The following is a 54,312-nucleotide window of genomic DNA, read 5'->3' as shown; positions in this document are numbered from 1 at the left end:
CATATAGGTTGGCAGCAGCCAAACCTTTAAGTACACTTACATTGGCAATGGAGTTAGGGTCAAGGTCCAAAAATCTACTTGACCCCACGTTACCATCAATGGCATCTCCTTGAGTATTGGTGTCAGAGCTGAACGGAACACCGTCCACAATAAACAACGGTTGGTTGGATCCGGAAATTGAAGTGAATCCACGAATAATAATGTTGGTAGCAGAACCGGATACACCGCTTGCTGCATTAATAAGTACCCCGGAAGCTTTACCGTTTAGTACCCTTCCTACATCACCTTCCGCTTTTTGCTCCAAATCTTCCGCTCCAACTGAGGAGACTGCGTAACCAAGGGCTTTCTTTTCCCTTTTAATACCCTGTGCGGTAACTACAACCTCTTCAAGGGCTTGGGCGTCTTCCACCATTTGAACATTGATTACACTACTGGCACCCACAACTTTGCTGGAGGGGCGTTGTCCAATGTAAGTGAAAAGCAATGTCTGTCCTTCACTTGCACTGATAGCATAATTTCCATCGAAATCTGTTTGGGTACCGGACGAGGTCCCTTCAACGACAATGTTGACTCCAGGCAGCGGGAGGCCATCGGCATCCGTAACTGTACCTGTAATCGTCTTGTCCTGTGCATAGGATATATGCACAACAAACGCCAATAATAGCGTTAACAATCCATTAAGTTTTGTTCTCATTGTTAAATTATTTGAATTAGCTAATCGCTAAAATCATAATTTCATGTTAATAATCCAAACTAATTTTATAAAATCTTTAAGACTGGTTATTTAAATGAAGTAACAGCAAAAACATCAATTTTGATTGATAACTACACAATTTTAAGGGGGTGTAATTGATCTTATATCAATATTATTAGTTTACCCCATGATTTAATAGGGATTTGGTTCAATAAATTTGATTTGATGTTTGGTTTTGTCTCAAAGAATAGATGCGGTATAAAGTGTTAGGGTAATGTTAAGAGTCGATTTTTTGTCTTTGCAGTTCTATACCTTAATATATAACGTTCATTTTGTGTCTCGGATTTTTGTCTTTCGGGAATCGTCTGGGGCGGATGTGGATCATTGTTTTTAGGGTGGGTTTTATCTTTTTTTGTATTCTACTTAAAATTAATTGCTAGGGATTTGAATTATTGGGAATTATCATTACATTTGCAGCCCTCAAAATGAGGGTTATTTAGTTTTTAAAAGGAATTTAATGCCAACAATTTCACAATTAGTACGAAAAGGAAGGGCCACGATTACCAAGAAGAGTAAATCGGCTGCTTTGGATTCGTGTCCTCAAAGAAGAGGGGTTTGTACGCGTGTTTACACTACTACACCAAAAAAACCAAACTCTGCAATGCGTAAAGTTGCAAGAGTAAGGTTGACCAATGGTAAAGAAGTGAACGCATACATTCCTGGTGAAGGACACAACCTCCAAGAGCACTCGATAGTATTGGTAAGGGGCGGAAGAGTAAAGGATTTGCCTGGTGTGCGATATCATATCGTTCGCGGTGCATTGGATACCGCAGGTGTTGCGGGAAGAACGCAGCGTCGATCTAAGTATGGTGCAAAGCGTCCTAAAAATTAATCATTTTTAAGAAAGAGAGATGAGAAAAAAACAGGCAAAAAAAAGACCTTTATTACCAGACCCAAAATTTAACGATCAGCTTGTTACGCGTTTTGTTAACATGATGATGTGGGATGGTAAGAAGTCAATTGCGTTTAAAATATTTTACGATGCAATTGAAATCGTTGATGAAAAAAATACAGACGAGGAAAAAACAGGATTGGAGCTTTGGAAAGATGCTCTTTCCAATGTTATGCCACACGTAGAGGTTCGTAGTAGAAGAGTGGGTGGTGCAACATTCCAGATTCCTATGCAGATTCGTCCAGATAGGAAAATATCCACTGCAATGAAGTGGTTGATCAGCTTTTCAAGAAAGCGTAACGAGAAATCCATGGCGCAAAAATTAGCAGCTGAAATTTTGGCAGCGGCTAAGGAAGAAGGTGCGGCAGTGAAGAAAAGAGTAGATACACACAAAATGGCTGAGGCCAATAAAGCGTTCTCACACTTTAGATTCTAAACAATACAATGGGAAGAGATTTAAAATATACAAGGAATATTGGTATTGCAGCCCACATTGATGCTGGAAAGACAACTACTACGGAGCGTATTCTTTTCTACACAGGTGTGAGTCACAAAATTGGGGAGGTGCACGATGGTGCGGCTACTATGGACTGGATGGAGCAAGAGCAAGAGCGTGGTATTACCATTACCTCTGCAGCTACAACCTGTACTTGGAAGTTCCCAATGGAGAATGCTCAAGCATTGCCAGATACAAAGGATTACCACTTTAATATTATCGATACCCCCGGACACGTTGATTTCACGGTTGAAGTAAACCGTTCCCTTCGTGTGTTGGATGGATTGGTTTTCTTGTTCAGTGCCGTTGATGGTGTTGAGCCTCAATCCGAAACCAACTGGAGGTTGGCCGATAACTATAAAGTGCCAAGAATTGGATTCGTGAACAAGATGGACCGTCAAGGTTCCAACTTCCTTGCGGTATGTAAGCAGGTTCGCGAAATGTTGGGGTCAAATGCAGTGCCGATCGTATTGCCGATTGGTGACGAAGCTGACTTTAAAGGAATCGTGGATTTGGCCAAGAACAGAGCTGTTGTTTGGCACGAGGATAACTTTGGTTCTACCTTTGATGTTGTTGATATCCCTGCTGATATGCAGGATGAGGTAAGGGAATATAGGGCTGCCTTGATCGAGGCGGTTGCTGAATATGACGAGGAATTGATGGAGAAGTTCTTCGAGGATGAAGACTCCATCACTGAGGAGGAAGTACATGCTGCACTACGTGCTGCTGTTATGGATAGGGCTATTATCCCTATGATCTGTGGTTCTTCCTTTAAAAATAAAGGAGTTCAGTTTTTGCTGGATGCGGTTTGTCGTTACTTGCCATCACCGTTGGATAAGGATGATATCGTAGGTGTTAATCCTGATACAGAAAAAGAAGAAAGAAGAAAACCAGATCCAAAAGAGCCATTTGCTGCTCTTGCATTTAAGATTGCTACAGATCCTTTCGTAGGTCGTTTGGCATTCTTTAGAGCATATTCTGGTCGTTTGGATGCAGGTTCTTATATTTTGAACAACCGTTCAGGTAACAAAGAGCGTATTTCCCGTATCTATCAGATGCACTCCAATAAGCAAAATGCAATCGACTTTATCGAAGCTGGAGATATTGGTGCAGCAGTAGGATTTAAAGATATTAAGACTGGGGATACCCTTTCCGATGAAAAACATCCGATTGTTTTGGAAAGTATGCAGTTCCCGGAGCCTGTAATTGGTATCGCCGTAGAGCCAAAAACAAAAGCTGACGTAGATAAATTGGGTATGGCTTTGGCTAAATTGGCCGAAGAGGATCCAACGTTCCAAGTAAAAACGGATGAGGCCTCAGGACAGACCATTATTTCTGGTATGGGGGAGCTTCACTTGGATATTATTTGTGATCGTCTTAAGCGTGAGTTTAAGGTGGATGTTACCCAAGGTCAACCGCAGGTGGAGTACAAGGAAGCTATCACTGGTACAGCTGATCACAGAGAGACTTACAAGAAACAAACTGGTGGTCGTGGTAAATTCGCAGATATCGTATTTACTATGGAACCTGCTGAGGAAGGTAAATCCGGACTTGAGTTTGTAAACGTTATAAAAGGTGGTAACATTCCTAAGGAATTTGTTCCATCTGTTGAAAAAGGATTCAAAGAGGCTATGAAGAATGGTCCTTTGGCCGGTTTCGAAATGGATTCCATGAAGATCACCCTTAAAGATGGTTCCTTCCACCCTGTGGATTCCGACCAACTTTCTTTCGAATTGGCCGCAAAATTGGGTTACAAAGTTGCTGCTAAGAAAGCAAGGGCTATCATTATGGAGCCAATCATGAAATTGGAAGTTCTAACTCCAGAGGAAAACATGGGTGATATTGTTGGTGACTTGAATCGTAGAAGAGGTCAAGTGAACAGTATGTCAGATAGGGCAGGAGCAAAGGTTGTTAAGGCTGAAGTTCCACTATCAGAAATGTTTGGTTATGTTACTGCTTTGAGGACTTTGTCTTCAGGTAGAGCAACATCAACAATGGAATTTTCACACTATGCAGAGACTCCTTCCAATATTGCAGAGGAAGTGATCAAAGCAGCTAAAGGAGTAACCGCTTAATTTTTCAGCAAGATGAGTCAAAAAATTAGAATAAAATTGAAATCTTACGATCACAATTTGGTGGACAAATCTGCTGAAAAGATCGTGAAAACAGTAAAAACGACAGGTGCTGTGGTAACTGGACCAATTCCGTTGCCAACTCGCAAAAAGATATTTACAGTTTTGCGTTCACCTCACGTGAACAAAAAGGCTAGAGAGCAGTTCCAATTGAGTTCATACAAGAGACTATTGGATATTTATAGCTCTTCATCAAAAACTATCGATGCCCTTATGAAGCTTGAGCTTCCAAGTGGTGTTGAAGTTGAGATCAAAGTCTGATAATATTTCCGCTGAATAGCGGGGGTCACATGTCCCGAACGATGGTTCGGGAAAAACGGAGAAAGAAAAGAATCTGGGTCAGAACAGAATATTTTCTTGACCCAATTTTTTTGCCAATTATTTGGCACAAATAGAAAAGTAAACAATTAATAATTAATAATTATGTCTGGGTTAATAGGTAAGAAAATCGGTATGACCAGCATTTTCGACGAGAATGGAAAGAACGTTCCATGTACCGTTTTGGAAGCTGGGCCATGCGTGGTTACCCAAGTCAGAACCGAAGAGGTAGACGGGTACAATGCCCTTCAGCTAGGTTTCGATGACAAGGCAGAAAAGCGTGCTAACAAGGCCGAAACAGGTCACTACAAAAAAGCAGGTACTTCTCCTAAAAAGAAAGTCGTTGAATTCCATGGATTTGAAGGTGATTACAAATTGGGAGATACTGTAGGTGTCGACCTTTTTCAAGAAGGAGAATTTGTTGATGTAGTTGGTACGTCAAAAGGTAAAGGATTCCAAGGTGTTGTAAAGCGTCATGGTTTCGGTGGAGTTGGTCAAGCAACCCACGGTCAGCACAACAGATTGAGAGCTCCAGGGTCCATCGGTGCTGCATCTTATCCATCCAAAGTAGTAAAAGGTCTTCGTATGGCCGGTAGAATGGGTGGTGACAGGGTTACTGCACAGAACTTAAGAGTGTTGAAAGTGGTTCCAGAGAAAAATCTTTTGGTTGTTAAAGGATGTGTGCCTGGCCATAAAAATGCATATGTAACTATTCAAAGGTGGCAATAATGAAGGTAGCAGTTTTAGATATCAATGGAAAAGAAACAGGTAGGAAAGTAGAGCTTTCTGACGATGTTTTCGGGATAGAGCCTAACGAGCATGCCATTTATTTGGATGTTAAGCAGTACTTGGCCCACCAAAGGCAAGGAACGCACAAGGCCAAAGAAAGAGCTGAGATTGCTGGTAGTACCAGGAAAATCAAGAAGCAGAAAGGTACCGGTACCGCAAGGGCTGGTAGCATTAAATCCCCTGTGTTTAGAGGTGGAGGTAGAATCTTTGGTCCAAGACCGAAGGACTACACCCAAAAGTTGAACAAGAACATGAAGCGATTGGCCAGAAAATCTGCCTTAAGCTTGAAGTCCAAAGAGCAATCTTTGGTGGTTGTGGAAGACTTCAATTTTGAAGCTCCAAAAACAAAGGACTTCGTTAATTTCTTGTCTTCCTTGGGAATAGAAAAGAAAAAGTCCCTTATTGTGTTGGGTGATACAAATAATAACGTATATTTGTCGTCGCGTAATTTGGAACGCTCCGAAGTTGTAACAGGCTCAGGATTAAACACTTACAAAATTGTTAATGCAACAAGTTTGGTGTTGACCGAAAGCGCTTTGGAAGGAATTGAATCGAACCTAAAGAAATAAGAGTATCATGAGTGTGTTGATAAAACCGATAATTACGGAGAAGATGACCGCCGATAGCGAGCTTTTCAATCGCTACGGATTCTTTGTAAATCCAGCTGCTAACAAGTTGGAAATCAAAGAAGCGGTAGAGGCAACTTATGGTGTGTCTGTTGAAAAGGTAAGAACCATGAATTATGGTCCAACGCGTAAGAGTCGTTATACAAAAACCGGTATTCAGCATGGAAAAACAAATGCGATCAAAAAAGCAATTGTTGATGTAGCTGAAGGTGATATTATTGATTTTTACAGTAATCTATAAAGACGAGAAATGTCAGTTAGAAAATTAAAACCGATAACCCCTGGTCAGCGTTTTAGAGTAGTAAACGGATTTGACGCGATTACTACTGATAAGCCGGAGAAAAGCTTGCTTGCTCCGATCAAAAAGACAGGTGGTAGGAACAGTCAAGGAAAAATGACCATGCGTCACAAAGGTGGTGGTCATAAAAGAAGATATCGAATCATCGATTTCAAAAGGGATAAACAAGGAGTTGAAGCTACTGTAGTTTCAATCCAGTACGATCCAAACAGAACTGCGTTTATCGCCTTGGTAGAGTATAAGGATGGTGAAAAAAGATATGTAGTTGCCCAAAATGGTTTGCAGGTAGGTCAGGCTATTCGGTCCGGAACCGGTTCTGCTCCCGAAATTGGAAATGCTCTTCCTTTGAGCGAAGTTCCATTGGGTACTATTGTTTCTTGTATTGAGTTAAGGCCTGGTCAAGGTGCTATTATGGCGCGTAGTGCAGGAACATTTGCTCAATTAATGGCAAAGGACGGTAAGTTCGTGACATTGAAATTGCCATCTGGAGAAACTAGAATGATTTTGGCTACTTGTTTGGCCACAATCGGAGCGGTTTCCAACTCTGACCACCAATTGCTTGTTTCCGGTAAAGCTGGTAGAAGCAGATGGTTGGGTAGAAGACCAAGAACTAGACCTGTTGCAATGAACCCTGTAGATCACCCAATGGGAGGTGGTGAAGGTAGAGCTTCAGGAGGTCATCCAAGATCTAGAAACGGTATTCCTGCAAAAGGATTCAGAACCCGTTCCAAGACCAAGGACACCAATAGATATATCATAGAACGTAGAAAGAAATAAAAGAAAAGTAAATGGCACGTTCGTTAAAAAAAGGACCATACGTTCATTTTAGTCTGGAGAAAAAAGTTCAGACCAATATAGAATCAGGTAAGAAAACAGTTATCAAAACGTGGTCTAGAGCCTCTATGATAACGCCAGACTTTGTAGGGCAAACTATCGCAGTTCACAACGGAAGACAATTTGTTCCCGTTTTTGTAACTGAGAACATGGTAGGTCACAAACTAGGGGAATTTTCACCTACTAGATCTTTTAGGGGTCATGCAGGGGCTAAAAACAAAGGTAAAAAGTAAGTAAGCTATGGGAGTTCGTAAGAGAGAAATGGCCGAAAGGTTGAAGGAAGAAAAAAAGCAACTTGCTATTGCAAAGCTTAACAATTGCCCAACGTCTCCAAGAAAAATGCGTTTGGTCGCTGACTTGGTGAGAGGTAAGCAAATTGAGATGGCTTTGGCTACCTTGAGATTTAACCCAAAAGAAGCTTCTAGAAAGTTGGAAAAGCTTTTGCTGTCCGCAATCGCTAACTGGGAAGCAAAAAATGAGGGTGCTGATATCGAAGCGGCAAATCTTTACATTAAAGAAATCCGTGTTGACGGAGGAACTATGTTGAAGAGATTGAGACCTGCTCCACAAGGTAGGGCACACAGAATCAGAAAGCGTTCCAATCATGTGACTATGATCTTGGAGGCCAATAACAACGTTGAAAGCTAGAAATTAGAATATGGGACAGAAGACCAATCCAATAGGAAATCGCTTAGGAATTATCAGAGGATGGGAATCCAACTGGTACGGAGGAAATGATTACGGCGATAAACTGGCTGAAGACGATAAGATCAGAAAATATATCCATGCACGTTTGGCAAAAGCCAGTGTGTCAAGGGTAATTATCGAGAGAACCTTGAAATTGATCACTATTACCATCACCACGTCTAGACCTGGTATTATCATTGGTAAAGGTGGGCAAGAGGTTGATAAACTTAAGGAAGAGCTTAAGAAAATCACCAACAAAGAGGTTCAGATCAATATTCATGAAATTAAGAGGCCTGAGCTTGATGCAAACTTGGTGGCAGCTAGTGTTGCTAGACAGATTGAGAGTAGGATTTCATACAGAAGAGCTATTAAAATGGCTATTGCGGCTGCAATGCGTATGAATGCCGAAGGTATCAAGATTCAGATTTCTGGACGTTTGAACGGTGCAGAGATGGCGCGTTCCGAATCTTACAAAGAAGGAAGGATTCCATTGTCTACTTTCCGTGCCGATGTTGACTATGCCTTGCACGAAGCTCATACTACTTATGGTAGATTGGGAGTAAAGGTGTGGATCATGAAAGGAGAAGTTTACGGAAAAAGAGAACTTTCCCCATTGGTAGGATTGAGCACTGGTCAAGGAAAAAGCGGTAAGGACAACAAGAAACCCCGCCGTAGAAAGTAATAAGATAAAGTAAGGTAAAATGTTACAGCCAAAAAGAACAAAATTTCGTAAGGCCCAGAAAGGGCGTATGAAGGGTATCTCCCAGAGAGGACACCAACTTTCCAATGGAATGTTCGGTATCAAGTCCATGGATTCACACTTCATTACTTCCCGTCAAATCGAGGCTGCGCGTATCGCTGCGACAAGATACATGAAGAGACAAGGTCAATTGTGGATCAAAATATTCCCGGACAAGCCTATCACCAAAAAGCCTCTTGAGGTTCGTATGGGTAAAGGTAAAGGTGCTCCAGAATATTGGGTAGCCGTGGTTAAGCCGGGTAGAATCATGTTCGAGATTGCTGGTGTACCAAAGGATATTGCCCAGGAGGCCTTAAGGCTTGCGGCACAAAAACTACCGGTTAAGACCAAGTTTGTTGTAGCAAGGGATTATTCCGCCTAATTTTTAATTGAGAAGAAAGATGAGACAATCAGAAATAAAAGAACTTTCAATTGAAGAGCTAAAGGAGAGATTGGCCGAGTTGAAAAAGCAGCACGCCGACCTTAAAATGGCCCACGCCGTTACTCCTTTGGAAAATCCTTTACAGATCAGAAAGACTAGAAGGACGGTAGCAAGACTTGCGACTGAAATAACTAAAAGGGAATTACAATAATCGGTTCTGCCTTATGGAAAACAGAAATTTAAGAAAAGAAAGAATAGGCGTTGTTACCAGCAACAAAATGGAGAAATCGATAGTGGTTTCTGAGGTAAAAAGAATGAAGCACCCTATGTACGGGAAATTCGTTTTGAAGACCAAGAAGTATGTTGCCCACGACGAGAAGAACGATTGCAACGAAGGTGATACCGTCAAAATAATGGAAACACGACCATTGAGCAAAACAAAATGCTGGAGGTTGGTAGAAATCCTAGAAAGAGCTAAATAATTATGGTACAGCAAGAATCAAGATTAAGGGTTGCGGACAATACCGGTGCAAAAGAAGTTTTGACCATCCGCGTACTAGGAGGAACAAAGAGAAGATACGCTTCCTTGGGTGACAAAATTGTTGTTACTGTAAAAGAAGCTACTCCGAACGGTACTGTAAAGAAAGGTTCTGTTTCTACAGCAGTTGTTGTTAGAACTAAGAAAGAAGTGAGAAGACCTGACGGTTCTTACATCCGTTTCGACGACAACGCATGTGTGTTGTTGAACCCAACCGGAGAGATGAGAGGAACTCGTGTATTCGGTCCCGTGGCAAGAGAGTTGAGGGACAGACAATTCATGAAGATTGTTTCATTGGCGCCTGAAGTGCTATAAAAGAAATATCAGAAAGATGAAGTTGAAAATAAAAACAGGGGATACGGTAAGAGTCATTGCGGGAGACCACAAAGGCAGTGAAGGTAAGGTACTTCAAGTTGACCGTGAAAAGAACAAGGCTATCGTAGAGGGTGTTAACGAAGTGTCCAAACACGAAAAGCCAAGTGCGAACAATCCTCAAGGAGGCATAACTAAAAAGGAAGCTCCAATACATATTTCCAATCTTTCCTTGATCGATCCAAAATCTGGCGAGGCAACTCGTGTTGGGTACGAAGTAAGGGACGGTAAGAAAGTAAGGGTTTCTAAAAAATCCAATGAAGTAATTTAGTCATGAGTTATATTCCAAGATTAAAGCAAGAATATAAGGAGCGCGTGATCAAGGCGCTAACGGAAGAGTTTGGTTACAAGAATGTAATGCAGGTTCCTAAGTTGCAGAAAATAGTGGTAAGCCGTGGAGTCGGTGCTGCTGTTTCCGATAAAAAGCTTATCGATCATGCCGTGGACGAGTTGACCAATATCACAGGTCAAAAGGCAGTTGCCACACTTTCTAAGAAAGACGTTGCTACCTTTAAATTAAGAAAAGGTATGCCGATTGGTGCTAAAGTGACATTGAGAGGTGAGCGCATGTACGAATTTTTGGATAGATTGATCACAAGTGCACTACCAAGGGTGCGTGATTTTTCAGGAGTTAAAGCCACAGGTTTCGACGGTAGAGGTAACTACAATTTAGGTGTTACTGAACAAATCATCTTTCCAGAAATCAATATCGATAGAATTAACAGAATCAATGGGATGGACATTACGTTCGTTACTTCCGCTGAGACTGACAAGGAAGCAAAATCATTGTTAACCGAACTGGGAGTACCCTTTAAAAAGAACTAGTATGGCCAAGGAATCAATGAAAGCCCGCGAAAGAAAAAGGGCTAAAATGGTAGAAAAATACGCCGAGAAAAGAAAAGCGCTAAAGGAAGCGGGAGATTATGAGGCTTTGCAAAAGTTGCCTGTTAATGCATCTCCAGTTCGTATGAGGAACCGTTGTAAACTAACTGGTAGACCTCGTGGTTACATGAGAACTTTCGGTATATCAAGGGTGATGTTCAGGGAAATGGCCAACAAAGGTTTGATTCCTGGTGTTAAAAAGGCAAGTTGGTAATTTAGATAAAGAAAAGAAATGCTTACAGATCCAATTTCAGATTATTTGACCAGATTGAGAAATGCCAACAAGGCAGGTCATAGGGTTGTAAATATCCCAGGTTCCAATCTAAAGAGACAAATTACCAAAATATTGTTCGACCAAGGATATATTTTGAGCTATAAGTTCGAGGAGAATGAAGTACAGGGAAATATCAAAATAGCCCTTAAGTACGATAAATTCACCAAGGAGCCTATCATTAAAAAATTGCAGAGGGTTAGTAAACCAGGTCTGCGTAAATATTCAAACTCAAGCGATTTGCCTAGAGTGTTGAACGGTTTGGGAATTGCCATCATTTCAACTTCACACGGAGTTATGACGAGCAAGCAAGCTCAGCAAGAGAACGTAGGTGGTGAAGTATTGTGCTACGTATATTAATTGAGAAAAGAGAAGAAAAATGTCTAGAATAGGTAACAGTCCAGTTAATATTCCTGAGGGAGTCACTGTAGAAGTGAAGGATTCCGTAGTTACTGTAAAAGGTAAACTAGGAGAACTTTCGCAAGAGTTTTCAGGGATCGACATAAAAGTCGAGGACGGAAATGTTGTTTTGGAAAGACCTTCCGATGACAACGAGCATAAAGCAAAACATGGTTTATACCGCGCTCTTATCAATAATATGGTAGAAGGTGTAACCAATGGTTGGACCAAGCAATTGGAACTTGTAGGTGTTGGTTACAGAGCCAGCAATCAAGGACAAAAGTTGGATTTGGCCCTAGGATTCTCTCACAATATCATTTTGGATATTGCTCCAGAAGTGAAAATCGAGACTATCTCCGAAAAAGGGAAGAACCCTATCGTGAAACTAACATCCCACGACAAGCAATTGGTAGGTCAAGTGGCCGCCAAGATCAGATCTTTCCGTAAGCCAGAGCCTTACAAAGGAAAAGGTGTGAAGTTCGTAGGAGAACAATTAAGAAGAAAAGCAGGTAAATCAGCTTAATAATTAAGACTATGGGATTATCTACTACTGAAAGGAAATTACGCATCCGAAGAAGAATACGAAAAGTATCCTTCGGAACTGAAGCAAGACCAAGGTTGTCTGTATTCAGAAGCAATAAAGAAATATACGCCCAGTTGATAGACGACAATAAAGGTGTAACTTTGGCGGCAGCTTCATCTAGAGATAAGGATGTAGAAGCCAAAGGAACAAAGTCCGAAGTCGCTACAAACGTGGGTAAGGCCATAGCCGAGAAGGCCCTTAAGCTTGGTGTTGAAGCCGTGGCTTTTGATAGGGGAGGAAACCTATATCACGGAAGAGTAAAATCATTGGCTGAAGGCGCTAGGGAGGCCGGACTAAAATTTTAATAAACTATGTACCAGAATTACAAGAACGTAGAGATAGTAAAGCCAGGTGGACTGGAGTTGAAGGACCGTTTGGTTGGAGTACAAAGGGTTACCAAGGTAACAAAAGGTGGTAGAGCCTTTGGTTTTTCAGCAATAGTTGTTGTTGGTGATGAAAACGGAGTAGTTGGACATGGTTTGGGTAAATCCAAAGAGGTTGCCACAGCTATTGCGAAGGCTATCGAGGATGCTAAAAAGAACTTGGTTCGTATACCTTTGACAAAAGCAACACTTCCTCATGAACAAAAAGGAAAGTTCGGAGGCGCAAGGGTGTTCATCAAGCCAGCATCGCATGGTACCGGGGTAATCGCCGGTGGAGCAGTGAGAGCCGTATTGGAAGCAGTTGGAGTACATGACGTACTTTCAAAGTCTCAAGGATCTTCAAACCCGCACAACGTGGTAAAAGCAACTTTCGATGCTTTGTTGCAATTGAGAAGCGCTGACACTGTAGCTAAGCAAAGAGGAGTTTCCTTGGAAAAAGTCTTTAAAGGATAAATAGAGGATATTATGTCAAAGATTAAGGTTAAGCAAATAAAGAGCGGCATTAAAAAGCCACAAAACCAAAAAAGAACTTTGGAGGCTCTTGGACTGAAAAAAATCGGACAGGTAGTTGAGCACGAAGCAACTCCTAGTATCCTTGGAATGGTAAATAAGGTAAAACACTTGGTTTCCACTGAGGAAGCTTAAAATATAAAGGCACATGGATTTAAATAATCTTAAACCAGCGGATGGCGCTGTGCACAGAGAAGGAAAACGTGTAGGACGTGGAGAAGGCTCCGGTAAAGGAGGAACTTCTACCCGTGGACATAAAGGGGCCAAGTCTAGATCTGGATATTCCAAAAAGATTGGTTTCGAAGGTGGTCAGATGCCATTGCAAAGACGTGTACCTAAGTTTGGTTTTACCAACATCAATAGAAAAGAGTACACTGGGATTAATTTAGGTAAACTACAAGAGTTGGTAGATAAGGGCGTTGTTAAAAACGAGGTTACCTTGGAAACTCTTTTGGAGAACGGATTGGCCCACAAAAATGATTTGGTAAAGATATTGGGTGATGGCGAATTGAAGGCGTCCCTTAAAGTATCTGTACATAAATTTACTGCTTCCGCAAAAGCTGCCATCGAGTCAGCAGGAGGTGAAGCAATAAGTTTATAAGAAGTTATAGCATGAAGAAATTTATTGAGACCATATCAAATATCTGGAAGATAGATGAACTGAGACAACGTATTATCCTAACATTGGGATTGTTATTGGTGTACCGATTCGGTGCCCAAGTTGTCCTTCCGGGTATTGATACCGCCCAATTGGCCCAATTATCCTCGCAGACCGAAAATGGAATCTTGGGTATTCTGAATGCTTTTACAGGTGGTGCTTTTGCGAATGCTTCGGTATTCGCTTTGGGTATTATGCCCTACATCTCCGCTTCGATCGTGGTACAGTTGATGGGAATTGCGATTCCCTACCTTCAAAAACTACAGAAAGAAGGAGAAAGTGGTAGAAAGACCATCAATCAGATAACCCGTTGGTTAACGATAGGTATCTGTATAGTTCAAGCCCCAGCCTACTTGTACGGTCTAGGTGCCCTAGGTGTGCCGGACAGTGCATTTGTTTTGGGTAAAGGTTTGGATTTCATCGTTCCAGCTGTTATTATATTGGTAACAGGATGTGTGTTCGCCATGTGGTTGGGTGAAAAAATTACCGATAAGGGAATCGGAAACGGTATATCCCTATTGATTATGGTAGGTATTATCGCTACAATGCCACAAGCATTTGCACAGGAATTTGTTTCAAGAACAACCAACAATACCGGTGGCATCATGTTTATGTTGATCGAGGTAATTGTTTGGTTCTTGGTAATATTGGCCAGTGTTTATCTGACCATGGCTGTAAGACAGATTCCGGTACAATATGCAAGAAGAACCGCTTCTGGCGGATACGAAAAGAATGTAATGGGAGCACGCCAGTACATTCCTTTAAAATTGAATGCATCTGGTGTAATGCCTATTATCTTTGCACAGGCAATTATGTTTGCACCAAGTTTAATTGGTAGAACATTTAATGATACAGCTGCAGGGCAGTGGATGGAAGTACAGTTCGCCGATATATTCGGATTGGCTTACAATATCCTATTTGCAGTACTGATTATCATATTCACATACTTCTATACAGCAATCACAGTACCGACCAACAAAATGGCCGATGATTTGAAAAGAAGTGGTGGCTTTATCCCTGGCATACGCCCTGGGAAAGAAACAGGAAATTACTTGGACAAAATCATGTCCTTGATTACATTACCAGGATCTATCTTTTTGGCATTGTTGGCAGTATTGCCTGCGATTGTTGTGAAATTGATGGACGTACAGGCCGGATGGGCATTGTTTTATGGAGGAACCTCACTATTGATTATGGTAGGTGTGGCCATAGACACAGTACAACAAGTAAATTCTTATTTGTTGAATAGACATTACGACGGCTTGATGAAAACCGGTAAAAACAGAAAAGTAGCATAATTTATGGCAAAGCAGCCAGCAATAGAACAAGACGGGACTATCATTGAAGCATTGTCCAATGCAATGTTCAGGGTAGAATTGGAAAATGGGCACGTTGTAACGGCGCACATATCAGGGAAAATGCGTATGCACTACATAAAGCTGCTTCCCGGTGATAAAGTGAAGTTGGAAATGAGTCCATACGATTTAACAAAAGCAAGAATTACGTATAGATACTAGTTACATGAAAGTAAGAGCATCAATAAAAAAGAGAAGTGCCGACTGCAAGATTGTTCGCAGAAAGGGCAGATTGTATGTGATCAACAAAAAGAATCCTAGATTTAAACAAAGACAAGGGTAATTATGGCAAGAATTGCAGGTGTAGATATACCTAAACAAAAGCGTGGCGTTGTTTCGCTTACCTATATCTTCGGAGTGGGTAATAGCAGAGCTCAAGAGATTTTGAAAACGGCGCAGGTAAGTGAAGATACCAAGGTTTCCGATTGGACAGATGATGAGATTGGTAGAATCAGGGAGGCTGTTTCCGCTTACACTATCGAAGGTGAGCTTCGCTCAGAAACCTCAATGAACATCAAACGTTTGATGGACATCGGTTGTTACCGTGGAATTCGTCACAGAGCTGGATTGCCATTGAGAGGTCAACGTACAAAGAACAACTCTAGGACCAGAAAAGGAAAAAGAAAAACGGTTGCTAACAAGAAAAAGGCAACTAAATAATAAGAACATAGTCATTAGTATTTAGACGTTAGAAGAATCTGTTTGAAATGTAAAAGTCTAGGATTCCAATAACTAAGAGCTAACACTAGAAACTAAAAAATATGGCAAAAACAAGTAAAACTACAACCAAGAAGCGCAAAGTAGTAGTAGATGCTACAGGAGAGGCGCACGTTGTAGCATCTTTCAACAACATCATTATTTCCCTTACCAATAAGAAGGGTGATGTCATTTCATGGTCATCTGCAGGGAAAATGGGATTCCGTGGTTCTAAAAAGAACACTCCCTACGCAGCCCAGGTTGCGGCCGAAGATTGTGCAAAGGTTGCTCATGAGGCAGGCTTGAGAAAAGTGAAGGTTTATGTAAAAGGACCAGGTAACGGTAGGGAATCAGCTATCCGTTCCATTCACAACTCAGGAATCGAAGTAACAGAGATCGTTGACGTTACTCCACTACCGCACAACGGATGTAGACCTCCTAAAAGAAGAAGAGTTTAATTATCAATTATATTGTTTAACGGGCCCCCTAAAAAGGGTCTTCACCCGAAGGTGCAGTTAGATTATCGAAGGATAAGCCTTAATTCATAATCGCACTTTCAAACCAAAAGAAGATGGCAAGATATACAGGACCAAAAACAAAAATCGCTAGAAAATTTGGAGAAGCGATTTTCGGAGACGATAAGTCATTCGAAAAGAAAAATTACCCTCCAGGACAACACGGTAACAACAGACGTCGTGGTAAAAAGTCTGAATATGCAATCCAGTTGATGGAGAAGCAAAAGGCAAAATACACGTATGGTATTTTGGAAAAACAATTCCGTAACCTTTTTGCCGAGGCAAAAAGAAAAGAAGGAGTTACCGGTGAGGTTTTGCTTCAATTGTGTGAGTCACGTTTAGACAACGTGGTTTTCAGAATGGGAATTTCTCCATCAAGAAGAGGTGCACGCCAGTTGGTATCGCACCGTCATATTACAGTAAACGGGGAGGTCGTTAACATTCCATCTTACTCGCTAAAGGCCGGTGATGTGGTAGGTGTTAGGGAAAAATCCAAATCCGTACAATCCATCGTGGATTCATTGGCTAATAACAGCAGTGTTTACGAATGGATTACTTGGAACTCTGAAAAGAAAGAAGGTACTTATGTAGCTGTTCCAGAAAGACTACAGATTCCTGAGAATATCAAGGAGCAACTGATAGTCGAATTATACTCTAAATAAGAATTCAACATTAATCCAATTATGGCATTACTTAATTTTCAGAAGCCCGATAAAGTTATAATGATCGATTCAACAGATTTCGAGGGGAAATTCGAATTTCGTCCCTTGGAACCTGGATATGGATTAACAGTTGGGAATGCGCTGAGAAGGGTTTTGCTTTCCTCTTTGGAAGGTTTTGCCATCACTTCTGTGCGCATAGATGGAGTTGAACATGAGTTTTCTGTTATCCCAGGCGTTGTTGAAGACGTTACCGAAATTATCCTGAACTTAAAACAAGTTAGGTTTAAAAGACAGATTGATGATGTTGAGAGCGAGACTGTATCTATTTCCGTAAGCGGAAAAGAACAAATGACCGCTGGTGACTTCCAAAAGTTCATCTCAGGATATCAAGTCCTTAACCCGGATTTGGTAATCTGTAACATGGACCCAAAGGTCAACATCAACATGGAGATTGTTATCGAAAAAGGTCGTGGTTATGTTCCTGCTGAGGAAAACAAAAAATCCAATGCACCTTTGGGAAGCATTGCGGTTGATTCTGTTTACACTCCTGTTAAGAACGTAAAATACAGCATCGAAAACTATAGGGTAGAGCAAAAGACCGATTATGAAAAATTGGTTTTTGAAATCATCACTGATGGTTCCATCCACCCTAAAGATGCATTGACAGAGGCCGCTAAAGTTTTGATTCACCACTTTATGTTGTTCTCCGATGAGCGTATCACCCTTGAGGCTGATGAGATTGCTCAGACAGAGACCTACGATGAGGAATCATTGCACATGCGCCAGCTGTTGAAAACCAAATTGGTAGACATGGATTTGTCCGTAAGGGCGTTGAACTGTCTAAAAGCTGCCGAAGTGGATACTTTGGGAGATTTGGTTTCCTTCAACAAAAACGATTTGATGAAATTCAGAAACTTCGGTAAAAAATCATTGACCGAGTTGGAAGAATTGGTCATAAACAAAGGCCTGCAATTTGGTATGGACCTTTCAAAATACAAATTAGATAAAGATTAATAATCATATTTTGCTCTCTCTGTAAAAAGGGATTTGGTAGCAAGATGATAACTTAGAACAATGAGACACGGAAAGAAGTTTAATCACTTAGGTAGAACATCTGCCCACAGAAAGGCAATGTTGGCCAACATGGGTTGTTCCCTTATCGAACACAAAAGAATCAACACTACGGTTGCAAAAGCCAAGGCGTTGAAACAGTTTATCGAGCCTTTGATCACAAAAGCAAAGACCGAGAACAACCAAACTACCGAAAAAGGTACACACAACAGAAGGGTTGTATTCAGTAACTTAAGAAGCAAGGAAGCTGTAACAGAATTGTTCAGCAACGTAGCGGAGAAAGTTGGTGACAGACCAGGTGGTTATACAAGAATTATAAAATTGGGTAACCGATTGGGAGATAACGCTGACATGGCGATGATCGAGTTGGTAGACTTCAATGAGCTTTACAACGCAGGTAAGCCTAAGAAGAAATCGACCAGAAGAAGTAGAAGAGGAGGCGCAGCAAAAAAAGCTGAGACACCAGTACCAGCGGCTGAAACCAAAACTGACGATTCTGAAGAATAAGAAGAATGTTATTAACTATTGTATTTAACGAAAAAGGATAAGTGAGAACTTATCCTTTTTTTATGTTTTTTTGTCAAAACTGAAACTAGAGCACAAAATGAAGTATCACACAAAGAAAAAAGCGTTGATTTTGTTAGCGGATGGAACCATATTTTATGGCAAGGCCGTTGGAGGAAGAGAAGGTACCGCAGTAGGGGAAGTTTGTTTCAATACTGGGATGACGGGTTACCAAGAGATTTTTACAGACCCGTCCTATTACGGACAGTTAATGGTCACCACCAATGCACACATTGGGAATTATGGGGCCAATTTGGAAGAAGTGGAATCTGATTCCGTGAAGATTGCCGGTTTGATCTGTAAAAATTTCAGTTACGATTACTCAAGACCCAATGCGGACATGAGTTTGTTGGAGTTTTTGGACAAAAACAACCTTTTGGCCATTTCAGATGTGGACACTCGTGCTTTGGTGAGCTATATTCGTGACAATGGCGCCATGAATGCCTTGATCTCCACAAAAGTGGACGATATTGATGCGTTAAAAGAAGAATTGAAGCAAGTCCCCAGTATGGAAGGCTTGGAACTTTCATCCAAAGTATCCACAAAAGAACCTTATTTCTACGGAGACGAAAACGCTGAGATTAAAATCTCTGCGTTGGACATCGGAATCAAAAAGAACATTTTGAGGAATTTGGCAAAGAGGGGAGCCTATATCAAAGTATTCCCATATAATTCATCGTATGATGCAATGAAAGAATGGAACCCTGACGGTTATTTTATATCCAATGGTCCTGGAGATCCAGAACCGTTGACCGATGCCGTAGCTGCCACTAAGGAGATGATTGCTTCCGACAAACCTTTGTTCGGAATCTGTTTAGGGCACCAAGTATTGGCCTTGGCCAACGGGGTTTCCACCTATAAGATGCACAATGGTCACAGGGGGATCAATCACCCGATTCTAAACTTGGTTACCGGCAAAGGAGAAATTACCTCTCAAAATCACGGATTCGCGGTGAACAGGGAAGAGACGGAAGCAAATGCTGAGTTGGAGATTACACACACACATTTGAACGATCAAACCGTTGCAGGAATCAAAATGAAGAACAAGGACGTATTCTCGGTGCAATACCATCCCGAAGCAAGTCCAGGTCCACACGATGCAGACTATCTGTTCGACCAGTTCTTCGATTTGATCAAGGCTAGCAAAAACTAAAACGATATAGTTTTGTTTTTAAGCATTTAAGTGCGTTTTGTGAGTAATATCATGGAGTTAAAAACACTGTCTTTTGTATCTTTAGCCAATAATCACAACTATAAAACATTGAATTAAAATGAGCATCATTATCAACATTCATGCAAGACAAATATTGGATTCCAGAGGGAACCCGACAGTAGAAGTAGATGTAACAACAGAAAATGGAATAGTGGGAAGGGCAGCAGTACCTTCTGGAGCCTCTACTGGGGAGCATGAAGCCGTTGAATTGCGAGATGGGGGAGATTCCTTTATGGGTAAAGGTGTCGGAAAGGCTGTGAATAATGTAAACACAATCATAGCGGAGGAGCTTATCGGTACTTCGGTTTTTGAACAGAACCATATTGATCAAACAATGATCGAGTTGGACGGTACTCCAAACAAATCAAAATTGGGGGCCAACGCCATTTTGGGGGTATCCTTGGCAGTGGCAAAGGCTGCAGCGAATGAGTTGGGTATGCCATTGTACCGCTACGTAGGCGGTGTTAGTGCCAATACGCTTCCAGTTCCAATGATGAACATTATCAACGGAGGGTCGCACTCAGATGCTCCCATTGCTTTCCAAGAATTTATGGTAATGCCAGTTAAGGCAAAGGATTTTAGTCATGCCATGCAAATGGGAACGGAAATCTTCCACAACCTTAAGAAAGTATTGCACGATCGTAATTTGAGTACTGCTGTAGGTGATGAAGGTGGATTTGCACCGACATTGGAAGGTGGTACCGAAGACGCTTTGGATACTATCGCAAAAGCTGTGGAAAAAGCAGGTTACAAATTGGGAGATGAGATCATGATTGCATTGGATTGTGCTTCGGCAGAATTTTATGTTGACGGAGCTTACGATTATACCAAATTCGAAGGAAGCAAAGGTGTAGTGCGTACGTCTGAGGAGCAAGCTCAGTATCTTGCCGACCTTTGTGAAAAATATCCAATCATCTCCATAGAAGATGGAATGGACGAAAACGATTGGGAAGGTTGGAAGGTTTTGACTGAAAAGATCGGTGACAAAGTTCAATTGGTTGGGGATGACTTGTTCGTGACCAACGTAGAGCGTTTGTCTCGCGGTATTGAGAATGGAATCGCCAATTCAATTTTGATCAAAGTAAATCAAATTGGAACATTGACCGAGACCATAGCTGCTGTAAACATGGCAAAGAATGCCGGATATACGTCCGTAATGTCACACAGGTCAGGTGAAACAGAGGATAATACCATAGCAGATTTGGCAGTGGCATTGAACACAGGACAAATCAAAACAGGTTCTGCGTCCAGAAGTGACCGTATGGCCAAATACAACCAATTATTGAGAATTGAGGAAGAATTGGGCGAAGTTGCCTATTATCCACAAGAAAAAGCCTTCAAGGTAAACTAAGAATAATGATTTTTTAGCATACAAAAAGCCTTTCCTAACTCGGAAAGGCTTTTTTTTGTTTCAGTTCCAAACTTTGGTTAAATTAAGGGTTCACTAAACTATCATTAATAATTCTCCCGCATGAACAACTTTCTTTTTATTGCCGCCGAAAATGACGCTTTGGAAAACTGTAAAGCTGGTGGCATGGGCGACGTGGTCCGCGATGTGCCAAGGCAGATTTCGGAAAAGGGTGATAAGGTGCATGTGGTTGTACCCGCATACTCTAGATTGCATCATGAGGGATTGCCAAGAACCACGGTGAATTTTACCTTGCGCGGTTTGGGGTATACTGCCGAGCTCTACGAAGTAAAACCTAAAAAGGAGTTCCCTAATATTTTTCATTATGTGCTGCATCATCCGGAGATTGAAGCAGGCGATATTGCACACATTTACCACAATGATCCAGAAGAGCCCTTTTATACCGATGCCATTAAGTATTTTATCTTTTGTACCGCGGTAGCCGAAGCCATAAAGCAGGGAGCATTTGGAGATGTAGATTTGGTACACCTGCACGATTGGCACTCCAGCCTATTATTGTTCTTGCGCGAATACCATCCAGAATATACCAATCTGAAGGACATCAGGATTGTTTATAGCATCCATAATTTGGCCATTCAAGGCATACGTCCATTTGACAATAATTATTCCTCCGTTAAAAACTGGTTCCCCAATGTTCCGTTAGATTATCAAAAGTTGATGGACCATAGATATCAGGATTGTATCAACCTTATGGCCGTGGGCATTCGATTTGCGGATGCCGTACATACGGTATCACCATCCTATAAAGATGATGTGTTGTTGCCCAGTTCACCACCCGAGTTCATTGGAGGGGAAGGCTTGGAAACAGATTTACAAAAGGCGGATGAAGAAGGACGGTTGTTTGGCATACTGAACGGTTGTAACTATAAAAACATCAACAAGGAGAAAAAGGGGAATATTTACCGGAATACGGTGAAAGCCTTATTTGGTTGGTTGCAGCAAGAGGATAAAAAATACAAGGCAGACTTTTTGGCCCATACCGGGGAAAAAATCATGGCATTTGTGGAAGAGCGTCCCAAATTTATCGCTTCGAGCGTAGCTAGGTTGACAGAGCAAAAATTTTACTTTTTCATGAGGTCGCCAGAAGCCTTTGTGGAAATACTGAAAAAGCTCGAAAAGGTCGATGGTATCTTTATGCTTTTGGGTACCGGAGCTCCAGAGTATGAGGAACTCTTCAGGAAATTGAGCTACCAACATAAGAATTTCATATTCACCAACGGTCAGTCAGAAAAACTCATTGATTCTATGTACCTGGAATCCGACCTGTATTTTATGCCCAGCCTTTTTGAACCTTGTGGCATCAGTCAAATGCTTGCTATGAGAAATGGGAATCCATGTTTGGTCCACCATACCGGAGGGTTAAAGGATACCGTGGAACATATGAGGACAGGTTTTAGTTTTGATGGCGATAGCTACGATGAAAAAATTAAAAGCATGTTGGAAGCAATGGATGTAGCTTTGGATGTGTTCGCAAATGATAAACCAACTTGGAAAAAAATACAGGCTGCGGCACGAAAAAAACGCTTTACATGGCAGAAATCCGTAGACGAATATTACAAAGTGCTCTACAAATTGGATTGACCCGATTTTTATGTATCATTTTAGCGTTAATATCAACACAAATAGCGGCTGGAAATTGTTAATGGCTGTGCTTTTTCGTAATTTTCGCATTCTATTTTTACTAATCTATTAAAACATAAAATGTCGGATAAAGCTATACTCGAATATGGGGGAGAAAGATATGAATTCCCTGTTATAAAAGGTACTGAAGATGAATTGGCCATAGATATCAAAACCTTGAGGGCCGCAACAGGAATGGTGACCATAGACCCCGGTTACAAAAACACTGGGTCTTGTGAGAGTGCCATAACGTTCCTCGATGGCGAAAAAGGTATTTTGAGATATCGAGGATATTCCATTGAAGATCTTGCCGAGAAAGCTGACTTTTTGGAAGTTGCATATCTTCTGATTTTTGGCGAGTTGCCCAACAAGGAGCAGCTTGAAAAATTCCACAGCGACATTAAAGAAGAATCCCAAGTGGACGAGGAGATGAAGAAAATTTTGGATGGCTTTCCAAAATCTGCCCACCCTATGGGCGTGCTATCTTCGTTGACAAGTGCTTTGGTCGCTTTTAATCCATCTTGTGTGGACGTTTCTTCGGAGTCCGCTATGTATAACTCCATTGTTCGTATTTTGGCCAAGTTCCCGGTGTTGGTGGCTTGGACCTTACGTAAGAAAAAAGGTCTTCCATTGGATTATGGGGATGATACTTTGGGCTATGTGGAAAACATCCATAAAATGATGTTCAAAAGACCAAATCAAGAATATAAAAGAGACCCAATAGCAATCGACGCTTTGGACAAATTGTTGATTTTGCACGCAGATCACGAACAAAACTGTTCCACTTCTACGGTAAGAATCGTGGGTTCTTCCCATGCCGGTCTTTTTGCTTCACTTTCCGCAGGTATATCGGCACTATGGGGGCCATTGCATGGTGGGGCCAACCAAGCTGTACTGGAAATGTTGGAAGCTATCGAAGCAGATGGTGGTGATACTAAAAAATACATGGCCAAAGCCAAGGATAAGGAAGATCCTTTCAGGTTGATGGGCTTTGGACACAGAGTATATAAAAACTTTGACCCAAGAGCCAAGATTATCAAAAAGTCCGCAGACGAGGTATTGGGCAATTTAGGTATTCAAGATCCTATTTTGGATATTGCCAAAGGTCTGGAGAAAGAAGCCTTGGAAGACAGCTACTTCGTAGATAGAAAACTGTACCCCAACGTGGATTTCTATTCTGGAATCATCTACCGTGCGCTGGGTATTCCAACAGAAATGTTCACTGTAATGTTCGCATTGGGTAGATTGCCCGGTTGGATTGCACAATGGAGAGAAATGAGATTGAGAAAAGAACCGATAGGTAGACCAAGACAGGTTTACATCGGTGAAAACCACAGAAGCTTTGTTCCTTTGGAAAAAAGATAAGATTTGGAACATTGAGAATAAAAAAGGGGGCAATTATCGTCCCCTTTTTCAATGGGACAAATTAACTAACTATAGAATGCGTCCTATTGTGTTTTGGTTTAAATGCTTATCCTTATCTAGGCACATTCGCATTATTTCAAACTGGTAATGCCTTTGCATTTCGGAAATGTCCTCTCTGGATGCTTCATTTTTTGCATCTTGAAAAGTTTTGTGGATAAAGTCATGTGCATCCACAGTACTCAAGCTCTTTAGGGTAGAATCCAACGCTGTGCTATATTTCCTCGCTGATTCGTTCACTCTATTGTATTCAGGTTCTATATGCTGATGGGTTATCTGGTGTGTAAACAGAAAATGTCTCTTGGGCAAGTCCTCTTGGGTAATGCAATCATCATATTTTACCACATGAATCATCTCATGATTAGCAGCAGTCCCAGTTTTGGAAATAAAGCTAAAACGATCTATTTTTTGGAAAGCATTCATGCCCCCAAAGACAACTGCTAAAGTTGCCAGTAGAATGGATGTGAGCATTAATTTTTTCATAGGTAAGAAAAATCTTAAAACAAAAGTAGTAATAAAAACAGTTTAAGTGCCTGATATATGTCAGTTTTTGAGTTTTTGAACAGTATTTTGAGGTTTTGATAAAAATTACCCCGTTTTAAAACTGCAAACCATACTTCTAGAGGGTAAGGCATTGAAAAGTTGGAGGATTTTCTTATTTACGCGAGCAATAAAATTCAACTAAAACACTAGATTTGCCATAGAAATTTTAGGATTTTTTCGTATTGATCATATCTGCCGATATTTTCGGAGACAAATAACCCTAGTATGATAGATTTGAACGTTGTTGATGAAACCAGCCCTTTAAAAGCAGTCATTTTAGGAACTGCAGAAAGTTGTGGGCCAGTTCCGACTATTGAGGAAGCCTACGACCCAAAATCCATCGAATTTATCAAAGCAGGTACGTATCCAAAGGAGGCAGATATGATCAAAGAAATGGATGCTTTTGCCAGTGTATTCCATAAATATGATGTAAAGGTTTATCGGCCCGAGGTATTGGAAGATTGTAACCAGATATTTGCACGTGATATTGCTTTTGTAATAGAGGATAACCTGTTTCATGCCAATATTTTGCCGGACCGCGAAAGAGAGTTCGAAGCCATCCATGAGGTTTTGGATAATATTGACCCCAATAAAATTATAAGGCCACCGGCCGAGGTACATATTGAAGGTGGCGATGTAATGCCCTGGAACGACCATATTTTTATTGGAACCTATACCGGTTCAGACTATGCAAGCTACATAACGGCACGAACCAACATTGAAGCAGTGGAGTTTATTCGGGATATGTTCCCTCATAAAACCGTGAAATCCTTTGAACTGAGAAAATCGAATACCAACCCAAGGGAAAACGCATTGCACTTGGATTGTTGTTTTCAACCCGTAGGAAAGGATAAGGCCATTTTGCACAAGAACGGATTTCTAGTGGAAGAAGAATACCAATATTTGGTGGATTTCTTCGGTCCGGACAATATCTTTGAAATCGATAAGGAAGAAATGTATCAAATGTTCAGCAATGTATTTTCCATCTCTCCGGAAGTCGTAGTTTCGGAAAGAAATTTTACCCGATTGAACAATTGGCTTCGGGACCAGGGATTTACCGTAGAGGAGATTCCCTATGCCGAAATAGCCAAACAAGAAGGTCTGTTGCGATGCAGCACCATGCCTTTGGTAAGAGCATAAATTTTATAACCCCGTTTCCTGCTGCCACAGGTATACCAAAACAGTCAACGTATTGAAGAATCAGATTACCGGCACTATTCTTATGGTGCGCCCCGTTAACTTTAGGATGAACGAGCAGACTGCCGTCAACAATTATTTTCAGGAAGACCCGCATCTAAAAAATGCCGAGATCAATAGAAAGGCACAGGAAGAATTCGACCAATTTGTAAAGGTACTTCGGGACAATGGTGTCAACGTGATTACCATAAGCGACAATATGGAGCGCGATACTCCCGATTCCATATTTCCGAACAACTGGGTCTCTTTTCACGATAATGGAACCGTTTGCGTATACCCGATGTTTGCGGAAAACCGCAGAAAGGAGCGAAGAGAGGACATTTTTGAACTTTTGGAAGACAACGGTTTTGTAATCAATAATTTTATGGATTACACGGACGCAGAAGAGGAAGAGGTGTTTTTGGAAGGTACTGGCAGTATTCTATTGGACAGGGTTAACCAGAAAGCATATTGCGCATTGTCCGAACGTGCGCACGAAGATCTCTTTATCGAGTTTTGTGAAGATTTTGATTGTTTTCCGGTAATATTTCATGCCAATCAAACGGTGGAAGGTGAGCGATTGCCTATTTATCATACCAACGTAATGATGGCCATGGCGGAAACCTTTGCCGTTATCTGTTTGGATTCCATCGATGATAAAAAGGAACGAAAAAACGTGGTGGACCATATTAAAATGGATGGCAAGGAAATTATACGCATTACCGAAGAGCAAATGTGCCACTTTGCTGGAAACATGCTACAGGTAATCGGTACCGACGATAAGCGTTTTATGGTGATGAGCACCCAAGCGTACAATAGCCTCACACAAGAACAAATCACGGTCATTGAAAAACATTGTCTCATCATCCACAGTCCGTTGGATACTATCGAGACCTGTGGTGGTGGTAGCGCCCGTTGTATGATGGCCGAAGTATTTTTGCCAAAAGCCTAATTGTCCCCTAGAGGGACTTTAAGGGTGTATTGGCCCAATTGAGAATAGAATTAAGTAGCATATGCGCAGAAATTTTGAGATTTTAGGGATGTGTGCAGGATGGTTTGCCGTACTCGCCCAACTCTATTTAATGCTCCAGAACAGAGAAACCGCCCTGATTGAAAGTTTGTTGCGTTTTATCAGCTATTTTACCATTCTTACCAACACATTGGTTGCCCTCTTTTTTACCACTAGGGTGTTTGGGGCGGACCAAAAACGACTGGCCCTTTTACACCGGAAGGCTACACCAATGGCTCTGACCTCTTTTATATTGGTGGTGGGATTGGTGTACCAATTTGTTCTCAGGAGCCTTTGGGCTCCAACGGGCCTGCAAATGGTGGTGGATGAACTTTTGCATACCATAATCCCTGTACTGATGTATGTGTATTGGCTCATGTTCTGTTCCAAGACCACGGTTGAATGGAAACAGCTCTCCAAGTGGCTGCTTTACCCTTTAGGGTATGTGGTTTTTGTGCTGGCCCGCGGACATTTCTCTGGCTTTTATCCGTATCCTTTTTTAAATGTTGTGGAGCTTGGGCTGGGTTCGGTGCTTTTGAATAGCTGTTTTGTGTTATTGTTGATACTCCTGATTATGGCGGCTCTCTACTTTTTAGGGAAACTGCTCCGGCCGAAACAATGAACAATTGACAGTGAGCAATCTAAGGAAAGTTGAGATTTCTCAATCGATGCTTCCGCATCTCATTTCGAAATGACTCCCCTTCACGCTAAACTTGTTTCAGTATTCCTTTTTTAAGGGTTTATGGTTTGACACGAATTCCTCAAATTTCCCCGAAGTAACTTTTTGTCATTTCGAACCGACCGAAGGAAGTGTGAGAAATCTAAGGAAAGTTGAGATTTCTCAATCGCTGCTATGCATTTCATTTTCTTAACCCAACCACAATTCCTCTAAGTGCAGCGACTACTTCTTGTATTTCTTTACGGTCAAACGTATCTTCTTCCAAATAAAACAACATTTCCAAGGCTAGATCCAAAACTTTGGCCAATTCTTCTGGTGTGCCATACCAATCTTCAATCCAATTTGTTAAAACCTCACTATGTTCCATATCAAATCAAAACTTGCCATATATGGCATTTACACCCATAAATATAAGCCTTTTCTTGACTTGTCAAATATGACAAGTATGGAAAGATTGGAAGTTTTAAAGAAAATCGGGGAAAATGTCAAGAAAGCGCGGCTTGAAAAGGGGTATACACAAGTCGATTTGGTAGGTAAAATAGAAACTCGAATCGATACGACCAATATTTCAAGAATAGAAAAGGGAAGGACTAACGCCACCATTCATACCTTGTACCGAATAAGCCAAGCCTTGGAAGTACCCTTATCTGAAATCTGTAATCTAGAACTATAATTATCTATACATTTGTTGCAAAGACCTCAAAAAATATGAGAAACGTATTCAGTCTCCTTGTTTTTGTCCTATTCTACAATGTCGCTTTTTCACAAATTGAAACCTATCCCAAAGGTGGGTACGCCAATCTTCAAGGAGTTTTGGAGAAAACTCCATGTTCTGATTTCAATGTTGAGATTGAAAGACGTTCCAAAGGAAAGATTAAAATGGTGGCAGGTAACGATTATCAATTAAACCCAATTGATAAATCGGTAAAAAAGAAGTTTTTAAAAAATGAACTATATGCCTATTCTGATGGGGATTCTTTGCTGCTTAACTGCAAAAAATATGAGATTCAATTTTGGTATAGTATGATAGAAGCTGAAAATGATGACTATTTTCTTTTTAGGGCTGGCTTGCCCTCCAATTTTGAACGGTACGGACTCGAAGCTTCCAATCTTCCCTATATGTTTGGGGGAATTATTGCTGGAATTAGTGCGGCCAAAAGGGCGTTGATTAGATTGCCCTATATTTTGGACAAGGAAAAAGACGAAGTTTATATTGTTTCCGAAGAAAATATTTTAGAATACATTGGGGATAATCAGGGTTTAAAGGAACAATTTGCCAATGAACTGGAAAAAGGTGATGTTGATACCCTCATGAGATACTTAACCGAATGGGTTAATTCTTCAAAGTAAGGCCTTGTACTACTTCTCAACCGTAAACCCCCGTATCGCCTGGTTGGGCTCCATAATGGTGTAGCCTTTCCAAAACTCCGCATCGTAGCGTGGCATGTAGGTAGCCTTCACCGTTTTATCCTCTTTAAAGGACTTGAACTCGCTCTCGGCAATGTTGTCTTGGTTAAAGACTACAAGCTCCCACTTGGAGGTAACGTTCATCTGGAAGTCAATGTTCAGCTTCAATTCGTTCTGTTTGCGACGGCCTTTTACATGTTTGTTCTTTTCCACCACTTTTAGCGGTCTGTCCACCCCAAAGAATTTACCATCGGCCAATTCCATAAACTGAAGGTCGTACTTGCCGTTGGGCAGTTTGGCAAATCGCATGGTGCCCTTGTACACCGTTTCGCGGTAGGTAATACCAAGCAACCTAAAGTTGCGCAAGCGTTGTGTATTGGTAAAATCCAACCGCATTACGGCAAAGTCCTCAATGTTGATATAGAGACGTCCCTTAAAATCCGCACTATTTCGCTTGGGCCAAAAATCGACCACGTAGACCCCTGCATCACCAATATCGGCATAGCCGGCCAATTTAAATTCGTAACGGCGGTTCTTGTCCACCAAGTCCAATTTAGTATCATCTTTATAGTACAGTTGACTCAACAGTTCCTTGAACTGCCAACGTTGACTATCGGTCAAGCCCGAAATACTGTCTTTTTTTACTTGGGCTTTCAGCTTTTTGGCTTGGTCCATCCGTTCATCGTCCATGGTATCCAGAATGGAATCCACTTGTATCTTTTCACTAAAAATCCCCGATTTTATCTTTAGATAAGATCCCGGCTTTACGTTTGCTGTAAAGATATCCTCCATGTGTTCCGCCAAATCTTCAAAAGAACCCACATCGCGTTTATCGTACAGGTCGGCCGCTTTTAGAATGTTGAGCTTGTAATCGGTGTTGTTTTTATAGAAGTCGCCAAAACTTTCGGTATAGTGCGAAGCATTTTTAGGGATAGAACGGGCAATGCTGTCCATCAATTCCTTGTTGAGTTCTTTAATGGATGATTTTTCGAACCCAAAATCTACTTTGTGCATGTTGGCCAGTTCCGATTTCCGAAGGAAAAACCGTTGTTTTACGGGGGCTTTGTTCACGTTTTGGGGAATGTTCTCTATCATTTTATCAATAATGTCATCCACCTCCAGCTCCTTGTCGAACACATATACACCGCTCAATTCAATGGCCTTGGCACTCAAAGTAACCAAGCTGTCCTGCATCTGTTCCAGCGTGAAGCCTTTTTTCTCGTAGCCCATGGAAGTCACATAAATGGAGTCGGGCAGGGCGGTACCTTCATCCAATACAAAACTGAAACGGCCTTCATCATTAGTGACCACGCCTTGGTGCTCCCCATACTGGATGGTGGCGTAGGGAATTCCTTTTTGGGTCTTGGCATCCACCAAACGCGAACTAATGGTCTGGGCCGCCATCGGAAGTGCGATCAAAAGCGAAAAATAAGCAAGAAATAGGGTCTGTTTTACGGACATAATTACAGTTATGGTTTCAATGTTAAGACGACTTTTGGGGAGGAAAGGTTGTCTGTGGTTTAGACGAGCTTTGGGCAATTTTGTGACAAAGTGCAAAGAAATAGGGAATCCCCGATATGGCTTAATAGTATTTTAACAGCTTTGGGTTAGGAGTTAGGAGTTAGGAGTTAGGAGTTAGGAGTTAGGGGTTAGGGGTTGGTAGTTGGGAGTTGGGAAGATTCGTCATTTCGAACGTATGTGAGAAATCTAAACTGTTCTTAGATTTCTCAATCGTCCAAATGGTTATCAGGATTCATTTCGAAATGACACTACGTTATGCTTAACTCCTTCGACTGCGCTAGATGTAGCAGAGGTTTTTATTTTGAGTATTTACACTTTTGCAATATTCCGGATCATGTTGCCAAAGATGAAAAGGTGGAACGGGAGCACGGAGTACCAATACAATCGCCCCAATAGCCCTTTGGGCCTAAAGGTAGCGGTTTGGTAAAGCACACCGTCCTCAATTTTAAACTCCAACCAAGCTTCGCCCGGGGTTTTCATTTCGGCAAAAAGCAACAGTCGCTTGCTTTTTTTGTCGGCCAAGAGGACTCGCCAAAAGTCCAGCGCATCCCCAGGAAAAATTTTATCGGGATGGGTGCGTCCGCGTCGCAGTCCCGGTCCCCCAACTAGCTTGTCCAAAAAACCACGGATTTTCCAAAGCCAATTACCGTAATACCAACCGTTTGCGCCACCAATGCGCCAGATGTTCTTAAAGACTTCTTTCTCATTTTGTATGGGAGTGGATTTTTTATCCTGCAGAACACCATATTTGGGTACTTGAATATAATCTTCGAGATCCTTTTTTATTCTGCCGCTTGCAATACTGTCCTTCCAGCTACTAATAACGAGGTTTTGTTCAATTTTTTTGAAAGCCAAGTCGATGGCTTCTTCATAACTATGGGTTTCTATGCCCAGCATTTTTTGTAAACGATTATCCTCGGCAATGACTTCCATTTTCATGCTGTCCACCAGGTTCATGGCCAATTTATAGGAAGTCGAGGTCACAAAATAGAGCCAGTAGGAAGACAATTTCGGGGTCATCACGGGAACGGTGAAAATCCAGTTTTTAAACCCACGGACCTTGGCGTAGCCGTGCAACATATCTTTATAAGTAAGAATATCGGGACCGCCAATATCAAAGGATTGACCGTACGTTTCTTTGTTGCCCAACACTTCGGTAAGGAACTGAATCACATCGCGAATGGCAATCGGCTGCGTTTTGGTAAGCACCCATTTAGGGGTAATCATGATGGGCAGTTTTTCGCAGAGGTCCCGTATAATTTCAAAAGAAGAGCTTCCAGAGCCTACAATAATCCCAGCACGGAGCACCGTAACATCAAACGGGCCTTTGTATAGAATTTCTTCTACATTTTTTCTGGAGCTGAGGTGTTTGGAAAGTTCCTTGTCGTTCACAATACCGCTGAGGTAGATAACCTGTTGGCACTGGGTGTTCTCCAAAATCATATTAAAATTTTTGGCCGCTTGCGCCTCTTTTTCATCAAAATCGGTGACGGAGGAGGTCATGGAATGTATCAAGTAGTAGGCGGCATCAATATCCTTGGGCACTTGTTGTTTTTCGGGGTCGTCCAAAAAATCAATCTCGACAATATCAATTTTTGAGCGGATTTTAGCATCGACCGAAAGCCGTTTTTCATCCCGAACAGCACAAACTACGCTGTGGCCCATATCCAAAAGTTTGGGTAATATGCGCATCCCGATGTAGCCATTGGCCCCTGTCAGTAATATTTTCATATATCTTCTAGGTTAGTGGGAAGGTTGTCCGCGCGATGGTCCAACAATTTACGGAAGAATCGCTGAATGACTTTGGTATCCGATTTTACTTTTATAAAGTAATGGTCCATATAAATGGAATAGATTCCGATATCACCCTTGTACACGTTCAATTTATAGTAGGGGATGATAAGCCCGTAGGTCTCCAAACGGGAACGGAACCGAACAATGATGCCGTTCGGACGAATTTCCACATTACAGGTATTGGTGCTGTTATCCAAAATGAGCAGATTGTAAATATCGATACTGGCTTCGGTAATAAAAAGTTTTGGGGAGCCGATACCGCCCATGGCAAAACGCTCTTTTATGGGGATGGGTTTACCCACGGCATCGTCAATTTTTTTGGTGATTGTTTTATCGTTGTAGGAGACGTTCAAAAGCATATCTAAAATTAGTCAAATTACGGCGGACCGTTTGACCGATGTGTGGGAAAAGCCCAAAAAATGCGTAGTTTTGCGCCCTGAAAAGCCTTTATAGATGAGTTTGCAGAACGATTTGACCCAAAAAGTAATCGAGGCGGTAAAACAACTGTACCAAGTTGACTTGCCCACGGTGGAATTTCAACCTACCCGAAAGGATTTTGAGGGTGACATTACCGTAGTGGTATTCCCTATGTTGCGCCTTGTGAAAGGGAATCCGGTTCAGATTGGGACCAAGATAGGGGAGTACCTTGTTGAGAATGTTGATGAAGTATTGAAATGCAACGTGGTACAAGGCTTTTTGAACATTGTTATTGCTGATAGCTACTACCTTAATTTCTTCAACAGCATTTTTGAAGAAACAGATTTTGGGTATGTAAAATCCCAGTCCAATGATGCCGTGATGGTGGAATATTCATCTCCCAATACCAACAAACCGTTGCACTTGGGGCATATCCGAAACAATCTTTTGGGCTATTCCGTAGCAGAGATTTTGAAGGCTTCGGGAAAAAAGGTGTACAAAACCCAAATCATCAATGATCGTGGCATCCATATTTGTAAAAGTATGTTGGCCTGGCAAAAGTTTAGTGAAGGTGAAACCCCAGAATCTTCCGGTTTAAAAGGGGACCACTTGGTTGGAAAATACTATGTGGCCTTTGATAAAGCCTACAAAGAACAGATAGCCGAATTGGTCGAATCAGGTACACCCAAAGATAAGGCTGAAAAAGAGGCTCCGATTTTATTGGAGGCCCAAGAAATGCTCCGTAAATGGGAAGCTGGGGATGATGAAGTTGTGGCACTTTGGAAAAAAATGAACGGTTGGGTGTACGAAGGTTTCGATATCACCTACAAGAACTTGGGCGTTGATTTTGACACACTCTACTACGAGAGCGATACCTATTTATTGGGTCGTGATGTGGTAAAGGATGGATTGGAGCGTGGTGTTTTCTTTAAAAAAGAAGATGGCAGTGTTTGGATTGACCTGACCGATGAGGGCTTGGATGAAAAAATCGTATTGCGTTCCGATGGTACTGCGGTGTATATGACCCAGGATATCGGTACGGCCATCCAACGGGTAACGGACCATCCAGACATTAACGGAATGGTCTACACGGTGGGTAATGAGCAGGATTATCACTTCAAGGTCTTGTTCCTTATCTTGAAAAAACTGGGTTATTCTTGGGCGGAGCAGTTGTTTCATCTGAGTTATGGAATGGTGGATTTGCCCAGCGGAAAAATGAAGAGTAGGGAAGGTACCGTAGTGGATGCGGACGACCTTATCAAAAATATGGAAGATACCGCTGAATCCATTTCCCAAGAATTGGGCAAATTGGAAGGCTATTCCGGTGAAGAGAAAAAGCAATTGTACCGAACCATAGGTTTGGGTGCGCTTAAGTACTACATTTTAAAAGTAGACCCTAAGAAGCGTATTCTCTTCAACCCTGAAGAATCGGTGGATTTTCAGGGAAACACAGGACCATTTATTCAATATACGTACGCAAGGATTCAATCTATTTTGCGTAAGGCAGAGGGTGTTGGGTCGAGCGCAGTCGAGACCTCTCTGGACTTGCACGAGAAGGAGAAGGAGTTGTTGAAACAAATTCAATTGTTCCCGGAAACGGTTCAGTTAGCGGCGGAAAACTTTAGTCCGGCATTGATTGCGAACTATACCTACGATTTGGTGAAGGAGTTTAACTCGTTCTATCAACAGGTCTCCATTTTAGGCGAAACCGACGAGCAGAAGAAAAACTTCAGGGTGCAATTGTCCCAAAAAGTGGGCGAGGTGATTCAATCTTCGTTCCGTTTGTTGGGTATTGATGTTCCTGATAGGATGTAGGAACCCTCTCAGTCTCCCTTATTAAAAGGGAGAAGCCTATGGATTTTCTTTAAAATGTTCAGTAATTTCCGATAATACGGATTCCAGGTTTTCAAACACCATTTTATTCTCAAATCGTATCACGGTATAACCTAGTTCATTTATAACCTGAGTGCGCTTTGCGTCGTATTCTTGGGCTTGAGGTGTATTGTGTACGGCTCCGTCCAATTCTATCACTAATTTTTCTGAAGCACAATAGAAATCAACAATGTAGTTTTTGATGCTATGCTGACGGTTGAAACGTCTACCTCGTAGTTTTTTGGCTTTGAGGTAACGCCATAAAAAAGCTTCGGCGGGGGTTAGGTTCTTTCGTAACTTTTTTCTGTAGTTTTCTAATTCTTTGCGGTTATGGATTCTTTTTTTCATCAATCTCTATATAAAAAGCTCCCCTCTTGGAAAAAGAGGGGTGATTCAGGTTATTGAATCGGGGAGATTGATTCTATAAATCTACAAAATTTAAAAACTCACCCTAAAACTCATATTGGGGGTAATGCCCAGTGAAAAGTTTTCCACGGTCTCGATTTCATTATCTTGGTTGACCCGATAATATTTGTTGAGGCTGTTTCTTCTATTTGTGAAGTTTAAAATGGACAGCCCGGCGTTGGCCCGAATAGTTCTACCAATTTGAAAATTGTATATGGCCGAGGCATCCGCCCTAAAATAGTCAGGTAATCGGCTACTGTTCGGGGCCTGAAAGTTGATTCTGGGCGGGGAGAAGTTCTCATCCAGCCCTTCATCGCCTGGAACAGGTTCGGTAAACGGTTTGCCTGTTCTGTAATTAAGACCAATACTCAGCTTCAAATCCTTATAATTGTAGGTGCTGGCAAAGGTAATGGTGTGCCTTATGTCCAAATTGTTCGGGAATGTTTGTGGTACAATGGAGTCGAAGGTGTAATCATTCTTGTTGTAAGCATAGCTTAACCAAGTACTATAATTATCTCCTTTTTTATTGATGAGCAGTTCCAATCCCTTAACATTGTAGCTTCCTATTTCTCCCGAAAATTGATATTGATTTTGGAATCCTTGCGTGCTGGTGCTGATGCCGTCCACATTTTTATAGAAGCCCTCGACACCCACATAAAAATTGTTTTTTTCGTAATTGATGCCTACCGAGCCTTGCTTGCTCTTGGTCACGGGAAGCGTGTTATCGTTGGAAAGAATCCATCTGCGTTTTTCGATGCCCAAAAAATTTTGTTCCAAATCTATGATTTGGTTGGTAGTCTGGCTTTTGAATTCTCCCAAAACTTCGGCCCTAATATAATTGGCCAATTTAAAGTTCAGGTTGATTCTGGGTTCCACCAAAAGCTGTTGAAAGGTGTTTAGATTCTCGATAAAATTGAATCGCGCTCCAATTTCCCCGATGAATTTATTCCCGGGAGAATTGTAATTGAGTTGTGAGTATGGTGCGTGGGTTCGGATTACTCCTTTAAGTTCACTTTCAAAACTGGGCTGATTTATGATAGTGGCATTGACAATACCAGTTTCAATATATTGGTACCCATTGTTCCAGTTAAAGGAATCATTCAGAATATAGTTGGTATTTAATTTTAAGGCGTTTTCAATCACCTGATTGTTTTGGAACAACTGCTGAACCTGATTGTCATAAATATTTTGTGCATCCAAATTGTACTTGGAGTAATACATATTCAGGTGTGTGGAGAATCTATCGGTCCAACTGCTCTGGAGTTGTCCTCCAACGGAAATATTGTCCTGCTTCAATAGGCTGATGTTGGTTTCATCTGCCGTAACATTGGTCTCATCAAATTTCAAATTGTTTTTGATGTGTATTACACTCAGTCTGATTTTGTGATATTCGTTGAGGTCGTACAGGATTTTTCCGGAAAAATCGTAAAAGAAAAAGTCTTCATCACGTATAAATTCATCATCGACGGTACTGTTGTTTTGAAGTGTAATCTCACTATCCTGGAAAGCCCGATTGATGAATTGTTTGTAGGTGGGTGTGCTTAAAAAGTCGGTGGCAGAACGTCTTGCAGAAAACTGAATTCCAAGGTTATGGGTTATGGGAGCCTCGGCGTAAATATCACCGCTTATTAAATTAAAACCACCTCCGCCGCTAAAAGTTTCGGGGACAGAATTTCCTGTTTCCATTTGAATAACGCTGCTCACCCCGTCACCAAAGTTGGCGGGCGTCCCATTTTTATAGATGGTCACTTTATCCGTTTGATAGGGGTTAAAGGCAGATATCAACCCAAAAAAATGTCCGGATTGATACATTTTTATGCCGTTCCAAAGAATAAGGTTTTGGTCGTTGGTACCACCACGAACGTTGATGTCCGATACGGTCTCGTCAATACTTTTTATCCCCGGTAAGGCCTGGACGGTTTGCAGAATGTCAGGTTCAATAAGTCCTGGGAGTATTCCAAACTCTGCGGTGTTCAATGTGATGCTGGCATCCTTTTCTTTTATAATTCCCGAGGTGAGGTATTTGTACACGAACACTTCATCCAATTGTTCGTAATAAGGTGCCAAAAGTATTTTGGGACATCCGCTTTGTTGCAAGAGGGATTCTACCTTTACATATTTGGTCACATAACCCAAGTACCGAATCTGCAGGGATGCGTTTCTAGGAACGTTCTCCAGTGAAAAGGACCCGTTATTGTCCGTGATTTTAGCGGTGCCTGTTCCCAAAACCTCTATCGTGGCGCCAATAACCGTGTTTTCAGCAAAATTATCCAAAACCACACCGCACACATTGACCTGATTTTTGGTGGAGAGGGTGTAATATCGTTCATTGAGTTTTTCTGTTTGAATGCTGAAGGTGTTCTTGATATATTGAAGAATTTCTTCTAGGGTATTTAGGTTTTCTGGAATTTTGATGGAAAGACCATCCAAATCCTCATCTAGATAGGAGAACTTGACATTAAAACGATTCTCTATATTTTTTATGTATGAAATAAGGGATTGTTGTTCTTCCTGTGCATTGATGTTGCCTACCAGAAAAAACAAAACACCGAGGACGAGGCCTATATGCTTATTGTTGTGTGTTCTCAGCATAAAAAAGTACGTTGTCTCCGTCTATTTTAAAACGTGTTTGGGAGGGGGTACTTATACTTTTTAACGCCATTTTTAGGTCTGTGTTGTTAAACGAACCTGTAAATAAAAGATTTGTATCAATATTTTCAATGCTGACCTGGATATTGAACTGTCTTTCCAGCTCGGCAAAAACATATTTTAGGGGAATACTTTCAAAACTACTTTCGTTGTTCATCCAAGAGGGGGAATTACCATTTGGAGCGCCAGTGCTTACAATTTTGCCATCGATTACAAGGAATGAATTTCCTGCGGGCAGTTTTAATTCTTCATTGTTATAGGTAACGCTTACCAATCCTTCGTAGCAGGTTACTTCAAAAAAGCCTTTTCTGTTTTCCACATTGAATTGTGTTCCCAATACGCTAACTGTTCCATGGTCGGTGGAAACGGTGAATTTTTTTCCTTTGGCCACTTTAAAGAAAGCTTCGCCTTGTAAATCAATGTTTCGGTTTTTGTCCCAACTTTTCTCGTTGTATGAAATTTGGGAATCGGCATTCAAAAATATTTCGGAATCATCGGGAAGCACAACTTCGGAGCGTTCTGCAAATTCTGTGGTTACATTTTCGTCCAAAGTGTTTATGTAGAAGTATGAGCCAGCAAGTAGAACAGCAATGACTGCAGCCACCCTAAGGAATTTCTTGAACGGGTTCAGGGAAATTACCTTTGGCGCATTGTCGATGTACTCATCTTTTAGGCGTTGCAATGCTTGGTCGGCATCGAATTCGGGAGCTACCAACCTACTAGAAACATCCTTTAGCTTTTGGTACGAGGCATACGCTTCGGAGCCTTTAAATTCCCGAAGCTCATCCTCTGAAAGCTCTCCGCTCAGCCATTTTGCCAAATAATTTTCTTGCATGGGTTCTATGCTTTACGTTATACAAACAACTAGTTGTTAAAATACCCTACTTAAAATTCAAAATAAATTCTATAGCTAAATGCCATCAATATGTTCCCGTAAACTTTTGAGGGCCAAATGCATTCGTTTTTCAATGGCTTTTACGCTCACCTCCTCCATTTCTGCAATTTCTGCATATTTTTTACCATCGATTCGGTTCAGTAAAAATGTGGTCCGTTGATTTTCGGGTAGGGCATTAAGCGCATTGTCCAATTTTTCTTTGTATTCTTGTTCCTCCATCAAAAATTCTGGAGATTCGTTGGTTCTATCTTTTACAAGGCTGTCGGCATGTTTTAACCTCACCTTTTCAGCCTTTATCACATTTAAATAAAGGTTGTTGGCAACCGTGTAAACGTAGGATTTTGCTTTCTCCGGGCTCACTTTTGCACAGTTTTGCCATAACTTTACAAATGCTTCCTGTACGGCGTCATTTGCTTTTTCCTCATTACCGAACTTATAGAATATGTAGTTAAAGACCGTTTTGGAGTGGGCCTTGAAAACTTTACTGAAAATTTGCTCTTCACAAACGTTGCTCATCGAAGATGGTTTGATTAGGGAATCAAATATATTTGAAAAATATTAAGGAAAAGTAGGGTTTTTTTTTCGAGAATTGTTTAGTGGTAAAGAATAACCCCAAAAAATCAATAGTTATGAAGAAGCTGATTGACAATGTGATGCGTGTTGTGCTCATGGTGTCTGTTATTGGTTTGTATTCCTGTCAAGAGGAGTATGAAGATGTAGAGGGCAACGACCAAGAACAAACCATTGCAGCTAAATCTGACATTGCTGGTTTAATTCAACAAACCTCCTCCCAAGATGGTTCTTTTGACAATATTGTGGACGGAGCCAGTTGTTTCGCCGTCGAGTTTCCTTACACCGTAAATGCAAATGGGGTTGAGATCAGCATCAATTCCAAAAGTGATCTTGAAAAAATTGAAGAAGTCTTTGATGCTACCATTGAGGGAAATAATATCCTAGAAATAGTTTTTCCCGTCACAATAACATTTGCGGATTATAGCCAAATCACTATTGAAAATAAGGGAGAGCTTATGATTAGGGCCCGTGAATGCATTGAAGGCGGGGGGGATGATGATATTGAGTGTGTTGATTTCGTATATCCCATAACCTTGTTCACCTTTGTGATTGATGTACAACAGAGTTCCGAAATCCAAGTTGAAACCGATTTAGATATGTACCGTGTATTTTCGGAGTTGGAAGACAATCGATTGGTCAGTTTCCAGTACCCCATTACACTAACAAAACATGACGGTACTGAAGTTGTCATTGAAAACAATGCCGATTTGATAGCAACTTTGGAATTGGAAAAGAATGAATGTGATGAGGATGACGATAATGATTTTGGCGATGACGATTTTTCCGAAGCCGAGCTGGACCAATATTTAATGGCCTGCCCATTACAGGTAAAACAGGTAATCCGCAACCAAATGGACAACAGTGAACAATACCTGGAACATTTAATGGTATTTAGAGAAGATGGTTCTGTTGTTTTTTCCACATTTACGGCAAATGAGATAACAGGTGCCTGGAACACAAGTATGTCAAATGGAGCAGTGAACTTAAGGCTAGAGTTTGAAAATTTCACCGACTTTTCATCAGAATGGCAGGTGTATAAACTTGAGGAAGAGCTTATAAAGTTGTACAAAGACGATGGCAATAAAATTCTACTCGAAAGAAGATGCGATATATAAATCACAATGATTAATTCTGAATTGAAAAGTTTTCGAAGCTTAGATTGGTCAATTCTACAATAAGAAATAAAAATTTTCCCCATTCTTTTTCCAAAAGAAGGACGGCCCACCCCAAAGCCGTCCTTTTTCTTTTATATTATTATTAAATTTGTCCCTCTTTAAAACAAAGAACATATGTTCGATAATTTAAGTGAAAAGTTAGATAAAGCATTCCACGTCCTAAAAGGGCATGGTCAGATTACTGAAATCAATGTTGCGGAGACCCTGAAGGAAGTTCGAAGAGCTTTGTTGGATGCTGACGTAAACTTTAAGATAGCTAAGGAATTTACCAATACGGTAAAAGAAAAGGCACTGGGTCAAAACGTTTTGACCACCCTTCAGCCAGGCCAGCTCATGGTAAAACTGGTGAAGGATGAGCTTACCGAACTCATGGGCGGCGATGCCGAGGAAATCGACCTATCGGGCAATCCTTCGGTTATCTTGATGTCCGGTCTTCAAGGTTCGGGTAAAACCACCTTTTCCGGTAAATTGGCCAATTACCTCAAAAACAAAAAAACAAAGAAACCACTTTTGGTAGCCTGTGATGTGTATCGTCCTGCGGCGATAGACCAGTTGCATGTGGTAGGAGACCAAATTGGCGTAGAGGTGTATTCCGATAGGGATAACAACGACCCTGTTGCCATTGCCAAAGCAGGTATTGCCCATGCCAAAAGTACAGGTTGCAACGTTGTGATTATCGATACCGCCGGTCGTTTGGCCGTGGACGAGCAGATGATGGATGAAATCTCCAACATCCACAAAGCCATTGAGCCACAAGAAACCTTGTTTGTGGTGGATTCCATGACGGGTCAAGATGCCGTGAATACTGCAAAGGCGTTTAACGATGTCCTTAATTTTGATGGGGTAATCCTTACCAAGTTAGATGGTGATACCCGAGGGGGTGCTGCGATTTCCATTAAATCCGTAGTTGACAAGCCCATTAAATTTATCGGTACAGGGGAAAAAATGGAGGCCATTGATGTATTCCATCCATCCCGTATGGCCGACCGTATTTTGGGAATGGGAGACGTGGTGTCCTTGGTGGAGCGTGCCCAAGAACAGTTCGATGAAGAGCAGGCGCGTAAGATTCAAAAGAAAATTGCCAAGAACAAGTTCGGGTTCGATGACTTCTTGAGCCAAATACAGCAAATCAAGAAAATGGGGAACATGAAGGACCTCATGGGAATGATTCCAGGCGCTGGAAAGGCCTTGAAGGGATTGGATATAGATGACGATGCCTTCAAGCATATTGAGGCCATCATCCATTCTATGACCCCCGAAGAACGATCTACCCCAGCTATGTTGAATGCAAGCCGCAAAAAAAGAATTGCCGCAGGTAGCGGAACTTCTATTCAAGAAGTGAACCAGTTGCTCAAACAATTCGACCAAATGAGCAAGATGATGAAGATGATGCAAGGCGGCGGAGGCAAAAAGATGATGCAGATGATGCAGAATATGAGATAACTTTATTAAAAAGGCCAGAACTAAATACCAACACAACCCATGGAAATCCTTGACGGAAAAAAAATATCGAACCAAATTAAAGAAGAGATCACCGTTGAGGTGGCCCAAATGAAAGAACGGGGAGAAAAAGTCCCTCATTTGGCCGCTGTATTGGTGGGCAACGATGGGGCCAGTCTTACCTATGTGGGAAGTAAGGTGCGTTCCTGCAAAAAAATAGGTTTCGAATCCACCTTGATCCATCTTCCCGAAGAGACCACCGAAGAGGATTTGCTTAAGCAAGTACACCAATTGAACAACGACCCGGCAATCGATGGGTATATTGTTCAGCTTCCTTTGCCCAAACATATTGATGAGGAAAAAGTGCTAATGGCTGTTGATCCAGATAAGGATGTGGATGGATTCCACCCGACCAATTTTGGAAAAATGGCATTGGATATGGAAACCTTTATCTCGGCAACACCATTTGGAATTATGGAGTTATTGAAAAGGTATAACGTGGACACCGAAGGAAAACACACCGTTGTAATCGGGAGAAGCCACATCGTGGGCCGACCTATTAGTATCTTGATGAGTCAAAAAGGGAAACCCGGAAACTCCACAGTGACACTGGCACACAGTAGAACCCAGAACCTAAAGGAATTGACACTTCAAGCTGATATCGTGATATCTGCCTTGGGGGTTCCAAGATTCTTAAAGGCCGATATGGTCAAAGAGGGGGTTACCATCATAGATGTGGGAATCACTCGGGTTGCCGATGACACCAAAGAAAAGGGATATTACATCACTGGTGACGTGGATTTTGATAACGTCAGCAAAAAGGCGTCATTCATCACACCCGTACCTGGCGGAGTAGGGCCAATGACGATAGCAATGTTGCTCAAGAATACCTTATTGGCAAGAGAGCGCCATAATAACTAGCTTAGTTTTTCTGCTCGGTTTTTAAGGCCATTTGCTGCTCCTCATCAGGATTGAGGTGTTCAAATTCCGTTTCACCTTCGTCGTTGGTGCAGCTGGATACAGCCATAGCTGAAAAAACAAGGGTCACCAATAGTAAAATTGTCTTCATAGTAATAAGATTTGGGTATGGCTTGGTAGCCTAATTGGTACACTTATAACGAATTACCATTCAAATTCTTGTTTTTGTCTTCAAAATATCGATAACTTACCCGTTGCTAAACAACGGATTATGGCTCAAACAGCGCGAAACAAGGTAGCTTGGGTGGTATTCATCTTTCTGGCCATAGGGATAGGTCTATATCCTTTGGCATATCTTTTTGCCTCGGATGATTTTGGTGTATTGCTGAGCAAGTCACCGGATTTACGTGGTAATGCCGTTTGGAAGATGGCGTTTTATGGCCACATTAGTTTCGGTGGAATAGCGCTTTTGGTAGGTTGGTCCCAGTTCTTGAAAAAGTTGCGGGCCAAACGTTTGCAATTGCATCGCAATCTTGGAAAAATCTATGTGGTTTCTGCTTTGCTAAGTGGGTTGTGCGGAATTTATCTTGGATTTTTCGCCACAGGTGGTATCGTTCCAGCCATTGGTTTTATAAGTCTCGGTATTATTTGGGTCTTTACCACGACTAGAGCTTATGTCGCCATCAAAAAGAAGGACCTTTCACTTCATCAAGGTATGATGATTTACAGTTATGCGGCTTGTTTTGCAGCGGTGACTTTGCGTATATGGCTGCCTTTGCTCACCATTGTTTTTGGTGAATTTTTATTGGCCTATAAAATAGTGGCTTGGCTTTGTTGGGTTCCCAATATGGTTTTTGCCATGCTATGGGTACGCAAAAAAGGTTTGAACCTTGCGTAACCTATTTGGCGAACAACTGTTCCATATCCTTAAAAGCTTTGAATTCCAGGGCGTTTCCTGCCGGGTCCAAAAAGAACATCGTAGCTTGTTCCCCGGGTTCACCCTTAAAACGGATGTAAGGTTCAATTACAAAATCAATTCCCTTTTCAATGAGTTCCTGGGAAAATGTTTGGAAGGTATCCCAAGGCAAAACCACTCCGTAATGGGGAACAGGCACATTTTTACCATCAACAGGATTGGTGTGTGCGTCTTCTTCTGATTTTGGCTTGTAATGAATCACAAATTGATGTCCGAAAAAATCGAAATCGACCCATTGCTCGGCACTTCTACCTTCTTTGCAACCAAGGACTTCACGGTAAAATATCCGGCATTCTTCAAGGTTGTGAACCGGTACGGCAACATGAAAGGGAGTTATTTTTTGCATGGTCTATTTTTTCTGAAAATTAGGACAAGTTTATCAAGCTTCCAAAAATGATATGATTTGATTGTTCACATCATCTTGGTGCATGGAATGCCCCAGTCCTTCGGTGCTGACCAATCGGCTGCCTTTCCAATTTTTATTGACGGCGACAGAGGCATGGTATGGAGTAATCAAATCATGCTTATCATGGAATAGCAGTCCTTTTTTACTGATGGATTGTGCAAACTTGGATGTGGAAAATTCATCAATTTTGAACCCGAAACGATTTAAGACATAATCATCCAAGTGTTTCATTACCCTATTGTTGAACTTTAAAATGTTCTGAAAATGCTCTATGATTTCATGGAATTCTGAAGGTGAGCCAATAGTGACCATTTTTTCCACATGTTCACTCGGGTTTTTATATTGATTGTAAAGAATAGTCATACCGCCAACAGAATGCCCGATAAGGTGCTTCGGATTATATTTTTTTACCATATGGTTGACGGCTTCTTCATACAGCGGAACGTATAAATGTTTTCCAGTAGAATAGCCATGTGAAGGTGCATCAAAAGCAATGATATTAAAGTCGGCCTCCCGGAGTTTTTTGATAAGGTTACGCCATCTAAATGTGTTGCTTTCCCATCCATGTACCAACAGAACGGTTTCCCCATTTCCCGGCCAGTGGTAGGATTGCACTTTGTGCCCTGCAACTTCCTCGGTGGTTAATTTGAAATCGTCCAAAAATGCGGCCTGTTCAGGCTTTATTTTGCCCTTGCGCACTGTGCAAAAAACATGAAATGCATTGTCGGCCACCTTTTTTGGGGCAATAAGACTGTAAGCGTTAAAAAATCGCCCATACGCCAAAGGCAGTATTTTGCTGATTTGTTTTTTCATGAGGTTACTTTTTGTAACTTACTCTTGATTAGATACTAAAAGTACATATTCCTTTTAGAACAAAAAAGAAGTGATTGATTGAAAACCAAGTATATCCATGGAAACTATTGCTGAAAATCAGAAGGTTAGGACGGTAAAAAAATTAGAAAAAATGTTCGGTCATATTGATTTAAAGAATCCGCCCGAGCTATGCCCTGTTCGAGATGTAATGTCCGTGGCTTCTGACCAATGGAGTGTTTTGATACTGTTATGGCTGGGGTACTTTCCCGTACTCAGGTTCAATAAGCTCAAGAAATATGTGTATGGTATATCCAATAAAGTATTGAGCCAGCGCTTAAAAGTATTGGAAGCTGATGGTTACATTAAACGGGAAGCGTATCCCGAAGTGCCCATCCGGGTGGAGTACAGTCTTACCGAATTTGGACAATCCTATCTGGAAAAACTATTGGACTTGGCCGAATGGATGCACGATAACAGTCCAAAAGTATTGGCCAATCGTGAAAAATTCGGATTGTTGTAGTCTTGGAAAGCTATTCCCAGCCTACCATTAAATATTTGATTTTGGCATCGTCGGGGATTTGCACTGCTTCAATATCCGACATTGAAAAGCGTAAATTTTCAGGCAGTTCTTCCTTGTCTATCGTAAAGTAGAGGTTGCTTCCCTTTGGAAAAATCACAATACTTTTCAAGGTGGTCACAATTTTCTTGATATCATATTTGTTCTGGATATCTTTAAACGTACTCTTTAGTCCAATCCCTTTTTCTGAAACATATCTGGGGTCCATGATCCTAACATTTTCAATGCCGGGTACACTATCTGTATTCACGGTAAGGGTCAAAAGATGTTTGCCCCCTTTCTCAAAAATTTCGAATTTTTTAGGTGAGGCACCCAAATCTATTTGCACTTGATCGCCAACGACCGAATCTTTTGCAAAAGTGGCTTCCAGTTCATTTGCCTTGGTGTCCTGTGTCAAAGGTCCAACACTGGTCTCCGTGATTAAAAAAGTCGTGTCTTTTTGGCAAGAGTGGATTAGTATCGTCCCAAAAATTAGTGCAATTGCTATAACTGTCTTTTTCATATAAACTATCGAATCACTTTTTTTAATACACCCAACACTCCTCTGATAAATGTTGCGCTTGTCAAAACCTTTACAACAGGGTTCATTCGAGTGCTCCTACGGCTCGATGACCTTCGGCTGGTTGATTTTTCTTCCTTTTCTTTTTCTGCCTCTTTTTCGGCTCTTTCTATTTTTTCCGTCAAGATTTCGTAGGCACTTTCACGGTCAATTTCCTCGTTGTATTTTTTTATCAATTTGGAGTTGTCCAGCACATCCTTGATTTCCGAGTCGCTCAAAATATCCATACGGCTCATCGGGGCCCGCATCATGGTGGCCGCTAAAGGGGTGGGACGTCCCTTTTCATCCAAAGCAGAGACCAAGGCTTCCCCTGTTCCCAACGAAGTCAGTACCTCTGCGGTATCATAAAATTCGGTTATGGGATAGTTCTGTGCCGTAAGTTTTATTGCCTTGCGGTCTTTGGCAGTAAATGCACGCAATGCGTGCTGTATTTTTAGTCCCAATTGCGCCAAAACCTCGTCCGGCACATCAGTTGGGTTTTGTGTAACGAAATACAGGCCGATTCCTTTGGAGCGGATCAATTTAACGATGCTTTCAATCTGGTCCAAAAGTGCTTTGCTGGCATTGTCAAAAATTAGATGGGCCTCATCAATAAACAACACCAGCTCAGGACGGTCGCTATCTCCTTGTTCCGGGAAAGTGGCATAAATTTCGGCCAAAAGGCTCAACATAAATGTCGAGAACAATTTGGGACGGTCCTGTATATCTGTCAAACGGATGATGTTCACATAGCCTCGCCCGTTTTCATCAATGCGTGTTAGATCATCTACATCAAAGGATTTTTCTCCAAAGAAAAGGTCCGCACCTTGTTGTTCCAGTTCAATTACCTTTCTCAATATGGTGCCGGTGGAACTGGTAGAGATACGTCCGTAGGCTTTTTGGAACTCATCCTTTCCCTCGCCAGTGGCATATTGCAATACCTTTTTAAAGTCCTTAAGGTCCAAAAGGGGAAGCTTGTTGTCATCGCAATACTTAAAAATTACGGCAACAATGCCCTCCTGTGTTACGCTAAGGTCCAAAATTCTGGAAAGGAGCACGGGACCAAACTCCGAAACAGTGGCACGCAGGCGAACCCCTCCTTGTTCGGAAAGCGACAGGATTTCTACAGGGAATCCTTTGGCTTCGAACGGTAAACCTATTTTTTCTTGGCGCTCATCTATTTTGGGATGGCCAGGGCTTGGTTGTGCAATGCCGCTCAAGTCTCCTTTAAGGTCCATGAGCAACACGGGAATCCCTTTGTCGGATAGGTTTTCCGCCAAAACTTGTAGCGTCTTGGTCTTTCCCGTGCCCGTTGCTCCGGCAATTAGCCCGTGGCGGTTCATCGTTTTCAAAGGAACCTTAACAAAGGCATTCGTCAAAGTCTCGCCATCCAGCATTCCTGCTCCCACAGTAATGTAATCGCCCTTCATGGCGTAACCTTGTTCTAAATGCTCGAAGAATTTTTCTTTGTTGCCCATTGCATCCAATTTGCGATAAAAATAGGGTAATTTTAAGCAAAACTAAAAATGAGATTATGAAACCTATGCGATGTGCAATCTGGACCGTTTTGTTGACTTGCTTTGTGGCAACCACTTATGCGCAAGAATCCACTGAAGTTATTTTTTATAAATCGCACGAGCCCAAAAAGCAAAATGCGCCATTTAGTGATGTAGTACAAGCGGGCAATATGTACTTTTTGGCGGGACAGATAGGCATGGACCAGAAAACTCGAACCTTGGTCGAAGGAGGGATTCAAGCAGAAACCGAGCAAGCCATTAAAAATATTGAGGATGTTTTGGACCAGCATAGCTTAACCTTGGACAACGTGGTGAAGTGTACCGTGATATTATCGGATATATCCGACTTTGCAGCCTTTAACGAGGTTTATACCCAATTCTTCACAAAGAAACCGGCAAGGACCACCTTTGCAGCTAGCGGACTTGCGGCCAATGCCCATATAGAGATAGATGTTATTGCTGTAAAGTAGGTGAAACCACCGAAGTGGATTATCTTTGCACCATGGTAGAAGAAAACGTGATGGATTTGGTGGAAAAGGGCTTGATGCTGCCCCTGATGGAAGAATTTTATACCATTCAAGGGGAAGGGTTTCACAAGGGAACAGCCGCTTACTTTATTAGGGTAGGGGGTTGTGATGTGGGTTGCCACTGGTGCGATGTAAAGGAAAGCTGGAATGCCGAGACGCATCCACCCACGGCAATCGATAGTATTGTGGCCAATGCCGAGAAATATTCCGATACCATTGTGATTACCGGCGGAGAACCGCTCACATGGGATATGGGGCCCCTCACCCAAGGTCTGAAAGCAAAGAATATGAAAATCCATATCGAAACTTCAGGGGCGTACCCGTTGACGGGTGTTTGGGATTGGATTTGCCTATCACCCAAAAAGAACAAACTTCCCGAGGGCGAGATTTATAAAAAAGCGCAAGAGCTTAAGGTGATTGTGTACAACAAGCACGACTTTATTTTTGCAGAGGAACAAGCAGCCCAAGTAGGAGAAGATTGTATTCTTTACCTACAGCCGGAATGGAGCGTTCGGGATAAAATGGTTCCGTTGATTGTAGACTATGTGATGAAACATCCCAAGTGGAAAGTTTCCCTACAGACACATAAGTATTTAAATATTCCTTAAACGGACGTTAGCGTCCCCCGTATTTTTGAAGATCTAGAAGACATTCGGCGTCCAAATCTGGAATTGAGGCCAAGCCTTTGGATGCATTTTTTTCCATCTGCTTGAGCAAGGATGCACCAAACTGCAATTCGGCGCGCATCAAACAGCCATCTACGTTGCAATGATTTTCTGTCTCTGTGTCCTCATGGTCGTTTACCGATTCTGTGGAAAGGTTCACCAATCCGAACAAATGGCCAAATTCATGTAGTATAGTAGCTGTTTCAATCTCTTCGGTACTTACGGCAGTGCTACTGCTGGCCATATCTTTAATGGTGGATTCATAAATAACCATAGAGGTGTTTCTGTACACCGCTCCCAAAGTCACCAAGCCTTCGCTTTCATCGTCGCTTTCCGAAGGAGCATCAGCAAAATATATGTGGATTGCCAGTGTTGAGCCACTGTTGTACTCATCCCTATTTTCATTTTCCAGTTCAACCACTTCTTCCAGAGTCAGGCTTTCTTCGCCTGGAGAGGTGACTGCAGAATAGGTAAATTCAATGTTTTCTTTGTAAGTGCGTGCTCTTAAAAATTCTTCAAAGTTGGCTATGGCTCCGGCAGTAGGGGCAAAACCGGTCACATAATCTATTTCTATCAAGAGTCTGTCAAAAGTATCATTGGAAAGGAAGTCCCGGGCAGATGCTCCGGTGGTCAACCGATTTCCGGCCATTAGGTTGGTGTTGGATTCTGGCGAGGATACATCGGCATCCTTGGAACAACTTATCAGTAACCCAAAACTACATAGGGCAAAAAGGACAATTTTTTTCATGATCAACTAATATACAATAGAACGTTCCATATGGGGAACTAGTATTCTTTTAACGTGAGTTTGGCCAAATAGTCGTAATGTTCGCCCGAAATTATAAGCTCACAATTAAAACCGTTCGACTCACAAGCATTCTGTAACGTATTTATATCTACGTAAACCCAGTCAAAAGGGTTGCTTTTTTGGTTTTTATACTCCATTTCAAATTTGACTTCACCGTAATACGTGCCATCATCTGGAATCCAATAACCACCATCATCATCCTGCTCAAACATGTAGACAATATCACTGGAATCCAACAGAACTTGACCATTAGGTCGCAATAATGACGCCAAATGCGTCAAAAATTGGCTTAAACTCTTCAGTTTGCCTGCCAGACCTATTCCGTTCATCAACAACAGTAAGGTATCATACTTTTCTGCTGAGTAGTCCAGAACGTTGTTCAATACAGTCGATTTAATTCCTCTGTCCTTGCATACGGCAATAGCGCCTTCGGAATTGTCCAACGCCGTTACATCTATTCCTTTTTCCTGTAGGTATAGCGAGTGGCTTCCCGCCCCGGCCCCAATATCCAAGACTTTGCCCCGAGCTAGTTTTAGAGCTTTCTGTTCAATTTTGGGCATTTCATCAAACGTTCGGAACAAATAGGGGACAGGAATCACATCCTCCTCGTCCAAAGATGAATAGGTTTTTATGTCTTCCGTGTACCGGCCATTTTGATAATCTTTCAGGGCCGTTCCAAAAACATCTGCCATAGCTTTGGTTTGTTTCTGCAAAGGTGGGACTTTAATTGCTTGGAAAGGTTTAAAATGGATAAGTTTGTGCATTATGGAGGAAATACTCAGGGATTTACCGCAAAAGGCAAGGGAGAAGCATTCGGAGAACAAAAAGTTTTTCGTAAAGCTGAAAAAACGTCCGCCAAAGGACCTCGACTATACCATGCAAGAACTGCACGAGGCCGAGTTTGACCGAACGGATTGCCTTACTTGCGCCAACTGTTGCAAAACCACTGGTCCGCTGTTCACCAATGCCGATGTGGAACGAATCGCCAAACATTTCAGGATGAAACCATCCCAATTCATCGATGAATTTTTGCGGGTGGATGAAGAGAACGATTATGTGCTGCAAAGCGTTCCCTGCACTTTTCTGGGAGCCGATAATTACTGTTCCATTTACGATGTCCGTCCCAAAGCCTGTCGAGAGTTTCCACATACGGACCGAAAAAAGTTCCAGCAGATTTCCAACCTTACCTTAAAAAATGTGGCCATTTGCCCGGCAGCTTTTAACATTGTCGAGGAGATGAAAAAATCGATAAAATTTTAATGATTTGCTATATTTGAAGGAATGGAGCAATTGATTTCATATTTTGAGACCATCCCTTCTTTGCACCGAAGCTTGATTTTGGTCGGGGGCATCACTTTTTTCTGGGTTTTGGAAGGAATTGTGCCCTTGTTCAACGTGCCCTATAAAAAATGGCGGCACTCGGTTCCCAATTTCTTTTTTACGTTGACCACGATCATAGTGAATTTTCCACTGGCGTTTTTATTGTTGAAATCTTCGGACTGGGCGGTGGAAAACCAATTTGGGATCATCAACTGGCTGCCCCAAATGCCGTTGTGGCTTTACGTTGTTCTTGGTGTAATGCTCTTGGACCTTATCGGGGCCTACGCCGCACATTGGGTGGAACATAAGGTGAAACCGTTGTGGATGGTTCACTTGGTGCACCATTCCGATCATAATGTGGATACTACTACGGCAAACAGGCATCATCCACTAGAAAGTTTGATAAGATATACGTTTACCTTGGCAGGGGTTCTAATTGTTGGGGCGCCCATCGGTATCATTATGCTCTACCAAAGTCTGTCTGTCGTGTTTTCACAGTTCAACCATGCCAATATAAGTTTGCCCAAAAAAGTGGATAAAGCCATCAGTTGGTTCATTGTTAGTCCCGATATGCACAAAGTGCACCATCACTATCAATTGCCCTATACAGATTCCAACTACGGAAATATCTTTTCCATTTGGGACCGTATGTTTGGCACCTATATGTATTTGGATTCAAAGGATATCGTATACGGTGTGGATACCTTTCCAGACGAAAAAGAGAACAGTAGCATCAAGGGATTGCTAAAGCAACCTTTCCATAAATACAGAAGACCGACTACCGAGGGGTAGGATTTCTCGAAAAAGTCGGAAGTCAGAAGTCAGGGGTCAGAAGTCAGGGGTCAGTAGGCAGTGGGCAGTCCACAACAAACAATAAACAGCTCACAATTGTCAGTTCGAGCGCAGTCGAGAACGCTTTCCTAAAGACCAACCATCGAACCATCCAACAATCGGATAAGAATGTCCCTTCGACTCCGCTCAGGGTCCAGTTCAGAACGCAATAATCAGTTGGCAGTTTACAATGAACAATAGACAATTAACAGTTATCAATGAGGAATATGCAATTAACGGTGGCTGTTAATCAGTTGGCAGTCAATAATTATCAATTGTTAGTTCGAGCGCAGTCGAGAACGCTTTCCTAAAGACCAACCATCGAACCATCCAATAATCCAACAATCGGATAAGAACGTCCCTTCGACTCCGCTCAGGGTCCAGTTCGGAACGCAATAATCAGTTGGCAGTTAACAATTAACAGTGGCCAACAATCGAACTTTCTAGCCATCCAATGATCCAACTGTTATTTTCCCTTAACCCTTAACCCTTAACCCTTAACCCTTAACCCTCAACCCTCAACCCTCAACCCTCAACCCTTAACCCTTCACCTTTTACCCTTTCACCCAAACCTCCATCAACCCAAACCCATCATCCGTCAACTCAAATGGGGCATACGTCAATTGGTGGCCCAAAACCTTGCAGAAACTCCCGAATTTGGCAAGAATATATAATCCATAAAACAAAAAAATTATGAAAAAGCTATTTTTTTCAATATTGGCTGTGGCCATGTTCTGGTCCTGTGGAAAGGACGATAGCCCTGAGACCCCGACCCCGCCGACACCTACAGAAACAGAGAACAGTGTTCCGGTAATAGCTGCGAAGACCTTTACCGTTTCGGAGACCATTTCCGATACAGAGGTTATCGGTAAGGTGACGGCAACCGATGCCGATGATGACACGCTTACCTTTTCCATTGCCACGAACTCCGATGCCTTGTTCGAGATCACCGCAACGGGCGACCTGAGCTTGGCAAGTGGCAAAACGTTGGATGCGGCCACCAAGGAGCAGCACGCAATTACAGTTAAGGTGGATGATGGCGAGGATACAGCCAGTGCCACGGTCACCATAAAAGTAACTTCCGAAGAGGTAATCCCGACCAACGAGGCCCCTGAAATGGCCGACCAAAACTTTTCAATAATGGAGAACCATGTTGCTGGTGAAAGTATGGGCGCTATTGAAGCCACCGATGCGGATGGTGATGCACTGACCTTTGAACTCACCGAAAACGACAACGACCTGTTCGCCGTTTCTGAAAGTGGTGTGTTGACCCTGGCAGAAGGCAAAACGCTGGACTTTGAAACAGAGACCTCCCATAGCATTATCGTAAGCGTAACCGATGGCAAGGAAACTGTAGACGCCACCATTACCATAACCGTGGAAAACGTTATTGAGAGCATAGCTGAAGATCCAGCCTCCTTTGTGACCACGTGGAAAACGGAAGCTGATGGGGAAGAGGTGAAATTATATTTCGAGGATATTCAATATGAATATGATTTTATGGTGGACTGGGGTGATGGCACTATAGAGAATATTACCACCATACCTCCGGATCAAATACTAAGACACGGATATGAGAATCCAGGTGTTTATACCGTAGCTATAAAAGGAGAGATGCAAATGTTCCTTCCTACTTCATCAAATATGTTGAGTATGGAGCAATGGGGCAGTATTGTATGGCAGGAGCTTTCCTATGCTTTTGCCGACCAGAATGAAATGGTTTACAATGCTACAGATAGCCCTGACCTTTCCAATGTAACAAGCCTAGAGGGAATGTTCTTAAATGCTATTTCCTTTAATGGAGATATTGGTGGTTGGAATATTGGCAATGTAGAATTTATGGAATCTATGCTAGATAATACTGGAATGTCGCTAATAAACTTTTCCAACACTTTGGTTGGTTGGTCGGCACAGGATGTACAACCGAATGTATATTTAGGTGCTGCAGGTTTGTTTGTATGCTTTAACGACGCCAGTGGACTTGCAGCTTTTACTACTTTAGCAAGTGAGCCAAACAACTGGGAATTCGTATGGGATGGTTTAAAAAACTGTAATTAATACAAAAAGATATTTATAATGTAAAGACCGGGAGGGCCAAGTGCTTTTCCGGTTTTTTCTTTTTTTAAGGTCAGAGGTCAGAGGTCAGAGGTCAGAGGTCAGTAGGCAGTGGGCAGTCCACAACAAACAATAAACAGGTCACAATTGTCAGTTCGAGCGCAGTCGAGAACGCTTTCCTAAAGACCAACCATCGAACCATCCAACAATCGAACAATCGAACCATCCAAAAATCGAACAATCCAATAGACCAATCAACCATCAACCATCAACCAAAAACGAACAAATCAATCGTAGATCAAATACTTTGCCCTAATTTTTTTGAAATTTTCCAAATCGGCTTGCCAAGTGGCCTTGATTTCGGCATTGGTCATACCTTGCTCAATCTGTTTTTGAAGTAGGGGCGTGCCCGCATGTTTGGTAAAACCTTCGGTCAAAAAGAATTTAGACTTGTCCAAGGTGTTGTTATAGGCATCAATGACCCATTCCATGGTCACCTCGTTCATTCTTGGCGTATCGGACAGGTCGCGCCCAAAACAGGTCTTGCCTTCCTCTTTGGGGTATTTGGAACCGAAATTGGGTTCGGGCACATAACTAAAATCGTAGGCGGTGCTATCCATAAACGATGCCCCGTAGCGCTGAAACTGAAATTCCGTTCCACGCCCTGCGTTGACGTTGGTGCCCTCAAACAATCCCAAACTTGGATATAGCGTAAT

General features: G+C 41.9%; 70 protein-coding genes (2 of these 70 running past the window's edge). 52 read left to right on the top strand and 18 right to left on the bottom strand.

Annotated elements, in window-relative coordinates:
* Nucleotides 1–694 carry the 5' end (the start) of a SusC/RagA family TonB-linked outer membrane protein gene (locus GUA46_RS05415; protein WP_176619621.1) on the bottom strand. The gene continues 2,513 nt to the left of window position 1, outside the view, so only the first 694 of its 3,207 coding nucleotides appear in the window; it begins with the start codon at nt 692–694; its stop codon lies beyond the left edge, outside the window.
* 517 nt (nt 695–1,211) lie between these two features.
* On the opposite strand from GUA46_RS05415, the gene rpsL reads away from it, so the two are divergent.
* The 36 genes from rpsL to GUA46_RS05235 all read left to right on the top strand — a co-directional run bounded on the left by rpsL (nt 1,212) and on the right by GUA46_RS05235 (nt 24,033).
* Nucleotides 1,212–1,586: a 30S ribosomal protein S12 gene (rpsL, locus tag GUA46_RS05410; protein WP_014032016.1), complete on the top strand. Its 375-nt coding sequence runs from the start codon at nt 1,212–1,214 to the stop codon at nt 1,584–1,586.
* Nucleotides 1,587–1,605: 19 nt separating this feature from the next.
* Nucleotides 1,606–2,082: a 30S ribosomal protein S7 gene (gene rpsG / locus GUA46_RS05405; RefSeq protein WP_108246806.1), complete on the top strand. Its 477-nt coding sequence runs from the start codon at nt 1,606–1,608 to the stop codon at nt 2,080–2,082.
* An 8-nt stretch (nt 2,083–2,090) separates the two neighbouring features.
* Nucleotides 2,091–4,217: an elongation factor G gene (gene fusA / locus GUA46_RS05400; RefSeq protein WP_176619620.1), complete on the top strand. Its 2,127-nt coding sequence runs from the start codon at nt 2,091–2,093 to the stop codon at nt 4,215–4,217.
* 12 nt (nt 4,218–4,229) lie between these two features.
* A complete protein-coding gene (gene rpsJ / locus GUA46_RS05395; protein ID WP_108246808.1) occupies nt 4,230–4,535 on the top strand; it encodes a 30S ribosomal protein S10 in 306 nt (101 codons plus the stop codon).
* Nucleotides 4,536–4,697: 162 nt separating this feature from the next.
* Nucleotides 4,698–5,321, top strand: a complete 624-nt coding sequence (gene rplC / locus GUA46_RS05390; RefSeq protein WP_108246809.1) for a 50S ribosomal protein L3 — start codon at nt 4,698–4,700, stop codon at nt 5,319–5,321.
* On the top strand, nt 5,321–5,950 hold the full coding sequence (gene rplD / locus GUA46_RS05385) for a 50S ribosomal protein L4 (RefSeq protein ID WP_108246810.1): 630 nt from the start codon (nt 5,321–5,323) through the stop codon (nt 5,948–5,950). Before rplC ends, rplD begins: the two co-directional genes overlap by 1 nt.
* Before the next feature lie 7 nt (nt 5,951–5,957).
* Entirely contained in the window at nt 5,958–6,248 is a 291-nt protein-coding gene (gene rplW / locus GUA46_RS05380) for a 50S ribosomal protein L23 (RefSeq protein WP_108246811.1), read from the top strand.
* A gap of 9 nt (nt 6,249–6,257) precedes the next feature.
* Nucleotides 6,258–7,082: a 50S ribosomal protein L2 gene (gene rplB, locus GUA46_RS05375; protein WP_176619619.1), complete on the top strand. Its 825-nt coding sequence runs from the start codon at nt 6,258–6,260 to the stop codon at nt 7,080–7,082.
* Nucleotides 7,083–7,093: 11 nt separating this feature from the next.
* The gene (gene rpsS, locus GUA46_RS05370) at nt 7,094–7,372 is read left to right on the top strand and encodes a 30S ribosomal protein S19 (protein WP_108246813.1); all 279 of its coding nucleotides are present in this window, start codon (nt 7,094–7,096) and stop codon (nt 7,370–7,372) included.
* Nucleotides 7,373–7,379: 7 nt separating this feature from the next.
* Entirely contained in the window at nt 7,380–7,787 is a 408-nt protein-coding gene (rplV, locus tag GUA46_RS05365) for a 50S ribosomal protein L22 (RefSeq protein WP_108246814.1), read from the top strand.
* Between the two features lie 10 nt (nt 7,788–7,797).
* Nucleotides 7,798–8,508: a 30S ribosomal protein S3 gene (rpsC, locus tag GUA46_RS05360; RefSeq protein WP_108246815.1), complete on the top strand. Its 711-nt coding sequence runs from the start codon at nt 7,798–7,800 to the stop codon at nt 8,506–8,508.
* Nucleotides 8,509–8,527: 19 nt separating this feature from the next.
* Nucleotides 8,528–8,947 (top strand): 50S ribosomal protein L16, encoded by a 420-nt coding sequence (gene rplP / locus GUA46_RS05355; protein WP_108246816.1) that lies wholly within the window; start codon nt 8,528–8,530, stop codon nt 8,945–8,947.
* Nucleotides 8,948–8,966: 19 nt separating this feature from the next.
* Nucleotides 8,967–9,158, top strand: a complete 192-nt coding sequence (rpmC, locus tag GUA46_RS05350; RefSeq protein WP_108246817.1) for a 50S ribosomal protein L29 — start codon at nt 8,967–8,969, stop codon at nt 9,156–9,158.
* A 13-nt stretch (nt 9,159–9,171) separates the two neighbouring features.
* Nucleotides 9,172–9,429 carry a 30S ribosomal protein S17 gene (gene rpsQ / locus GUA46_RS05345; RefSeq protein WP_100816200.1) on the top strand — a complete coding sequence of 86 codons (258 nt, stop codon included), beginning with the start codon at nt 9,172–9,174 and terminating at the stop codon, nt 9,427–9,429.
* Nucleotides 9,430–9,431: 2 nt separating this feature from the next.
* Nucleotides 9,432–9,800, top strand: a complete 369-nt coding sequence (rplN, locus tag GUA46_RS05340) for a 50S ribosomal protein L14 (RefSeq protein ID WP_014032002.1) — start codon at nt 9,432–9,434, stop codon at nt 9,798–9,800.
* 16 nt (nt 9,801–9,816) lie between these two features.
* Nucleotides 9,817–10,128 (top strand): 50S ribosomal protein L24, encoded by a 312-nt coding sequence (rplX, locus tag GUA46_RS05335; protein ID WP_218109515.1) that lies wholly within the window; start codon nt 9,817–9,819, stop codon nt 10,126–10,128.
* 2 nt (nt 10,129–10,130) lie between these two features.
* Nucleotides 10,131–10,682, top strand: coding sequence for a 50S ribosomal protein L5 (gene rplE / locus GUA46_RS05330; RefSeq protein WP_108246819.1), 552 nt, complete (start codon nt 10,131–10,133; stop codon nt 10,680–10,682).
* Between the two features lies 1 nt (nt 10,683).
* Nucleotides 10,684–10,953: a 30S ribosomal protein S14 gene (gene rpsN / locus GUA46_RS05325; protein WP_108246820.1), complete on the top strand. Its 270-nt coding sequence runs from the start codon at nt 10,684–10,686 to the stop codon at nt 10,951–10,953.
* Between the two features lie 18 nt (nt 10,954–10,971).
* A complete protein-coding gene (gene rpsH, locus GUA46_RS05320; protein ID WP_108246821.1) occupies nt 10,972–11,370 on the top strand; it encodes a 30S ribosomal protein S8 in 399 nt (132 codons plus the stop codon).
* A gap of 19 nt (nt 11,371–11,389) precedes the next feature.
* Nucleotides 11,390–11,932: a 50S ribosomal protein L6 gene (gene rplF, locus GUA46_RS05315; RefSeq protein ID WP_108246822.1), complete on the top strand. Its 543-nt coding sequence runs from the start codon at nt 11,390–11,392 to the stop codon at nt 11,930–11,932.
* An 11-nt stretch (nt 11,933–11,943) separates the two neighbouring features.
* Nucleotides 11,944–12,297, top strand: coding sequence for a 50S ribosomal protein L18 (rplR, locus tag GUA46_RS05310; protein ID WP_108246823.1), 354 nt, complete (start codon nt 11,944–11,946; stop codon nt 12,295–12,297).
* Nucleotides 12,298–12,303: 6 nt separating this feature from the next.
* On the top strand, nt 12,304–12,828 hold the full coding sequence (gene rpsE / locus GUA46_RS05305) for a 30S ribosomal protein S5 (protein ID WP_176619618.1): 525 nt from the start codon (nt 12,304–12,306) through the stop codon (nt 12,826–12,828).
* Nucleotides 12,829–12,840: 12 nt separating this feature from the next.
* A complete protein-coding gene (rpmD, locus tag GUA46_RS05300) occupies nt 12,841–13,020 on the top strand; it encodes a 50S ribosomal protein L30 (protein ID WP_108246825.1) in 180 nt (59 codons plus the stop codon).
* 13 nt (nt 13,021–13,033) lie between these two features.
* Entirely contained in the window at nt 13,034–13,486 is a 453-nt protein-coding gene (gene rplO / locus GUA46_RS05295) for a 50S ribosomal protein L15 (RefSeq protein WP_108246826.1), read from the top strand.
* Between the two features lie 11 nt (nt 13,487–13,497).
* Nucleotides 13,498–14,841, top strand: a complete 1,344-nt coding sequence (gene secY, locus GUA46_RS05290; protein WP_108246827.1) for a preprotein translocase subunit SecY — start codon at nt 13,498–13,500, stop codon at nt 14,839–14,841.
* Nucleotides 14,842–14,844: 3 nt separating this feature from the next.
* A complete protein-coding gene (infA, locus tag GUA46_RS05285; protein ID WP_014031991.1) occupies nt 14,845–15,060 on the top strand; it encodes a translation initiation factor IF-1 in 216 nt (71 codons plus the stop codon).
* Between the two features lie 4 nt (nt 15,061–15,064).
* Nucleotides 15,065–15,181 (top strand): type B 50S ribosomal protein L36, encoded by a 117-nt coding sequence (gene ykgO, locus GUA46_RS05280; protein WP_010519235.1) that lies wholly within the window; start codon nt 15,065–15,067, stop codon nt 15,179–15,181.
* Between the two features lie 2 nt (nt 15,182–15,183).
* Nucleotides 15,184–15,558, top strand: a complete 375-nt coding sequence (gene rpsM / locus GUA46_RS05275) for a 30S ribosomal protein S13 (protein ID WP_108246828.1) — start codon at nt 15,184–15,186, stop codon at nt 15,556–15,558.
* Nucleotides 15,559–15,659: 101 nt separating this feature from the next.
* Nucleotides 15,660–16,052 (top strand): 30S ribosomal protein S11, encoded by a 393-nt coding sequence (rpsK, locus tag GUA46_RS05270; protein ID WP_108246829.1) that lies wholly within the window; start codon nt 15,660–15,662, stop codon nt 16,050–16,052.
* A gap of 113 nt (nt 16,053–16,165) precedes the next feature.
* The gene (gene rpsD / locus GUA46_RS05265; RefSeq protein WP_166249047.1) at nt 16,166–16,771 is read left to right on the top strand and encodes a 30S ribosomal protein S4; all 606 of its coding nucleotides are present in this window, start codon (nt 16,166–16,168) and stop codon (nt 16,769–16,771) included.
* A gap of 21 nt (nt 16,772–16,792) precedes the next feature.
* Nucleotides 16,793–17,785, top strand: a complete 993-nt coding sequence (locus GUA46_RS05260) for a DNA-directed RNA polymerase subunit alpha (protein WP_108246831.1) — start codon at nt 16,793–16,795, stop codon at nt 17,783–17,785.
* Nucleotides 17,786–17,845: 60 nt separating this feature from the next.
* Nucleotides 17,846–18,349, top strand: coding sequence for a 50S ribosomal protein L17 (gene rplQ, locus GUA46_RS05255; RefSeq protein ID WP_176619617.1), 504 nt, complete (start codon nt 17,846–17,848; stop codon nt 18,347–18,349).
* A 97-nt stretch (nt 18,350–18,446) separates the two neighbouring features.
* Nucleotides 18,447–19,559: a glutamine-hydrolyzing carbamoyl-phosphate synthase small subunit gene (carA, locus tag GUA46_RS05250; RefSeq protein WP_176619616.1), complete on the top strand. Its 1,113-nt coding sequence runs from the start codon at nt 18,447–18,449 to the stop codon at nt 19,557–19,559.
* A 118-nt stretch (nt 19,560–19,677) separates the two neighbouring features.
* A complete protein-coding gene (gene eno / locus GUA46_RS05245) occupies nt 19,678–20,970 on the top strand; it encodes a phosphopyruvate hydratase (RefSeq protein WP_108246834.1) in 1,293 nt (430 codons plus the stop codon).
* Between the two features lie 120 nt (nt 20,971–21,090).
* Nucleotides 21,091–22,629, top strand: a complete 1,539-nt coding sequence (locus GUA46_RS05240) for a glycogen synthase (protein WP_176619615.1) — start codon at nt 21,091–21,093, stop codon at nt 22,627–22,629.
* 120 nt (nt 22,630–22,749) lie between these two features.
* Nucleotides 22,750–24,033: a citrate synthase gene (locus GUA46_RS05235; protein ID WP_176619614.1), complete on the top strand. Its 1,284-nt coding sequence runs from the start codon at nt 22,750–22,752 to the stop codon at nt 24,031–24,033.
* A gap of 69 nt (nt 24,034–24,102) precedes the next feature.
* Here GUA46_RS05235 and GUA46_RS05230 read toward each other — a convergent pair whose 3' ends face one another.
* On the bottom strand, nt 24,103–24,573 hold the full coding sequence (locus GUA46_RS05230) for a hypothetical protein (protein ID WP_108246837.1): 471 nt from the start codon (nt 24,571–24,573) through the stop codon (nt 24,103–24,105).
* 285 nt (nt 24,574–24,858) lie between these two features.
* Here GUA46_RS05230 and GUA46_RS05225 point away from each other — a divergent pair, with 285 nt between their 5' ends.
* The 3 genes from GUA46_RS05225 (at nt 24,859) to GUA46_RS05215 (ending at nt 27,440) form a co-directional block, all read left to right on the top strand.
* Nucleotides 24,859–25,773, top strand: a complete 915-nt coding sequence (locus tag GUA46_RS05225) for a dimethylarginine dimethylaminohydrolase family protein (RefSeq protein WP_176619613.1) — start codon at nt 24,859–24,861, stop codon at nt 25,771–25,773.
* Between the two features lie 82 nt (nt 25,774–25,855).
* Nucleotides 25,856–26,761, top strand: a complete 906-nt coding sequence (ctlX, locus tag GUA46_RS05220; RefSeq protein ID WP_176619682.1) for a citrulline utilization hydrolase CtlX — start codon at nt 25,856–25,858, stop codon at nt 26,759–26,761.
* 61 nt (nt 26,762–26,822) lie between these two features.
* Nucleotides 26,823–27,440 (top strand): Pr6Pr family membrane protein, encoded by a 618-nt coding sequence (locus tag GUA46_RS05215; RefSeq protein ID WP_176619612.1) that lies wholly within the window; start codon nt 26,823–26,825, stop codon nt 27,438–27,440.
* A gap of 238 nt (nt 27,441–27,678) precedes the next feature.
* Here GUA46_RS05215 and GUA46_RS05210 read toward each other — a convergent pair whose 3' ends face one another.
* Nucleotides 27,679–27,864, bottom strand: coding sequence for a hypothetical protein (locus GUA46_RS05210; protein WP_176619611.1), 186 nt, complete (start codon nt 27,862–27,864; stop codon nt 27,679–27,681).
* Nucleotides 27,865–27,942: 78 nt separating this feature from the next.
* Between GUA46_RS05210 and GUA46_RS05205 the strand changes: the two genes are divergently transcribed.
* Together GUA46_RS05205 and GUA46_RS05200 are read left to right on the top strand one after the other, a co-directional pair.
* The gene (locus GUA46_RS05205) at nt 27,943–28,170 is read left to right on the top strand and encodes a helix-turn-helix domain-containing protein (protein ID WP_176619610.1); all 228 of its coding nucleotides are present in this window, start codon (nt 27,943–27,945) and stop codon (nt 28,168–28,170) included.
* Nucleotides 28,171–28,205: 35 nt separating this feature from the next.
* On the top strand, nt 28,206–28,847 hold the full coding sequence (locus GUA46_RS05200) for a DUF6563 family protein (RefSeq protein ID WP_176619609.1): 642 nt from the start codon (nt 28,206–28,208) through the stop codon (nt 28,845–28,847).
* Between the two features lie 9 nt (nt 28,848–28,856).
* Here GUA46_RS05200 and GUA46_RS05195 read toward each other — a convergent pair whose 3' ends face one another.
* The 3 genes from GUA46_RS05195 to GUA46_RS05185 all read right to left on the bottom strand — a co-directional run bounded on the left by GUA46_RS05195 (nt 28,857) and on the right by GUA46_RS05185 (nt 32,578).
* Entirely contained in the window at nt 28,857–30,365 is a 1,509-nt protein-coding gene (locus GUA46_RS05195) for a peptidase associated/transthyretin-like domain-containing protein (protein WP_176619608.1), read from the bottom strand.
* 369 nt (nt 30,366–30,734) lie between these two features.
* Nucleotides 30,735–32,156 (bottom strand): SDR family oxidoreductase, encoded by a 1,422-nt coding sequence (locus tag GUA46_RS05190; RefSeq protein WP_176619607.1) that lies wholly within the window; start codon nt 32,154–32,156, stop codon nt 30,735–30,737.
* Nucleotides 32,153–32,578, bottom strand: a complete 426-nt coding sequence (locus GUA46_RS05185) for a hypothetical protein (protein WP_176619606.1) — start codon at nt 32,576–32,578, stop codon at nt 32,153–32,155. Before GUA46_RS05185 ends, GUA46_RS05190 begins: the two co-directional genes overlap by 4 nt.
* Before the next feature lie 94 nt (nt 32,579–32,672).
* Between GUA46_RS05185 and argS the strand changes: the two genes are divergently transcribed.
* A complete protein-coding gene (gene argS / locus GUA46_RS05180) occupies nt 32,673–34,451 on the top strand; it encodes an arginine--tRNA ligase (protein WP_176619605.1) in 1,779 nt (592 codons plus the stop codon).
* Nucleotides 34,452–34,487: 36 nt separating this feature from the next.
* On the opposite strand, the gene GUA46_RS05175 is transcribed toward argS, so the two are convergent.
* The 4 genes from GUA46_RS05175 to GUA46_RS05160 all read right to left on the bottom strand — a co-directional run bounded on the left by GUA46_RS05175 (nt 34,488) and on the right by GUA46_RS05160 (nt 38,973).
* Nucleotides 34,488–34,856 (bottom strand): endonuclease domain-containing protein, encoded by a 369-nt coding sequence (locus GUA46_RS05175; protein ID WP_176619604.1) that lies wholly within the window; start codon nt 34,854–34,856, stop codon nt 34,488–34,490.
* 90 nt (nt 34,857–34,946) lie between these two features.
* Nucleotides 34,947–37,505 carry a TonB-dependent receptor gene (locus tag GUA46_RS05170; protein ID WP_176619603.1) on the bottom strand — a complete coding sequence of 853 codons (2,559 nt, stop codon included), beginning with the start codon at nt 37,503–37,505 and terminating at the stop codon, nt 34,947–34,949.
* Entirely contained in the window at nt 37,483–38,397 is a 915-nt protein-coding gene (locus tag GUA46_RS05165; RefSeq protein ID WP_176619602.1) for a FecR family protein, read from the bottom strand. Before GUA46_RS05165 ends, GUA46_RS05170 begins: the two co-directional genes overlap by 23 nt.
* Nucleotides 38,398–38,472: 75 nt before the next feature.
* Nucleotides 38,473–38,973 (bottom strand): RNA polymerase sigma factor, encoded by a 501-nt coding sequence (locus tag GUA46_RS05160; protein WP_108247056.1) that lies wholly within the window; start codon nt 38,971–38,973, stop codon nt 38,473–38,475.
* 113 nt (nt 38,974–39,086) lie between these two features.
* On the opposite strand from GUA46_RS05160, the gene GUA46_RS05155 reads away from it, so the two are divergent.
* The 3 genes from GUA46_RS05155 to folD all read left to right on the top strand — a co-directional run bounded on the left by GUA46_RS05155 (nt 39,087) and on the right by folD (nt 42,566).
* Nucleotides 39,087–40,145: a hypothetical protein gene (locus GUA46_RS05155; protein WP_176619601.1), complete on the top strand. Its 1,059-nt coding sequence runs from the start codon at nt 39,087–39,089 to the stop codon at nt 40,143–40,145.
* Between the two features lie 174 nt (nt 40,146–40,319).
* Nucleotides 40,320–41,648, top strand: coding sequence for a signal recognition particle protein (ffh, locus tag GUA46_RS05150; RefSeq protein ID WP_108247058.1), 1,329 nt, complete (start codon nt 40,320–40,322; stop codon nt 41,646–41,648).
* A gap of 39 nt (nt 41,649–41,687) precedes the next feature.
* The gene (gene folD, locus GUA46_RS05145) at nt 41,688–42,566 is read left to right on the top strand and encodes a bifunctional methylenetetrahydrofolate dehydrogenase/methenyltetrahydrofolate cyclohydrolase FolD (protein WP_176619600.1); all 879 of its coding nucleotides are present in this window, start codon (nt 41,688–41,690) and stop codon (nt 42,564–42,566) included.
* Between the two features lies 1 nt (nt 42,567).
* On the opposite strand, the gene GUA46_RS05140 is transcribed toward folD, so the two are convergent.
* Nucleotides 42,568–42,714, bottom strand: coding sequence for a hypothetical protein (locus tag GUA46_RS05140; RefSeq protein ID WP_159075859.1), 147 nt, complete (start codon nt 42,712–42,714; stop codon nt 42,568–42,570).
* A gap of 120 nt (nt 42,715–42,834) precedes the next feature.
* Between GUA46_RS05140 and GUA46_RS05135 the strand changes: the two genes are divergently transcribed.
* A complete protein-coding gene (locus GUA46_RS05135) occupies nt 42,835–43,461 on the top strand; it encodes a DUF2306 domain-containing protein (protein ID WP_176619599.1) in 627 nt (208 codons plus the stop codon).
* Between the two features lies 1 nt (nt 43,462).
* Here the strand turns inward: GUA46_RS05135 and GUA46_RS05130 are convergent, their stop codons facing one another.
* Nucleotides 43,463–43,885, bottom strand: a complete 423-nt coding sequence (locus GUA46_RS05130) for a VOC family protein (protein ID WP_176619598.1) — start codon at nt 43,883–43,885, stop codon at nt 43,463–43,465.
* A 33-nt stretch (nt 43,886–43,918) separates the two neighbouring features.
* The gene (locus tag GUA46_RS05125; RefSeq protein WP_176619597.1) at nt 43,919–44,758 is read right to left on the bottom strand and encodes an alpha/beta fold hydrolase; all 840 of its coding nucleotides are present in this window, start codon (nt 44,756–44,758) and stop codon (nt 43,919–43,921) included.
* A 97-nt stretch (nt 44,759–44,855) separates the two neighbouring features.
* Between GUA46_RS05125 and GUA46_RS05120 the strand changes: the two genes are divergently transcribed.
* Nucleotides 44,856–45,278, top strand: coding sequence for a winged helix-turn-helix transcriptional regulator (locus GUA46_RS05120; protein ID WP_176619596.1), 423 nt, complete (start codon nt 44,856–44,858; stop codon nt 45,276–45,278).
* Nucleotides 45,279–45,288: 10 nt separating this feature from the next.
* Here the strand turns inward: GUA46_RS05120 and GUA46_RS05115 are convergent, their stop codons facing one another.
* Nucleotides 45,289–45,837, bottom strand: coding sequence for a hypothetical protein (locus GUA46_RS05115; protein ID WP_176619595.1), 549 nt, complete (start codon nt 45,835–45,837; stop codon nt 45,289–45,291).
* A 5-nt stretch (nt 45,838–45,842) separates the two neighbouring features.
* On the bottom strand, nt 45,843–47,351 hold the full coding sequence (locus tag GUA46_RS05110) for a helicase HerA-like domain-containing protein (protein WP_176619594.1): 1,509 nt from the start codon (nt 47,349–47,351) through the stop codon (nt 45,843–45,845).
* 56 nt (nt 47,352–47,407) lie between these two features.
* On the opposite strand from GUA46_RS05110, the gene GUA46_RS05105 reads away from it, so the two are divergent.
* Nucleotides 47,408–47,860 (top strand): RidA family protein, encoded by a 453-nt coding sequence (locus tag GUA46_RS05105; protein WP_176619593.1) that lies wholly within the window; start codon nt 47,408–47,410, stop codon nt 47,858–47,860.
* Nucleotides 47,861–47,892: 32 nt separating this feature from the next.
* On the top strand, nt 47,893–48,525 hold the full coding sequence (locus tag GUA46_RS05100) for a 7-carboxy-7-deazaguanine synthase QueE (RefSeq protein WP_176619592.1): 633 nt from the start codon (nt 47,893–47,895) through the stop codon (nt 48,523–48,525).
* Between the two features lie 7 nt (nt 48,526–48,532).
* Here GUA46_RS05100 and GUA46_RS05095 read toward each other — a convergent pair whose 3' ends face one another.
* Both GUA46_RS05095 and GUA46_RS05090 read right to left on the bottom strand, forming a co-directional pair.
* Complete coding sequence (locus GUA46_RS05095; RefSeq protein WP_176619591.1) at nt 48,533–49,330, bottom strand: hypothetical protein; 798 nt, start codon at nt 49,328–49,330, stop codon at nt 48,533–48,535.
* 38 nt (nt 49,331–49,368) lie between these two features.
* Nucleotides 49,369–50,082: a class I SAM-dependent methyltransferase gene (locus GUA46_RS05090; protein WP_176619590.1), complete on the bottom strand. Its 714-nt coding sequence runs from the start codon at nt 50,080–50,082 to the stop codon at nt 49,369–49,371.
* Nucleotides 50,083–50,155: 73 nt separating this feature from the next.
* On the opposite strand from GUA46_RS05090, the gene GUA46_RS05085 reads away from it, so the two are divergent.
* The 3 genes from GUA46_RS05085 (at nt 50,156) to GUA46_RS05075 (ending at nt 53,599) form a co-directional block, all read left to right on the top strand.
* Nucleotides 50,156–50,650, top strand: coding sequence for a YkgJ family cysteine cluster protein (locus GUA46_RS05085; protein WP_176619589.1), 495 nt, complete (start codon nt 50,156–50,158; stop codon nt 50,648–50,650).
* A 21-nt stretch (nt 50,651–50,671) separates the two neighbouring features.
* Nucleotides 50,672–51,502 carry a sterol desaturase family protein gene (locus tag GUA46_RS05080; RefSeq protein WP_176619588.1) on the top strand — a complete coding sequence of 277 codons (831 nt, stop codon included), beginning with the start codon at nt 50,672–50,674 and terminating at the stop codon, nt 51,500–51,502.
* 732 nt (nt 51,503–52,234) lie between these two features.
* The gene (locus GUA46_RS05075) at nt 52,235–53,599 is read left to right on the top strand and encodes a cadherin domain-containing protein (RefSeq protein WP_176619587.1); all 1,365 of its coding nucleotides are present in this window, start codon (nt 52,235–52,237) and stop codon (nt 53,597–53,599) included.
* A gap of 284 nt (nt 53,600–53,883) precedes the next feature.
* Here GUA46_RS05075 and GUA46_RS05070 read toward each other — a convergent pair whose 3' ends face one another.
* Nucleotides 53,884–54,312: the end of an exo-beta-N-acetylmuramidase NamZ family protein gene (locus GUA46_RS05070; protein ID WP_176619586.1), read on the bottom strand. It continues 795 nt past the right edge of the window; 429 of the gene's 1,224 nt are visible here — the last part of the coding sequence; its start codon lies beyond the right edge, outside the window — the gene reads right to left on this strand; the stop codon is at nt 53,884–53,886.

This window comes from Flagellimonas chongwuensis (assembly GCF_013376415.1).
In the GTDB taxonomy this organism is placed as follows: Bacteria; Bacteroidota; Bacteroidia; order Flavobacteriales; family Flavobacteriaceae; genus Flagellimonas; species Flagellimonas chongwuensis.
This window is presented reverse-complemented; position numbering and strand designations above follow the sequence as displayed.

Bases quoted from the DNA above. Each gene is read 5' to 3' on its own strand.
- rplQ (WP_176619617.1), top strand. From the start codon at position 17,846: ATGAGACACGGAAAGAAGTTTAATCACTTAGGTAGAACATCTGCCCAC.
- rpsQ (WP_100816200.1), top strand. From the start codon at position 9,172: ATGGAAAACAGAAATTTAAGAAAAGAAAGAATAGGCGTTGTTACCAGC.
- rplB (WP_176619619.1), top strand. From the start codon at position 6,258: ATGTCAGTTAGAAAATTAAAACCGATAACCCCTGGTCAGCGTTTTAGA.
- GUA46_RS05075 (WP_176619587.1), top strand. From the start codon at position 52,235: ATGAAAAAGCTATTTTTTTCAATATTGGCTGTGGCCATGTTCTGGTCC.
- GUA46_RS05240 (WP_176619615.1), top strand. From the start codon at position 21,091: ATGAACAACTTTCTTTTTATTGCCGCCGAAAATGACGCTTTGGAAAAC.
- rpsN (WP_108246820.1), top strand. From the start codon at position 10,684: ATGGCCAAGGAATCAATGAAAGCCCGCGAAAGAAAAAGGGCTAAAATG.
- rpsD (WP_166249047.1), top strand. From the start codon at position 16,166: ATGGCAAGATATACAGGACCAAAAACAAAAATCGCTAGAAAATTTGGA.
- rpmC (WP_108246817.1), top strand. From the start codon at position 8,967: ATGAGACAATCAGAAATAAAAGAACTTTCAATTGAAGAGCTAAAGGAG.
- rplF (WP_108246822.1), top strand. From the start codon at position 11,390: ATGTCTAGAATAGGTAACAGTCCAGTTAATATTCCTGAGGGAGTCACT.
- rpsG (WP_108246806.1), top strand. From the start codon at position 1,606: ATGAGAAAAAAACAGGCAAAAAAAAGACCTTTATTACCAGACCCAAAA.
- GUA46_RS05200 (WP_176619609.1), top strand. From the start codon at position 28,206: ATGAGAAACGTATTCAGTCTCCTTGTTTTTGTCCTATTCTACAATGTC.
- rpsM (WP_108246828.1), top strand. From the start codon at position 15,184: ATGGCAAGAATTGCAGGTGTAGATATACCTAAACAAAAGCGTGGCGTT.
- GUA46_RS05115 (WP_176619595.1), bottom strand. From the start codon at position 45,837: ATGAAAAAGACAGTTATAGCAATTGCACTAATTTTTGGGACGATACTA.
- folD (WP_176619600.1), top strand. From the start codon at position 41,688: ATGGAAATCCTTGACGGAAAAAAAATATCGAACCAAATTAAAGAAGAG.
- ffh (WP_108247058.1), top strand. From the start codon at position 40,320: ATGTTCGATAATTTAAGTGAAAAGTTAGATAAAGCATTCCACGTCCTA.
- GUA46_RS05205 (WP_176619610.1), top strand. From the start codon at position 27,943: ATGGAAAGATTGGAAGTTTTAAAGAAAATCGGGGAAAATGTCAAGAAA.
- GUA46_RS05260 (WP_108246831.1), top strand. From the start codon at position 16,793: ATGGCATTACTTAATTTTCAGAAGCCCGATAAAGTTATAATGATCGAT.
- GUA46_RS05125 (WP_176619597.1), bottom strand. From the start codon at position 44,758: ATGAAAAAACAAATCAGCAAAATACTGCCTTTGGCGTATGGGCGATTT.
- GUA46_RS05160 (WP_108247056.1), bottom strand. From the start codon at position 38,973: ATGAGCAACGTTTGTGAAGAGCAAATTTTCAGTAAAGTTTTCAAGGCC.
- GUA46_RS05130 (WP_176619598.1), bottom strand. From the start codon at position 43,885: ATGCAAAAAATAACTCCCTTTCATGTTGCCGTACCGGTTCACAACCTT.
- GUA46_RS05230 (WP_108246837.1), bottom strand. From the start codon at position 24,573: ATGAAAAAATTAATGCTCACATCCATTCTACTGGCAACTTTAGCAGTT.
- infA (WP_014031991.1), top strand. From the start codon at position 14,845: ATGGCAAAGCAGCCAGCAATAGAACAAGACGGGACTATCATTGAAGCA.
- ctlX (WP_176619682.1), top strand. From the start codon at position 25,856: ATGGTGCGCCCCGTTAACTTTAGGATGAACGAGCAGACTGCCGTCAAC.
- GUA46_RS05225 (WP_176619613.1), top strand. From the start codon at position 24,859: ATGATAGATTTGAACGTTGTTGATGAAACCAGCCCTTTAAAAGCAGTC.
- rpsS (WP_108246813.1), top strand. From the start codon at position 7,094: ATGGCACGTTCGTTAAAAAAAGGACCATACGTTCATTTTAGTCTGGAG.
- GUA46_RS05165 (WP_176619602.1), bottom strand. From the start codon at position 38,397: ATGCAAGAAAATTATTTGGCAAAATGGCTGAGCGGAGAGCTTTCAGAG.
- GUA46_RS05135 (WP_176619599.1), top strand. From the start codon at position 42,835: ATGGCTCAAACAGCGCGAAACAAGGTAGCTTGGGTGGTATTCATCTTT.
- fusA (WP_176619620.1), top strand. From the start codon at position 2,091: ATGGGAAGAGATTTAAAATATACAAGGAATATTGGTATTGCAGCCCAC.
- rplC (WP_108246809.1), top strand. From the start codon at position 4,698: ATGTCTGGGTTAATAGGTAAGAAAATCGGTATGACCAGCATTTTCGAC.
- rplO (WP_108246826.1), top strand. From the start codon at position 13,034: ATGGATTTAAATAATCTTAAACCAGCGGATGGCGCTGTGCACAGAGAA.
- rplP (WP_108246816.1), top strand. From the start codon at position 8,528: ATGTTACAGCCAAAAAGAACAAAATTTCGTAAGGCCCAGAAAGGGCGT.
- GUA46_RS05210 (WP_176619611.1), bottom strand. From the start codon at position 27,864: ATGGAACATAGTGAGGTTTTAACAAATTGGATTGAAGATTGGTATGGC.
- GUA46_RS05090 (WP_176619590.1), bottom strand. From the start codon at position 50,082: ATGGCAGATGTTTTTGGAACGGCCCTGAAAGATTATCAAAATGGCCGG.
- ykgO (WP_010519235.1), top strand. From the start codon at position 15,065: ATGAAAGTAAGAGCATCAATAAAAAAGAGAAGTGCCGACTGCAAGATT.
- rplD (WP_108246810.1), top strand. From the start codon at position 5,321: ATGAAGGTAGCAGTTTTAGATATCAATGGAAAAGAAACAGGTAGGAAA.
- rpsH (WP_108246821.1), top strand. From the start codon at position 10,972: ATGCTTACAGATCCAATTTCAGATTATTTGACCAGATTGAGAAATGCC.
- GUA46_RS05155 (WP_176619601.1), top strand. From the start codon at position 39,087: ATGAAGAAGCTGATTGACAATGTGATGCGTGTTGTGCTCATGGTGTCT.
- rplV (WP_108246814.1), top strand. From the start codon at position 7,380: ATGGGAGTTCGTAAGAGAGAAATGGCCGAAAGGTTGAAGGAAGAAAAA.
- GUA46_RS05235 (WP_176619614.1), top strand. From the start codon at position 22,750: ATGTCGGATAAAGCTATACTCGAATATGGGGGAGAAAGATATGAATTC.
- GUA46_RS05120 (WP_176619596.1), top strand. From the start codon at position 44,856: ATGGAAACTATTGCTGAAAATCAGAAGGTTAGGACGGTAAAAAAATTA.
- rplR (WP_108246823.1), top strand. From the start codon at position 11,944: ATGGGATTATCTACTACTGAAAGGAAATTACGCATCCGAAGAAGAATA.
- carA (WP_176619616.1), top strand. From the start codon at position 18,447: ATGAAGTATCACACAAAGAAAAAAGCGTTGATTTTGTTAGCGGATGGA.
- rpsK (WP_108246829.1), top strand. From the start codon at position 15,660: ATGGCAAAAACAAGTAAAACTACAACCAAGAAGCGCAAAGTAGTAGTA.
- GUA46_RS05140 (WP_159075859.1), bottom strand. From the start codon at position 42,714: ATGAAGACAATTTTACTATTGGTGACCCTTGTTTTTTCAGCTATGGCT.
- GUA46_RS05175 (WP_176619604.1), bottom strand. From the start codon at position 34,856: ATGAAAAAAAGAATCCATAACCGCAAAGAATTAGAAAACTACAGAAAA.
- GUA46_RS05095 (WP_176619591.1), bottom strand. From the start codon at position 49,330: ATGAAAAAAATTGTCCTTTTTGCCCTATGTAGTTTTGGGTTACTGATA.
- GUA46_RS05185 (WP_176619606.1), bottom strand. From the start codon at position 32,578: ATGCTTTTGAACGTCTCCTACAACGATAAAACAATCACCAAAAAAATT.
- GUA46_RS05190 (WP_176619607.1), bottom strand. From the start codon at position 32,156: ATGAAAATATTACTGACAGGGGCCAATGGCTACATCGGGATGCGCATA.
- GUA46_RS05105 (WP_176619593.1), top strand. From the start codon at position 47,408: ATGAAACCTATGCGATGTGCAATCTGGACCGTTTTGTTGACTTGCTTT.
- GUA46_RS05215 (WP_176619612.1), top strand. From the start codon at position 26,823: ATGCGCAGAAATTTTGAGATTTTAGGGATGTGTGCAGGATGGTTTGCC.
- GUA46_RS05080 (WP_176619588.1), top strand. From the start codon at position 50,672: ATGGAGCAATTGATTTCATATTTTGAGACCATCCCTTCTTTGCACCGA.
- rpsE (WP_176619618.1), top strand. From the start codon at position 12,304: ATGTACCAGAATTACAAGAACGTAGAGATAGTAAAGCCAGGTGGACTG.
- argS (WP_176619605.1), top strand. From the start codon at position 32,673: ATGAGTTTGCAGAACGATTTGACCCAAAAAGTAATCGAGGCGGTAAAA.
- GUA46_RS05170 (WP_176619603.1), bottom strand. From the start codon at position 37,505: ATGCTGAGAACACACAACAATAAGCATATAGGCCTCGTCCTCGGTGTT.
- rpsJ (WP_108246808.1), top strand. From the start codon at position 4,230: ATGAGTCAAAAAATTAGAATAAAATTGAAATCTTACGATCACAATTTG.
- GUA46_RS05100 (WP_176619592.1), top strand. From the start codon at position 47,893: ATGGTAGAAGAAAACGTGATGGATTTGGTGGAAAAGGGCTTGATGCTG.
- secY (WP_108246827.1), top strand. From the start codon at position 13,498: ATGAAGAAATTTATTGAGACCATATCAAATATCTGGAAGATAGATGAA.
- rpsL (WP_014032016.1), top strand. From the start codon at position 1,212: ATGCCAACAATTTCACAATTAGTACGAAAAGGAAGGGCCACGATTACC.
- GUA46_RS05195 (WP_176619608.1), bottom strand. From the start codon at position 30,365: ATGTCCGTAAAACAGACCCTATTTCTTGCTTATTTTTCGCTTTTGATC.
- rpsC (WP_108246815.1), top strand. From the start codon at position 7,798: ATGGGACAGAAGACCAATCCAATAGGAAATCGCTTAGGAATTATCAGA.
- GUA46_RS05085 (WP_176619589.1), top strand. From the start codon at position 50,156: ATGGAGGAAATACTCAGGGATTTACCGCAAAAGGCAAGGGAGAAGCAT.
- rplN (WP_014032002.1), top strand. From the start codon at position 9,432: ATGGTACAGCAAGAATCAAGATTAAGGGTTGCGGACAATACCGGTGCA.
- rpmD (WP_108246825.1), top strand. From the start codon at position 12,841: ATGTCAAAGATTAAGGTTAAGCAAATAAAGAGCGGCATTAAAAAGCCA.
- rplW (WP_108246811.1), top strand. From the start codon at position 5,958: ATGAGTGTGTTGATAAAACCGATAATTACGGAGAAGATGACCGCCGAT.
- eno (WP_108246834.1), top strand. From the start codon at position 19,678: ATGAGCATCATTATCAACATTCATGCAAGACAAATATTGGATTCCAGA.
- rplE (WP_108246819.1), top strand. From the start codon at position 10,131: ATGAGTTATATTCCAAGATTAAAGCAAGAATATAAGGAGCGCGTGATC.
- GUA46_RS05110 (WP_176619594.1), bottom strand. From the start codon at position 47,351: ATGGGCAACAAAGAAAAATTCTTCGAGCATTTAGAACAAGGTTACGCC.
- rplX (WP_218109515.1), top strand. From the start codon at position 9,817: ATGAAGTTGAAAATAAAAACAGGGGATACGGTAAGAGTCATTGCGGGA.